The sequence below is a fragment of the Mycobacterium persicum genome (genome assembly GCF_002086675.1).
GTDB classification, from domain to species: Bacteria; Actinomycetota; Actinomycetes; order Mycobacteriales; family Mycobacteriaceae; genus Mycobacterium; species Mycobacterium persicum.
This window is the reverse complement of record NZ_MVIF01000003.1, coordinates 1-57,671: the sequence shown is the minus strand read 5'-3', so window position 1 is coordinate 57,671 and position 57,671 is coordinate 1. Positions and strand designations below refer to the sequence as shown.

The window sequence follows — 57,671 nt, the reverse complement described above, 5'->3', positions numbered from 1 at the left end:
CAATTTCGCGCCTTCGCCGCGCAGTGCCTCGCTGACCAGGGGGCACCGACCGCCGCTGCCCACCGCGTAAAGCATCGTCGGATGGAATTGGATGAACTCGAGGTCGCTGACCGCCACACCGGCCCACAAGGCCAGCGCGATGCCGTCGGCGGTGGAGCCGTCGGGGTTGGTGGTCGCGCTGTACAACTGCCCGAGCCCGCCGGTGGCCAGGATCACCGACGGAGCACTGATGATGCCGACACCGTGCGGGCTGAGCACCAACACGCCGGTCACCGCGGCGTCGTCGTGGAGCACCCGCATGACCACATGGCCGCCGCGGATGTCCAGCGCCCCGGCCGCGTGATCGAGCGCCCGCTGAACTTCGGCGCCGGTGGCATCGCCACCGGCATGCACGATGCGTCGCTGCGAGTGCCCGCCTTCACGCGTGAGCGCCCAACGGCCAGCCGAAGTTTCGTCGAACCGCGCTCCGTCGCCGACGAGTTCGGTAACCGCGCGGTAGCCGTCGGCGACGATCGAGTACACCGCGCCGTCGTCGCACAAGCCGGCCCCCGCGGCCAGCGTGTCGGCGACGTGAGCGTCGACAGAATCGTCGGTGTCCGGCAACACCACCGCTATCCCGCCCTGCGCGTAATGTGTCGCGGTCACTCCGACCAGCTGGGCCGCCTTATTGAGCACCACAACGCTGCGGCCCGCGCGATGGGCCGCCAGCGCGGCGGCCAGGCCAGCCACGCCGGTACCGACCACAACGACGTCGACGGCATCGCGCCAGGCTGGCGCGGTCCTCATTCGCCACCGCCAGGTTGTCCGATTTCGATCATCCGCTGAACACTGCGCCGGCCCGCGGCCGCGACGTCGGGATCGACATGGACTTCGTCGGCCCCCTCCACCAGACAACGCAACAAAGCCGCGGGCGTGATCATCTTCATGAACTTGCACGACGCACGGTCGTTGACCGCCTGAAAGTCGACTTCCGGCGCCGCCCGCCGCAGTTGATGCAGCATTCCGACCTCGGTGGCGACCAGCACCTTGCGGGCACTGGTTTGGCGGGCCGCGTCCAGCATTCCACCGGTGGACAGAATCTTGACCCGCTCCTGGGGGAAGGCGCCTTCTCCGGCAAGGTAGAGCGCCGAGGTGGCGCAGCCACATTCCGGATGCACGAACAATTCGGCATCGGGATTGGCACGCGCCTGGCCGGTGAGCTCTTCACCGTTGATCCCGGCGTGCACGTGGCATTCGCCGGCCCATACGTGCAGATTCTGGCGACCGGTCACGCGGCGCACGTGGGCACCGAGGAATTGGTCCGGGCAGAACAGCACCTCACGACCGGGGTCGATGGAGGCGACCACATCGACTGCGTTCGACGAGGTGCAGCAGATATCGGTGAGCGCCTTGACCTCGGCCGTGGTGTTGACGTAGGAGACGACGACCGCGCCGGGGTGTTCAGCCTTCCAGGCACGCAATTCGTCAGCAGTGATCGAGTCGGCCAGTGAGCAGCCGGCCCGTTGGTCGGGAATCAGCACTGTCTTTTGCGGGCTGAGGATTTTGGCGGTCTCGGCCATGAAGTGCACCCCGCAGAAAACGATGGTGTCTTCGGGCGCATCGGCGGCGATGCGCGACAGTGCCAGCGAATCCCCGATGTGGTCGGCGACGTCTTGAATGGCGGGCAGCTGGTAGTTGTGGGCCAGTATCGTGGCGCCGCGCAATCGCGCCAGCCGACGCACTTCCGCGGCCCACTGCGCGTCACCGTCGACCCCGGTGTAGCCGGTTGGTGTATTGGTGACCCGAGCGGTCATGTCGGTGATGCCCGTGCCGAGCGTGTCCATGCGACTCAAGACCGTCACGGCGGCTCCTTTCGCGCCAGCAGGTTTTCGACTTACAATCGAAAACATGCCCCATGGTAACACCGCCCATGAAGTGCTGGCCGTCGTATTCCAGGTTCGCCTGGTCACCGTCGGCCCGGAACAACGGTCAAAGGCCGAAAAACCACAGCTCAACGTGCTGTTGTGGCAACGCGCCCAGGACCCGCAAAAGGGCGCGTGGTCGCTTCCGGGGGGACGGATGCGCAACGACGAGGATTTGACGACCTCGGTTCGCCGCCAACTGGCCGAGAAAGTCGATCTCCAAGAGCTATCCCACCTCGAACAGCTTGCCGTGTTCTCCGATCCGCATCGGGTGCCGGGCACTCGGGTGATCGCGTCGACCTTCCTGGGGCTGGTTCCCTCCCCCGCCACCCCCGAGTTGCCCGAAGACACCCGCTGGCATCCGGTGAATTCCCTGCCACCGATGGCTTTCGATCACGGGCCGATGGTGGCCCATGCTCGCGCCAGGCTTGTCGCCAAAATGTCGTACACCAATATCGGGTTCGCGTTGGCTCCCAAAGAATTCGCGCTGTCCACGTTGCGCGGCATCTACGGTGCCGCGTTGGGCTATCAAGTCGATGCCACGAATCTGCAGCGGGTCCTGGCGCGTCGCAAGGTGATCACCCAGACCGGTACGGTGGCCCAATCCGGGCGCAGCGGCGGCCGCCCGGCGGCGCTGTACCGGTTCACCGATTCGCAGCTGAGGGTCACCGACGAATTCGCCGCACTACGGCCCCCCGGCCAGGCCTGAAAGTTCCGGCAGGACGGGTTCGGCTTCCGCAGCTTTTCTGGGCCCCGTGTCGACAAGGATCGCGGTCGCACCGCAGCTGATTGCCCAGCTCACTGATTGTGACAAGCGGCACGCCGCCTCCTTGTCGCTCCAGCGACCGACGATGCCGTAAGTTGCATAAGAACTGAGTAAGGCTATATAAGAGGTAGCTAAGAGGCGCTGGCCGCCATTGAGGTGCCGGCGCCTGACTATGACTGGGCTCATTGCGCTGTCTCCTGGTCCGGGACGCATTGATGCGCGAGACGCCAAGGCCGAGAAGGGAGCCTGATGGTTAGCATCGGCAATCTGGCAGATGCGCGCGCCGCGGAATGGATCGGCCGACCGTCGCATGAGGAGTTGCAGCGCAGGGTGCGCCCACTGCTGCCGTGCGACGATCCCTTTTATCAGCCGCCGGCGGGCTACCAGCATGCCGAACCCGGAACGGTACTGCGATCCCGTGACGTCGAGCTGGCGTTTCTGGGTCTGATACCGCAATCCATCACCGCGACTCAGCTGCTGTACCGGACGACCGATATGAATGGCAATCCCGAGGCGACGGTGACCACGGTCATCCTGCCCGCCGAAGTTGCACCGGGGCAGACCTGCCCGCTGTTGTCGTACCAGTGTGCGATCGACGCCATATCCTCCCGATGCTTTCCGTCCTATGCGCTGCGGCGCCGGGCCAAGGGCCTCGGATCATTGACTCAGCTGGAGCTGTTGTTGATCACCGCCGCCGTCGCCGAGGGCTGGGCGGTATCGGTACCCGACCACGAAGGCGTTCGAGGACTGTGGGGGGCTCCGTACGAGCCCGGCTACCGCGTGCTCGACGGCATCCGGGCGGCCCTGAATTCGGAACGTCTCGAGTTGTCCCCGTCGGCGCCCATCGGGCTGTGGGGCTACTCGGGCGGCGGCCTGGCGAGCGCCTGGGCCGCTGAAATGTCTGGGGACTACGCGCCGGAACTGGACATCGTCGGGGCTGTGCTGGGATCACCGGTCGGCGACCTAGGTAACACTTTCCGCCGGCTCAACGGCACCCTGCTCGCTGGACTGCCCGCGCTGGTGGTGGCTGCGCTCGCACACACCTATCCCGGGCTGGACCGGGTGATCAAGCAACACGCCAACGACGCCGGGGTCGACCTGCTCAAGCGGCTGGAGAGGATGACAACCATCGAGGCGGTCATCCGCACCGCGAACAAGGACTTGGGCGACTATTTGGACGAGCCGCTCGAGGACGTCCTGTCCACCCCCGAGATCGTGCATGTGTTCCAGGACATCAAACTGGGTGCCGCGGTACCGGCACCGCCGGTCCTGATCGTGCAGGCGGTCCACGACTATCTCATCGACGTTGACGACATCGACGCGCTGGCCGAGGCGTATTCGGCCGGCGGCGCCAGAGTCACCTACCATCGGGATGCCTTCAACGAGCACATGGTGCTGCACCCGCTGTCGGCTCCGATGACGCTGCGCTGGCTGACCGATCGATTCGCCGGGCGGCCGCTGAGCGAACATGTCATCCGGACTACCTGGCCGACCATGTTCAACCCGATGACCTACGCCGGGATGGCCCGACTGGCCGTCATTGCCGCCAAGGTCATCACCGGGCGTAAAGTCCACCGCCGGCCGCTCTGACGGCGGTCAAACCACCCCCGCTTCTGACACCGGCTCGGTCGACGCGTTTGCCGCCTGCTCACCGACCGGACAGCGCCCCAAGTCGTCACGTGCGGTCCCGGCCGCAATCAACGCGTACACCAGTGACGCGATGGCCGCCGGCGACAGCAGCGTGGCCGCCACCAGCGCCGGCCGCCAGGCAAAGAACACCGGCGGCGCCTGCGTGACGTACGTCAATGAATGATCGCCGCTTGCCAGCGGCACGGTGTCGAAATCCAGCGCGCCGTAACGCAACCGAACCAGCAGCGCCCCCACCGCCGCCGCTGCCGCGGCGGCGGCGATCAAGCCGAGCGAAAGCGCGACGACCATCCCCGGTCCCCGGCGTTCGCGCCACTGCCACACCAGCACTGCCGCCACCACCGCCACCACACCCGACAGTCCGAGCATCAAAAACGGGGCGATGAAGAAGTTCTGCGATTCTTCGCCCAAATAGTCATGCACCCGCTCGCCCGCCCGGGTGAGCGCCACAACCGCATGGATCGGTGGCGCCACCCATGCCCACAACGCACCGATCACCACACCGGTCAGCGACAAACCGAGCACCACGGTGAGCACCGCACTTTTCCGGGAATTGCGATCGGCGCCGGACTGCTCTGGACCGGCCGGCGCGCTGGCTGTCTGCGGCTCTAGCGGCGTCGGCGGACTCTGCGGCACAGATTCTTCGGTCACCGCTGCGCCTCCAGATCGGATGAATCCGCCTGTCCGTGGCGGGAGCATCGTGCCCGCCAACCATCGGGACGAACCTGCACGGTCATTCGCCGCCCGCACACTGCACAGAACCGTGGTGGCTCGAGACCCAATTGAGCGGCTGTCGGCGTGGCCGTACCCGCCGGTTGCCCGGTGTAGACGTTGTAGGCACCGCCACCGACCGGATCGCCCCAATTTTCGACCACGTCTGCCGCCTTCTCACAAGGTGGCGTTGAGCGCCTTGATCGGCATCTGTAGGTCGTCGAGCAGTTGCAGGTCGGCCTCGGCGGGGCGGCCAAGGGTGGTCAGGTAGTTGCCGACGATCACCGCGTTGATGCCGCCCAGAATCCCCCGCTTGGCACCAAGGTCGCCCAGAGTGATCTCGCGGCCGCCGGCGAAGCGCAGCATCGTACGCGGCAGCGCCAGCCGGAAAGCCCCCACAGCCTTGAGCGCTTCGCCGACCGGCAGCACCTCCAAGTCGCCGAACGGGGTTCCCGGGCGCGGGTTGAGAAAGTTCAGCGGCACCTCGTCGGGGTTCAGCTCGGCGAGGTTGGCAGCGAATTCGGCGCGCTGCTCCAACGTCTCGCCCATGCCGAGGATGCCGCCGCAGCACACCTCCATGCCGGCGTCACGCACCATCGTCAACGTCTGCCAGCGCTCCTCCCAGGTGTGTGTGGTGACGACCTTGGTGAAGTACGAGCGGGCCGTCTCCAGGTTGTGGTTGTAGCGGTGCACACCCATCGCCGACAGCTGCTCCACCTGCTGGGCGCTCAACATGCCCAGTGAGCAGGCGATGTTGATCTCGACTTCGTTGCGAATCGCCTCGATGCCGGCCGCGACCTGGGCCAGTAGCCGGTCGTCGGGCCCGCGTACCGCGGCCACGATGCAGAACTCGGTGGCGCCGGTCTTAGCGGTCTGCTTGGCCGCCTCGACCAGGCTGGGAATATCCAGCCAGGCACTGCGCACCGGGGAGCTGAACAGGCCCGACTGAGAGCAGAAATGACAATCCTCGGGGCAGCCGCCGGTCTTCAGGCTGATGATGCCCTCCACCTCGACCTCGGGACCGCACCACCGCATCCGCACCTCGTGCGCCAGCCCCAGCAGTTCCTCGAGCCGCTCGTCGGGCAGCTGCAGCACCCGCAGCACCTGGTCCTGGCTCAACCCCTCACCGCGCTCCAGCACCTGCTGGCGGGCCTCGGCCAAAATGTCGGCCATATTGTCGGCGTCGGGCACGCCATGTTGGCCGCCGTCGGTCGTCGGTCGAATCGGCGCTTGAGTCACCAGGTACTCCCCTACATCTTTGTCCTGTCCGAGCGGAACGCAGTTATGGTGCGGGGCCGCTTGCGAATACGCGGCCCCAACCAAACGGCATTCAGGCTAGGGTAACGGTCCGCGCGGGCCCAACAGCTTGTGGGCATGCCGCCGCGGCACCCGGAGCTGGGTATCGCACCTGCTTAGGCAGCGTTGGCGTGGGTACGGTGATCCTATTGGGCCATTTCGAATGGCCTCCGTGGCCGGCCAGCTGGCCATGGTCGGCTACACGTTCACCGGCTGGTCTCTGCTGTTCGGCGGATAGTCAGCAGATCGGGTGCTCGAGCCGTTTGTTGCCCTCCCAGCGGCGCAGGCCGGCGAAACTGCCGTTGAGCTGCGCCGGGCGTCCCGCGATGCGCAGCGCCCGTCCCAGCTGGCCGCCACCCACTCGGCGGGCCAGCGTGACGTGGGCGGTCCAGTGACCGGGCAGGCTATTGGACATCGGCGCCGGCGCCGTATGCGGCAGGCAGACCCGGTGCACCTCGGCATGCAGTGCCAGCAGCTCGCTCGTCGGCACCACCAGGCGGGTGAACACCACGTTGGCGCGGCCGAAGAGCACCGGAGCGCCGATCGCACAGTTCAGTGGCAGTTTGCCGGCTACCGGGCGCAGCAACGCGTCGACATCGGAGTCGATGTGGTCGGCAACGGCCAGCGTCACGTGCGGCCGGCTGGCGGGCGCCTGGCTGGGGATGCCGGCGGCCGCCAGCTCGGCCCAGATGCGGCGAACCGCCGCCTCGGTATCGGGGTCGAAGACCAGCTCGATCGAATGAACCATCAGACAACCAGCGTTCTCACCCAGTCGGGGTCAAACGCGGCCGCGCTGATGGCCGCGAAGTCTTCGGCCACGCCGGCGCCTGCTGGAAGTACTGCCCGCACCGGAGCCATCCGGGCCAGCGCTGACCGATTGGAGGTCTCGACCAGACCGGGATGGGCCGGCCAGCTGCCGATCACTAGCCCGGCACAGGAAACACCTTGGGCGGCTAGCGCTTCCAGGGTAAGCGCAGTGTGGTTGAGGGTACCCAGTCCGGCGCCGACCACCACCAGCACCGCAGCCGGCAGGGCGACGGCGAGTTCACGCAGTGTGACGCCGCCGTCGGCGAGGTCGACCAGCAACCCCCCGGCGCCCTCGACCAGAGTCAGCCGGCCGGGGCGATCCAGACCCCCGATGAGCTGCAAGACCTGATCGCGCTCAGGCAACGCCATCCCGGCCTGCTCGGCCGCCGCCGCCGGCGCCATGGGTAGCGGGTAGCGCGCCAACCCGGCCAGCTCGGTCACCCCGGACAACCGGCCCACCTCGGCCAGGTCGTCGTCGCCGGCGCCGGTGCCGGTCTGCACCGGCTTGCACACCGCGACGTCGATGCCGGCCTGGCGCGCATGTGACGCCAGCGCCGCACTGGCGATGGTCTTACCGACGCCGGTGCCGGTCCCGGTGACAAGCAGTACGGTCAACCGCGCGCCACAGCCAGAGCGTCGGTCAAGACCCGGCGAGCCAACTCCAGCTCGTCGGCACTCAGCGAGGCGCGCGCCGTCAGCCGCAACCGCGACGTCCCGGCGGGCACGGTCGGAGGCCGGAAACAGCCGACCTTGACGCCGGCGTCCAGGCAGGCCGCCGCGGTGGCCACCGCTACCTCCGGGTCACCCAGCACCACGGACACCACGGCCGATTCCGGCGGTGAGGGCACACCGCAGATCCCGGCCAGGCGGCGGGCGTGTGTGAGGACGGCGTCGGGCCGCCACGGCTCGGCCTTGAGCACCCGCAGGGCGGCGCCCGCCGCGCCTACCGCCGCCGGTGCCAGACCGGTGTCGAAGATGAACGGCCGGGCCGCGTCGATCAGATGGGCACGCACCGCCGCCGGCCCCAGAACTACACCGCCCTGGCTGCCCAGCGCCTTGGACAACGTCGTCGTCATCACCACATCAGGCGCGCCCGCCAGCCCGACTTCGTGCAACAGCCCGCGGCCGCCGCCGCGTACCCCCAGACCATGCGCCTCGTCGACCACGAGCAGTGCCCGGTGCCGACGGCACACCTCGTGTAGCTCGCGGATGGGCGCCAGGGTGCCGTCGGCGCTGAACACCGAGTCGGTGACGACGACGGCGCGCCGCTCGGCGCGCGACCCCAGTGCCGCGTCCACGGCAGCGAGGTCTCGGTGCGGGGTGACGACCACACGAGCCCGCGACAGCCGACAGGCATCCACCAGGGACGCGTGCGAGTAGGCGTCGGACACCAACAGCGAACCGGGACCGGTCAAGCCGACAACAGCTCCCAGGTTGGCGGTGTAGCCGGAGGAGAACAACAACCCTGACGAGGCGCCGACGTATTCGGCAAGCTCGGCTTCGAACTCCTGGTGCAGCTCGGTGTCGCCGGTGACCAGGCGGGAACCGGTGGCGCCGGCGCCCCACACACGCAGCGCCTGGACGCCGCCGTCGATGACATCAGGATGCTGGGACAGGCCGAGGTAGTCGTTGGACGCCAGGTCCAGTTCGGTGGCGACGGCAGGGCGTGGCCGAAGCGAGCGCCGCAACCCGGCCGCGCGGCGCTGCCGCTCGACCTCGTCGAGCCACGCCAGCGGTGACGTCTCGATCGGTGCCCGCGGGGAGGCGTTCATAGGCGTTCAGACTACGAGTCGCGCGACCTCGACCATCGCAGAGGTGATCTGCGCAATCTCAGCGGGCGGACAAATGTAGGGCGGCATCGCATAGATCAGGTTGCGGAACGGTCGCAGCCAGACACCATGGTCCAGGGCCACCGGGGTGGCGACGGTCAGATCGACCGGCCGGTCGCATTCAATGACGCCGATGGCGCCGCAAACCCGGACATCGGTGACCGCGGGCAACGCTCGGGCGGGCTCCAGTCCGGCGGTCAGTCCGGCCGCTATCTCGACGATCCGGGAGCGCCAGTCCTGTGCCAGCAGCACCTCGATGCTGGCCACCGACACCGCGCAGGCCAGCGCGTTGGCCATGAAGGTGGGCCCGTGCATCAGCGCACCGGCGGCACCGGTGCTGATGGTGTGGGCGATGCCGGTGGTACACAGGGTGGCGGCCAGGCTGAGATATCCGCCGGTGAGCGCCTTGCCCACACACATGATGTCCGGGCTCACCCCGGCATGGTCGGCGGCGAACAGTTCGCCGGTACGGCCGAATCCGGTGGCGATCTCGTCGAAGATCAACAGCACGTCGTGGCGACGGCAGATGTCGCGCAGGTCGCACAAGTAACGCGGGTCGTGGAAGCGCATGCCGCCCGCCCCCTGCACAACCGGCTCCACGACCACGGCGGCCAACTCGGCGGCATGCTCGGCCAGCTGCGCCTCGAACGCCGCGCTGTAGCCGGGGTCGTAGTCCCGCGGCACCTGCGGAGCGAACACCTGCTGGGCCAGGATGTCGGTCCACAGCGAATGCATGCCGCCGTCGGGGTCGCAAATGCTCATCGGCGTGAAGGTGTCGCCGTGATAACCGCCCCGCCAGGTCATCAGCCGGTGCTTGGCGGGCCGGCCGCGGCTGCGCCAGTATTGCAGCGCCATCTTCACCGCGACCTCCACCGACACCGAGCCGGAGTCGCTGAAGAATACCGTGTCCAGGCCCGACGGGGTGAGCTCGACCAGCAGCCGCGCCAGCCGGGCCGCCGGCTCGTGGGTCAGGCCGCCGAACATCACGTGGTTCATTGTGATCAGCTGAGTGGTCAAGGCGGCATCCAGAGCGGGATGGCCGTGACCGTGGATGGAGGTCCACCACGAGCTCATCGCGTCGAGGGCCCGGATCGGGTGGCCGTCGCGGATCAATGTGAGCCAGGCGCCATGGGCGGCGACCGCCACTACGGGCGGCAGCGCCTCGGCGCCGATGGCGCTGTAGGGGTGCCAGAGGTGGGCGGCGTCGATCGCGCTGATCTGCTCGGGCGTCAACCCGGGCGTTACCGCGGCAGCCATGGAGACCGAGAGTAATGCAGACGCCCCGCCGCCCATCGCGGTCGCGGGTCGCGGAAACCGCGGCCATCCGGGAGCATGCATGGCATGGCTGCGCCGCATCGTCCCGAAGACCGTCCCGGCTCCGGTACCGCCGACCCTCAGGTTCCGCGGGTGCTCAAGCTGCGGATCGTCCCGTGGGACGTGATCAGCACGGTTGTCGCATCGGGGTTGCTGCTTTATCTGGTGACGGCAACCAGTTGGCCGTCGCGGCTCTTCGCCTTCACCGACAACGTGTGCCTTTCCGAAGATTGTCCGCCAGTGCCCTACGGCGCCAACTATTACATCTATCCGCTGATGTGGGGCGGCATCGGCGCCGCCATAGCCGCGGCGGTCATCGGCCCGTTCGTGTCCATGGTGAAGGGCTGGTACATGTCCTTCTGGCCGATCATCGCCGTCGGTGTCATGACCGTCACGTCCGTGCTCGGGTATGCGCTGGCCGGCTTCAGCGAACGATATTGGCACTGATCGCCGCGTCTGGTTGATCACACGGCGGCAACGTCGGTGAGTGCGAAATCACAACTGCCCGCACAAGATTGGGCCAGCCCAGTCACCGTCCGGTCACGTTAAGACAAAAAATCCCGACTGGGCCTGGCGATCGTCCGCTTCTGTTGTCAAAGTGACTGTAGTGACTGGTGTGAATTAGGTGGCTTCGCCCGACTGATTCACGCGTCCGAGTTCATGCAGCGCCGGTAGGTCTCGATGTAGCGGCCGCCGCGTGAGTCATGCAACGGCGGCTGAGGCGCGAAGTCACCGCGCCGACGCAAGAAGGGCCCGTAAGGGTCCAGGAGGTTGGATCCCCATGAAACGCATCTGCGCCTTCGCCATCGGTCTGGCGATGATGGTCAGCCCGATGGCGGCCGTCCCGGGCCTCTCGGCCGCCGACCCCGGCCTGAGGTCGACCGATTATCAACAGGCCACCGACGTTGTCATCGCCCGCGGTCTCTCGCAACGCGGGGTGCCGTTCTCGTGGGCCGGCGGCGGTGTCACCGGTCCCACTCGCGGCAAGGGTTCGGGCATCTACACGGTCGGGTTCGACGCGTCGGGGCTGATCCAATACGCCTACGCCGGCGCCGGGATCAAGCTCCCGCGTTCCTCCGGCGAGATGTACAAAGTGGGCCAGAAAGTCCTGCCGCAGCAGGCACGCAAGGGCGACCTGATCTTCTACGGTCCCGAAGGCACCCAAAGTGTCGCGATGTATCTCGGCAACGGCCAGATGCTGGAGGTCGGCGATGTCGTTCAGGTGTCGCCGGTGCGAAGCGGCGGCATGACCCCCTACCTGGTCCGGATCCTCGGTATCCAGACCGCGCCCGGGCAGCAGCTGCCGGCGCAGCCACCATTGCCGCAGGCGCCGGTACAGCAGACACCGCTGCCGCAGACACCGCTGCAGCAGGCGCCCGCCACCCAGGCACCACTGCAGCAGTTGCCCGCCCAGCAGGCACCACTGCAACAGTTGCCGGCCCAACAGGCACCACCACAGCAGGCGCCGTTGCAGCAGTTGCCGGCACAGCAGGCACCACTACAGCACCTGCCGGCGCAGCAAGCGCCCGCGCAGCAAGCGCCCGCGCAGCCCACGCCCGCCGGCACCCCCCGGTAACCAACTCGACCCACCGCAACCCGCCACCGGTCCCCGCTGCTCAGCGCGGGGGCGGTGGCGGGTTTCGGTAAATTAGCGGTCGATCATGCAGACCCTGGCACCCCCTCATACACCGACCGCGATGGGGTCGCGGGCGGCGGGCTTTTATCGTCATGATCTCGACGGCGTGCGGGGTATCGCGATTGCGCTGGTCGCCGCGTTCCACGTGTGGTTCGGCCGGGTTTCCGGCGGCGTGGACGTGTTCCTGGCGTTGTCCGGCTTCTTCTTCGGCGGCAAAGTACTGCGGGCGGCCCTTGATCCAGCGGTGAAGCTCTCGCCGATCACCGAGGTGGTCAGGCTGGTCCGCCGCCTGGTTCCGGCGCTGGTCGTCGTCCTCGCCGGCTGCGCGTTGCTCACCGTGCTGGTGCAACCGCAAACCCGCTGGGAGACGTTCGCCAATCAGAGCCTGGCCAGCCTGGGCTATTACCAGAACTGGGAACTGGCCAATTCGCAGTCGGATTACCTGCGCGCCGGCGAAGCCGTCAGCCCGCTGCAGCACATCTGGTCCATGTCGGTGCAGGGCCAGTTCTATCTGGCATTCCTGTTGCTGGTTGCCGGGTGTGCATATGTATTCAGGCGTCCCCTGGGCCCCCGGCTGCGAACGCTGTTCGTCGTGCTGCTCAGCGGGCTCACGATCGCGTCGTTCGGCTACGCGATCGCCGCCCACCAGGCCAACCAGGCCAACGCGTATTACGACAGCTTCGCGCGGGCGTGGGAGCTGCTCCTGGGGGTGCTCGTCGGCGCGTCGGTGCCCTACATCCGCTGGCCAATGTGGCTGCGCACCGTCGCCGCCACCGCGGCGCTGGCGGCGATCTTGTCCTGCGGCGCGCTGATCGACGGCGTCAAGGAGTTCCCCGGCCCCTGGGCGCTGGTGCCCGTCGGGGCAACGATGCTGATGATCATGGCCGGAGCCAACCGGCAAGCCCATCCCGGTACCAGCCACCGACTGCCCCTGCCGAATCGGGTGCTGGCCATCGGGCCGCTGGTGACGTTGGGGGCGATGGCTTACTCGCTGTATCTATGGCATTGGCCGCTGCTCATCTTCTGGCTCTCCTACACCGGCCATCGGCACGCGAACTTCCTCGAGGGCACCGCGGTGCTTCTGGTCTCGGGTTTACTCGCCTACCTGACGCTTCGCCACGTCGAGGACCCGCTGCGGTACCGGGCATCCACCACCGCCGCCGCCACCGCGCAAGCAACTCCCGCCGCGATGCGCTGGCAGTTGCAATTGCGCCGGCCGACCCTCGCGCTGGGATCAATGGTCGTGCTGCTGGGCGTCACGTTGACGGCGACGTCGTTCAGCTGGCGTGAACATGTCATCGTCGCCCGCGCCTCCGGCAAGGAGCTCAGCGGACTCAGCGCCAACGACTATCCCGGCGCCCGAGCCCTGACCAACCATGCCCGGGTGCCCACCCTGCGGATGCGTCCCACCGTCCTGGAAGTCAAAGAGGACCTCCCGGCGTCCACCCGGGACGGGTGCATCAGCGACTTCGTCAATCCGGCGCTGGTCAACTGCACCTACGGCGACGGGGACGCGCCCCGGACCATAGCGCTGGCCGGCGGGTCGCATGCCGAACACTGGTTGCCGGCGTTGGACCTGCTCGGAAGGCTGCACCACTTCAAAGTGGTGACCTACCTCAAGATGGGCTGCCCGCTGTCCACCGAGGAAGTCCCGTTGATCATGGGCAACAACGCCGCGTACCCACAGTGTCGCGAGTGGGTGCAGGCGACCATGGAAAAGCTCGTCGCGGATCGTCCCGATTACGTGTTCACCACGTCTACCCGGCCGTGGAACATCAAGCCCGGCGACGTAATGCCGGCCACCTACATCGGTATCTGGCAAACGTTGTCGGACAACAACATTCCCATCCTGGCGGTTCGGGACACTCCGTGGATGGTCAAGGACGGCCAACCATTCAAACCGGCGGACTGCCTGGCCAAGGGGGGCAATGGGCAATCCTGTGGGATCAAGCGGTCCGACGTGCTCTCCGACTACAACTCCACCCTGGATTTCGTGGCGCAGTTTCCGCTGCTGAAGCCCATCGACATGTCGGATGCGATATGCCGGCAGGATTTCTGCCGCGCGGTGGAGGGCAATGTGCTGATCTACCGCGACTCTCACCACCTGACCCCGACGTATATGCGAACCATGGCACCCGAACTGGGGCGACAGATCGCGACGATCACCGGCTGGTGGTGACCGGCGCCGCCCCGATGCGGCGTGAAATCGCCGGACACAAGCACGAATCACCGAACGGCGCCACACCGGACGCGGATAAGGTCATGCCATGTCGCCGAACAACACCGAACGCACAGGCGGGGCCGGGCCCACACTGCGTACCGTGTGGCCGGGCACCCCTTATCCGCTGGGAGCAACCTATGACGGTGCCGGCACCAACTTTTCGGTGTTCTCCGAAATCGCCGAACAAGTCGAACTGTGCCTGATCGCCGACGACGGGAGCGAAACCCGTATCTCCCTGGACGAGGTCGACGGATACGTCTGGCACGCCTATCTGCCGAACATCACCCCGGGCCAGCGCTACGGGTTTCGGGTCCACGGGCCTTTCGATCCCTCGGCCGGCCATCGCTGTGATCCCAGCAAATTGCTGCTCGACCCGTACGGTAAAGCCTTCGACGGCGATTTCACCTTTGGGCAGGCGCTGTTCTCCTACGACATGAGTGCACTGGATCCGGATGGCGATTCGGCCGACCCCGGCGTCCCGCCCATGGTTGATTCCCTGGGCTCCACCATGACCAGCGTGGTGATCAACCCGTTTTTCGACTGGGGGTACGACCGGGCACCGGTCACCCCGTATAACGAAACGGTCATCTACGAGGCTCATGTCAAGGGGATGACGCAAACTCATCCCGGCATCCCCGAGCAACTACGGGGCAGCTACGCCGGCCTGGCGCACCCGGTGATCATCGACCACCTCAAGTCGCTGAACGTCACCGCGCTCGAACTGATGCCGGTACACCAGTTCCTGCACGACTCCCGGCTACTCGACTTGGGCTTGCGAAACTACTGGGGCTACAACACGTTTGGCTTTTTCGCCCCCCACAACCAATATGCGTCGAACCGGCAACCGGGCGGCGCGGTGGCCGAGTTCAAATCGATGGTGCGCAGCCTTCACGAAGCCGACATCGAAGTGATCCTGGACGTGGTGTACAACCACACCGCCGAAGGCAACCACCTGGGTCCCACGATCAACTTCCGCGGCATCGACAACGCCGCGTACTACCGGCTCGTCGACACGGACCTGCGGCTGTACAAGGACTACACCGGCACCGGTAACAGCCTCAACGCCCGCCACCCACACGTGCTGCAACTGATCATGGACTCGCTGCGCTACTGGGTGCTGGAGATGCATGTCGACGGATTCCGTTTCGACCTGGCCGCGACCCTGGCCCGAGAGCTGCACGACGTGGACCGGTTGAGCGCATTCTTCGATCTGGTACAGCAGGATCCGGTGGTCAGCCAGGTCAAGTTGATCGCCGAGCCCTGGGACGTCGGTGAGGGCGGCTATCAGGTCGGCAATTTTCCCGGTTTGTGGACGGAGTGGAACGGGAAGTATCGGGATACTGTGCGCGACTATTGGCGGGGCGAACCCGCAACCCTGGGCGAGTTCGCCTCCCGGCTGACCGGGTCGTCGGACCTCTACGAGGCGACCGGCCGCCGCCCGAGCGCGAGCATCAACTTCGTCACCGCCCACGACGGCTTCACCCTCAACGACCTGGTGTCTTACAACGAAAAGCACAACGAGGCCAACGGCGAGGCCAACCGCGACGGAGAAAGCCACAACCGGTCGTGGAACTGCGGCGTCGAAGGACCCACCGACGAACCCGACATCACGGCGCTGCGCCGCCGCCAGATGCGCAACTTCTGGGCCACCCTGATGCTCAGCCAGGGCACACCGATGATCCTGCACGGCGACGAGATCGGGCGCACCCAGGACGGTAACAACAATGTCTACTGCCAGGACTCCGAATTGTCGTGGATGGACTGGACTTTGGTGGACAAAAACTCGGACCTGCTGACCTTCGCGCGCAAGGTGACCACGTTGCGCAAGAACCACCCGGTATTTCGCCGGCGCCGGTTCTTCGAAGGCGAACCGATCCGAAGCGGCGACGAAGTGCGCGATATCGCCTGGCTGACGCCGGACGGCCGGGAAATGACCCACGAGGACTGGGGCAAGAGCTTTCACCAGTGCGTGGCGGTGTTCCTCAACGGCGACGCGATCACCGCACCCAACGCGCGAGGTGAGCGAGTCGTCGACGATTCATTCCTGTTGTGCTTCAACGCTCACGGCGAACCGGTGGATTTCGTGATGCCCCATGGCAGCTACGCGCAGGAGTGGACCGTGGAGCTCGACACCGACGACCCGTCCGGCGACTCCAACCGGGTCGTCAACGCCGGAGAGCAGATCTCGCTGCCCGCCCGTTCACTGCTCGTGCTTCGTAAGACGTTGTGACGCATGGCTTTACCCATCCTGTCCAGCTACCGGCTGCAGCTACGCGGTGCTTCGAGCGGGTTCGCGTTCACCTTCGCAGACGCCGAAAACCTGCTGGACTACTTCGACGACCTCGGGGTGTCGCATCTGTACCTGTCCCCGATCATGACCGCGGCCGCCGGGTCGAGCCACGGCTATGACGTCACCGACCCGACCGCGGTGTCCCCCGAGCTTGGCGGCGCCGAAGGGCTGGCCAGGTTGTCCGCGGCGGCCCGGGCCCGCGGCATCGGTCTGGTCGTCGACATCGTGCCCAACCATGTGGGCATCGACAAGCCCGAGCAGAACGCCTGGTGGTGGGACGTCTTGCGGCACGGCCGTTCGTCGGCCTACGCCAGCTACTTCGACATCGACTGGGATCTCGACGAGGACGGCCGGATCGTGCTGCCGGTTCTGGGCTCCGACGGCGACGTCGCCGACCTGAAAGTCGACGGGGACCTGCTGCGCTTGGGCGATCTGACGCTGCCCGTCGCGCCCGGCACCGCGACGGGCACCGGCCCACAGGTGCATGACCGCCAGCACTACCGGCTGGTGGGCTGGCGGAACGGGGTCTGCGGCTATCGCCGGTTCTTCTCGATCACCTCGCTGGCCGGGCTGCGGCAGGAAGACCGGGCGGTGTTCGACGCCTCGCACGCCGAGGTCGCCCGGTGGTTTGCCGAGGGCCTCGTCGACGGCGTGCGCATCGACCACCCAGACGGTCTGTCGGATCCATGCGGATACCTCGCGTGGTTGCGCGAACTGCTCGGTCCGGCCGCATGGATCGTGATCGAAAAGATCCTGGCCGCCGACGAGGCGCTGGAGCCCACGCTGCCGGTGGCCGGCACCACCGGCTACGACGTATTGCGGGACATCGGTGGACTCTTCGTCGATCCCAGCGGAGCCGCCGAGCTCACCGCCCTGGTCGAATCCGCGGGAGTGAATTATCAAGCGATGCCGGAAATGTTGGCCCAGCTCAAGACCCGTTCGGCCACCGACACCCTGGCAAGCGAGTTGCGCAGGCTGCGCCGCGCCATCGTGGCCGCCGCCGGCGCCGATGATCCGTTGCTGCCCGGGGCGGTGGCCGCGCTGCTCACCCAGATCGGCGTCTACCGCTGCGACTACCCGGGCCTGGCCGCGGTAATGCCCACCGCTTTGGCCGAAACCCAGGCGGCGGCACCGGAATTGGGGCCCGCGCTGCAGATCGTCGCCGCGGCACTGGCCGGTGGCGGCGAACCGGCCACCCGGCTGCAGCAGCTCTGCGGCGCGGTGACCGCTAAGTCGGTCGAGGACTGCTACTTCTACCGCGACTCCCGGCTGGTTTCACTCAACGAGGTGGGCGGCGAACCACACCGTTTCGGAGTGGGGGCAGCGGAGTTTCATCACCGCGCCGCCACCCGGGCCCGGATGTGGCCGCACACGATGACGACGTTGACCACCCACGACACCAAACGCGGTGAGGACGTGCGCGCCCGGATCGGGGTGCTCTCGCAGGTTCCGTCGCTGTGGGCCGAGTTCGTCACTCGCTGGGAGATCCAGGCCCCCTCCCCCGACCCGGCGACGGGACAGTTCTTGTGGCAGAACATCTTCGGGGTGTGGCCCGTCAACGGCGAGGTGACCGGCGAGCTTCGCGACCGGCTGCACCACTACGCCGAGAAGGCCATTCGGGAAGCGGCCTGGCATACCTCGTGGAACGATCCGAACACCGATTTCGAGGATGCGATCCACCGCTGGCTCGATACCGTGCTCGACGGTCCGGTGGCAGAGCAGCTGACCAGGCTGGTGGCTCAGCTGCACCCGCACGCGGCAAGCGACGCGCTGGGTCAGAAACTGCTCTCGCTGACCGTTCCCGGGATACCCGACGTCTACCAGGGCACCGAGCTGTGGGACGACAGCCTGGTCGACCCGGACAACCGTCGACCCGTCGATTACGCCGCGCGCCGCGCCGAACTGAAGGCGTTGGCACACCCCAAGATTCGCGTCGTCACCACCGCACTTCGGCTACGGCGCTCCCGTCCGGACAGCTTCCTGTATGGCGGCTACGTTCCGGTGCTGGCCGATGGCGATGCCAGTGACCATGTGGTGGCGTTTCGTCGCGGCTGGGAAGGCCAGGACATCGTTGTCGCGGTGACCCGCTGGACGGTGCGGCTGGAGGAAACCGGCTGGGGTAACACCATGGTGCCGCTACCGGATGGGTCCTGGACCGATCGGCTTTCCGGCGCCATGGCAAGCGGGCCGACCTCGGCCGCCGAACTGTTCGCGGACCTGCCCGTCGTCCTGCTGGAGCGCAACCGTGACTGAATTTCGGGTCTGGGCACCCAAACCCGAGCTGGTACGCCTTGACGTCGACGGCCGGGTGCACGCGATGACTCGTTCGGACGACGGGTGGTGGCACGCGGACGTCGATGCGCCACCGCGCGCCCGCTACGGATATCTGCTCGACCAGGACCCCACCGTGCTGCCCGATCCCCGATCACCGCGGCAACCCGACGGGGTGCATGCGCGCTCGCAATTATGGGGTCCTGCCCCTGCGACCTGGACCGACGGCGATTGGCCGGGCCGTTCGATCGAAGGCGCTGTGATCTACGAACTGCACCTGGGCACCTTCACCGGCGCCGGCACCTTCGATGCCGCCATCGAAAAGCTGGACTATCTGGTCGATCTCGGCACCGATTTCGTCGAGCTGATGCCGGTCAACTCTTTTGCCGGCACCCATGGGTGGGGATACGACGGGGTGCTGTGGTACAGCGTGCACGAACCCTACGGCGGACCCGACGGGCTGATCCGGTTCGTCGACGCCTGTCACGCACGCGGTCTGGGGGTCTTGATCGACGCGGTGTTCAACCACCTCGGCCCGTCGGGGAATTACCTGCCGCGGTTCGGGCCCTACCTCTCGTCGGCGAGCAACCCCTGGGGCGAAGGCATCAACATCGCCGACGCCGACTCCGACGAGGTGCGCCGCTACATCATCGGGTGTGCGCTGCGCTGGATGCGCGACTTTCACGCCGACGGGCTGCGGCTGGACGCCGTGCACGCGCTGGTGGACACTACCGCCATCGATTTCCTCGAAGAACTCGCCGGCGAAACCGCTTGGCTGTCAGAGCAGCTGGGGCGGCCGCTGTCACTGATCGCCGAAAGCGATCGCAATGATCCGCGGCTGATCACACCGCGTGATCGCGGCGGTTACGGGCTGACCGCGCAATGGTCCGACGACATTCATCACGCCATCCACACCGCGGTGTCCGGCGAGCGCCAGGGGTACTATGTGGATTTCGGCTCGCTGGCCACACTGGCACACACCTTGCGGCACGGTTACTTTCACGCGGCCACCTATTCGTCGTTCCGGCACCGCCGCCACGGGCGGCCGCTGGATACCGCGACCATCCCGGCCACCAGGTTGCTCGCCTATACCTGCACCCATGATCAGGTCGGCAACCGCGCCCTCGGCGACCGCCCGTCGCAAAACCTGACTGGTGGCCAGCTGGCGATCAAGGCCGCGCTGGCTCTCGGATCACCCTATACGGCAATGCTTTTCATGGGCGAGGAGTGGGCGGCTTCGACGCCGTTCCAATTTTTCAGCTCGCATCCCGAACCGGAGCTGGCCCGGGCCACCGCCGAGGGACGCAAGGCCGAATTCGCCGAGCACGGCTGGGATGCCGACGACATCCCCGACCCCCAGGACCCGCAGACGTTTGCGCGCTCCAAGCTGAAGTGGGATGAGCCCCTTGCCGGCGAACATGCCCGCCTGCACCGCTTTTATCGCGATCTGATCGCGTTGCGGCGCAACGACCCCGATATGGCCGATCCCTGGCTGGAGCACCTGATCGTCGACTACGACGAAGACGGGCGGTGGATCATCGTGTGTCGCGGCCGGTTGCGCATCGCGTGCAACCTGGGCGCCGAGCCGGTGCCGGTGCCCGTCACCGGTGAGGTGGTGCTGGCGTGGGGTGAGCCGGCAGTCGATGCCGATCACACTGCGCTGGAAGGCCATTCGGTTGCCATTCTCCGCTGCGGATAAGGGCGCGAGCAGACGCAGAATCGCACTGTTGTGGCCACAACAGTGCGATTCTGCGTCTGCTGGCCCACCGTTAGCTCACACGCTGCGACGGCCGATGACGTGCATCGCCTCGGCAATCGAGTCGGCAAGGGGGTCGATCTCGCCCGCGGTCAGATCGGCGATGGTGATGCGGATTCCGGGCGGGGTCATAATCCGAAACCGCGACCCGGGCGCCGCGGCCCAGCCGGTGTTGAGCAGCCGGGTGATCGCCACCGTCTCGTCGGGCACCGGAATCCACACGTTCAGCCCGGATCGGCCATATGCAACGACACCGCGGTCGGCCAGGGCAGCGCGCAACCGTACGCGGGTATCGGCGTAGCGCCGTTCGGCCTTGCGGACCAGGCGCGTTGCGGCCTCGTCCGACCACAGCGTGACGGCCAGATCCTGCAGCAGGTGGCTCACCCAGCCGGGCCCGAGCCGCAGCCGACCCTGCACCCGCTCGACCGTCCGCTGGTCTCCGGCAAGGATGGCCAGGCGCAGGTCGGGACCATAGGCCTTCGACGCAGAACGCACGAAAGCCCAGTGGCCGGTCGAGCCCGCCAGGGTGTGCAGCGGCACGCCAGCGATGCCGGCGCAGTGGTCGTCCTCGACGATTAGCACGTCGTCGGATCGGCCCGCCAATAGTTTGCCCAGGGCGGCCGCACGATCCGCGGACAACGCCCCCCCGGTCGGATTCTGCGCACGGGTGGTGACCACCAGGGCCCGCACGCCGCGGGCCAGCGCCCGGGCAAGGTCGGCAACCAGCGGCCCGTCGTCGTCGACTCTTACCGGCTCCGCGTTAAGCCTCAGTGCCGCAAGCAGATCGAGCAGATTGGCCCAGCCCGGGTCCTCGACGGCGACCCGGTCACCGGGTCGCAGGTGTGCGGTCAGCGTCCGCTCAATCCCGTCGAGGGCGCCGCTGGTCACCGCGAGGTGATGGGCCGGGACGCCATCGGCGGTCAGCGCGGCGCGAGCATGGTGGACCAACTCGTCCGACATCGGCGGCCGTCCGTAGAGCACGGGCGGTCCGGGACGGGTCCGCAGTCGTGCAGCGGCGATCGGCAACAAAGCGGGGTCCGGGTTGCCGGTAGACAAGTCTCGGGCGCCTTCGGGGACATCGAGGCCGAATGCGGACCGCGGGGTGGTCGCAGGGCGGTTCCGCACCCGGGTACCGCGACGCCCGGCGGTCTCGACGGCACCGCGATCACGAAGGATGCGGTAGGCGGCGGCCACCGTATTGGGATTCACGCCGAGTTGGCCCGCGACGTCGCGGATCGGCGGCAGGGTGTCGCCCGGGGTGAGACTGCCTTGGGAGATGGCTTGTTCGACGCTGGTGGCTATGGATTCGGCACCCGTCCCCGTTATCCTATATTGTGCTGGCACAGTCATAATTATGTACTAGTACGGAATCGGGGGCAAACATATGTCCGTTGCATACCAACCAACGCCGCGCACCACCCCCTCTCGTTACCGCGAGCGTGCACGTTATGACAGCGAGACCGTCCACCGGATCCTGGATGAGGCGTTGTTCTGTCATCTCGGCTACGTCCGCGGCGGCAGGCCGGTGGTCTTGCCGACCATGCATGTCCGCTGCGGCGAGACGCTGTACATTCACGGCTCCACCGGCAGCGGACCAATGCTTGCCGCCAAGCCAGCCGGCCTGCCCGTCTGCGTCGCCGCCACCGTCGTCGACGGGCTGGTGCTGGCTCGCTCGGCGATGCACCATTCCCTGAACTATCGCTCGGTGGTCGTGATGGGCACCGCCCGTGTGGTGGACGACGATGCCGAGAAGTTGCCTGCCTTGCACGCGCTGCTCGATCACATTCGGCCGGGCCGCGCCGCCGACTGCCGGGCCCCCAACACCCGTGAACTGGCCGCCACCGCGGTGCTAGCACTCGAACTCGTCGAGGTTTCGGCCAAGGTGCGCCAAGACGGGCCGGTCGACGACCCGGAAGATCGTACGCTGCCACATTGGGCCGGGGTCATCCCACTGACCGTGACGGCGGGGACACCGCAACCGGCCGACGATCTCAACCCTGCTACCCCGCTGCCGGACTACCTGACCGCCGCGCGCAGACCCTGAGATGCCGGGGCGCTCACCGTTTGCGGCTACCCGAACCCGGCTCGGCGGCGCTCGCACGCCAAATGCTGTCCCACCATGTCCCGACCAGCACGACGACACCGCCCCAGGCCATGCCCAAGAGCCAGCCGGCCAGCACATCGCTGAGGTAGTGCACTCCCAGATAAATCCGTGAGAACCCGACCACGGCGGACCAGCCCATCGCCAAAGTCCACACGATGATTCGCCCGGTCCACGACATGATCGACCAGCGGGCCAGTAGCCAGCCTGAGAGCAACGTGACCGCGGCAGTGCCCGCCGCGTGCCCGGAGGGAAAGGAGTATCCGCCTTCGGCGATCGTTGCGAAAGGCAGGGCGGGCCGATCCCGGACCACCAGCGCCTTCGCAGCGAGAACCACCAGTGCAATACCACCACCACCGACCAGAGCAAGCACCACCGGCAGCCACGACCTGCACCGAAAAAGGACAGCAGCGCAGGTCAGCATGGTGAGCGCCGCCATCCCAACCGGACCGCCCGCAGCGGTCACCACCCGCAGCGTCGTGGTCAACCACGGGTCGCGGTGGGCCGCAAGCCATTCGGCAACCGGTTGGTCGATTCCCGCTATGCCGTCACCCTCGAGGACGTCGTCGAGCACTTCGGTGAAGCAGACCGCCAATGCCGTGACCACCGCGGCGCCGATGAGCAGCGCGACACCGGCGACCTCGGACACCGCCAGTCGTCGAGTCAGCACCCCTCCCCTGGCGCCGGCCCGCGCGCCTAGCCATGCCACCACGCGGCCGATCACGGCGACGTTGCACGCCCGCGCCCACAGTCCGCGAATCGGCGTCTCGTTCCGGGCGATCCACGCCGCCGCGGCCACCAGCAGCACCAGACACGCCACGGTCGCTGCGCTCACCAGACCGAAACCGGGCGTACCGGGTCCAGATGGCTGGCTCATGTTCTCACCCAACGTGCAAGGGAACCCGGCGGTCCGGGCGTCGACCAGCGGTTACAGCAAGTAGCGGTAGGCCGGCGAACCCGGCTCGAGGGCTTCGATGTGAAGGTCGGTCGCCCGCATTCGGGCCAACAGTCCGTCCAAGTCCGCGGCCGACCCAAGCTCGATACCTACCAGGGCTTCGCCGGTCTCGCGGTTGTTGCGCTTGACGTATTCGAACAACGTGATGTCGTCGGTGGGACCGAGCACCCCGTCAAGAAACCGGCGCAGCGCACCGGGCTCCTGCGGGAAGTCCACCAGGAAGTAGTGCTTGAGGCCCAGGTGAACCAACGAACGCTCGAGCACCTCGCCATACCGCGACACGTCGTTGTTGCCACCCGAGATCAGGCAGACCACGGTGGACCCGGGCTCGATGTCGGCTTCCAGCAAGCCGGCCACCGACAGGGCGCCCGCCGGTTCGGCGATGATGCCCTCGTTCTGATAGAGATCGAGCATCGCGGTACACACCGCGCCCTCGTCGACGGTGGTGATCGACACCATGTCCCCGGCGGCTGCCAGCGCCGTATACGTCAGCGTCCCGGCCCGGCTGACCGCGGCGCCGTCCACGAACTGGTCCACGTGGCCCAGCGTCACCGGCTCGCCCGCGGCCAGCGCGGCCATCATCGCGGCGGCCCCGGCCGGCTCGATACCCAACACCGCAGTGGTTGTCGTTCGCTCCGCCAGGTAAGTGGTAATACCGGCGATGCAGCCGCCGCCGCCGACCGGCACCACCACCAGGTCGGGCTCGTGGACGATCGGGCCGAGCGAGGCCAGGATTTCGACGGCGATGGTGCCCTGGCCGGCAATGGTCCGCAGGTCGTCGTAGGGATGTACCAGCGTGGCGCCGGTGCGGTGAACGTCTTCCAGCGCCGCCGCGGCGGCCAGGTCATAGGTCGCCCCGCCCACGATCAATTCGATGAACTCCCCGCCGTGGTAGCGGATTCGGTCTCGCTTCTGTTTGGGTGTTTTGGCCGGGACATAAACGCGGCCGTGCACCCCCAGTGCCCGGCAGGCGAAAGCGAAGCCCTGCGCGTGGTTACCCGCAGAGCAGCACACCACGCCGGCGGCCAGCTCCTCATCGGTCAGTTGCACCAGCAGGTTGTAGGCTCCCCGCAGCTTGTAGGAGCGCACCACCTGCAGGTCTTCGCGTTTCAAATAGACCGTCGCGCCGGTGATCGCCGACAACCGGTCACTGCGCTGCAACGGCGTCGGTGTGATGACCGGGGCAATCCGCTTCGCCGCACTGTCGATGTCGGCCGCCGACAGCAGCGGCAGGCTGCTCGGGCCCTGGCTCGGTTCAGCGGACACCGATCAATGGTGCCATGCCAGCCGCCGGGCGACTCAGCTCACCGGCGTCAGCACGAACACCGGGATCTGGCGGTCGGTCTTTTTCTGGTATTCGGCGTAGTCCGGCCAGGCCTGCACGGCCCGGCCCCACCACGTGGCCTTCTCGTCGCCGAATACCTCGCGGGCCTCGTAGTCACGTGTGACGGTGCCGTCCCGAAGCTCGACCCGCGGATTCTTCTTGACGTTGTGGTACCACACCGGGTTCTGCGGGGCCCCGCCCAGCGAGGCGACGATGGCGTACTCGCCGTTATGCTCCACGCGCATCAGCGGCGTCTTGCGGAGTTTGCCGGTTTTGGCCCCGACGGTGGTCAGCAGCACCACGGGTTTGCCCTGCATTTCGGTGCCTTCGGTCCCACCGGATTCCGTGTACTTGTCGGCCTGTTCACGCGACCAGTCGAGGGGGCTGGGCGCGTATTCACCATTCAACGGCATAAGCACACTGTAGAGAGGTATGCCCGTCTGGTCGCCGGTGACACCGCCGACATCGCGCCACCCGCCGCCAACTTCGGTGATCCGAAACCAAAGTCACCGGTATGCTGAATTTATGACCACAGCCGAGCGATTGCGCTCGTTCGCCGCCCCGAATAATGCGGACGTGCTGATCGCGGGTGTGCCCTGGCCGCGGCACAAGCTGTTCGCCGTGGTCGCCGGGGTCGTCGCCCTGGTAGTGCTCGGGGTGCTGACAACCAGCGCAGCCGCGTCGGTCCTGGGAGCCACCGCCGCCGGAATCGTGGTCGGACTGGTTTTGAAGGTGTCGATGCCGGCCCAGCGCTAACTGCGGTTCACCGCGTTCTGGCCAACTCGGCGATCGTGTTCACCCTTTTTATTGCGGTCGCAATCTCGTCAGCGAATTCACGCCGCCGTTGGGCGATGTCCTGGGCGTCGGAATAGCCGGCCTCATCCACCAGCTCACGATGGCGAGCCAGCCGAAGTGCGGTCTTGAAAAGCTCCATCGACCGCGACTCGGCGTTGGCGATTCTGCGCTGCAATTCCCACTGCTTTCCCACCTGCAGACACTCGGCAAGAAACGCCTGCTCGTCGAATACGACGTCTTCGCAGGCAGCCAGCCGATCGGCGACGATGTGGTAGGCGTCCAGGAACGGCCGCAACACCAGATGCGCCAGCAGCAGATCGGCCGACTCCAGCAGCCGCCGCACCTGCTCCGCGGTGGCCGCCTTGGTGGTGTCTTCCACCGGCCCGATCAGCCGTACTTCGTCGGCGAGGTCCTTCTCGAATTGCGCACGCGCCGAGAACAGGAACTCGAACTTCAGCAGCTCGCGAAGGCGCAGCGCCTCGTCGCGCACGGTCGCCGGCAACACCGAACCTTCAGCGGAACCTTCGGCGATCTCTGCGGCCGCCAGCAATGCCATCTCCGCGATGGCACGGTCGACAAAGATATGGATTGCGGTGTTGCGATAGAACGCGGCGACGAGGTGCTGGTCCTCACCGATGCCCCAGACCGCTTCGGTGCCGGCCTCGTAGACGCGAACCACCCCCGACGCCACCATTTGGTGCAGGGTCCAGCGGATCGTGGAGCGGTTCGTCAGGTCCGCCGCGCCGGCCACCGACCAGTGGCGCGCCGAGATGTAGCTGGCCAGCGGTTGCACCGTGGCCAGCACCTCGCTGATGGATAGCGAGCGGTCGGCGCCCAGCAGCGCCAGACTGACCACCGCCGTGGGGGTCACCGGCGTGGCACGATTGATGCGGTGCTCCACGTCGAGGGCGATGCGTTCGATCTCGGTCCCGGTCCCCGATTCGTCGGCCCGCAACTCCTCGAGGCGTTTGCGCAACGGCAGCGGCTCGCCGAAGTCCAGGTAGGCGCGGCCGAGCCGTTCACCCTGCTGGCGCGCGAGCCGGATCAGGAAGCGCAAGTCTTCCGGTGGTTTCACCGCACCGTAGGCCTCGGTGGTCATGGCCTCAACCTCGTGCAGCTGGTCGTACACGATGGATGTCGGCACCAAATACACTTCCGGACCGTCGATTTCGTCGACGGCGTCGGCGATGTAGCGCAAGATCCCGAACACCGGAGGGCGTAGTTTGCCAGTCCGGGTCCGGCCGCCCTCGATCGACCAGGTGAGGTTGGCATGGTTTTGCACCAGCTGTGCGGCGTAGGCGCGCAGCACGAACCGATAAACGGGAATGTCTTTGGTCTGGCGCCGGATGAAGATGGCCCCGGTGCGTTTGGCCCACGCACCCATCGGGAAGAAGTTCAGGTTTGCGCCGCCGAAGGTCAGCGCCGCTGACAGCCGATTGGCCAGGATCACCTCGGGCAGCAGTAAGCCGTCCAAGTACGAGCGATGCGAGAAGGCGAACGCCAGGGTCGCCCTGCGATCCAGCTTGCGCAGTGAGGCGATCTGGTCCTCGTCGACGAGCACGTCGTAGGCCCGCATAAGCCAGCGACTGAAACCCCGCCACGCCTCCACGGCCCGCTCGTCGAGCGAGGCCGCCATCTCCCGCAGGTAGCCCGCGGCTTCGGCGCGCACGCTGTCCGGATCACGCCCGAGTTCGTTGGCCAGCCTGGCCAGCCGGTCGTCGTACCACGGCGTACCCAGCAACTGGACGACCTCCGCCGGGTCGGTCGACAGCGGTGTGATCGATTCGTCGATAATTCCGGTGCGCTGCAGCAGCTTTCGCACCGCAACCCGACCCGCTTCGCGCGCCGTCACCGCCGCACCCCCAGCGATGCCGGTCGTGCGGACTCCGAGCCGGCCGGTTCGTGGACGTCCGGCCCCGGCTCGGCCGCGTAGAGTTCCTCGATCTCGGCGGCGTACTTGGCAAGGATCGGGCGCCGCTTGAGCTTCATGGTCAGCGTGATCTCGTCACCGCCGGGCTCCCACACGGTGGGCAGTACCCGGAAGCGCTTGATCTGCTCTACCCGGGAGAGTTTGGCGTTGCCCTCGGCCACGCCGGCCGCGATCCGGGCGATCACCTCGGGGTCGGCGGCCAGGGTAGCGGGCGAGGCGTCGGCCAGCCCGTGCTGGGCGGCGTACGGACCGACCGAGTCGGCATCGAAAACCAGCAGCGCGGTGTTGTAAGGGCGCCCGTCACCGATCGCCATCATCACGCCGATCATCGGGCAGGCTGCCAGGATGGTGTTCTCAATGTTGGCCGGCGACATGTTCTTTCCGGCCGCATTGATGATCAACTCCTTCTTGCGGTCGACCACCCGCAGGTAGCCGTGCTCGTCGACGTCGAAAATGTCGCCGGTGTGCAGCCAACCGTCGGCATCAATGGCCGCCGCGGTCTTCTCCGGCTCCTTGCGGTAACCCTTCATCACCAGCGGGCCGCGGACCAGATATTCGCCGTCGTCGGCGATCCTGCCCTCCAGCCCGGGCAGCAGCTTGCCGACGCTGCCCAGCCGTGCGTCGCGGGGGTGACACGCGGTGGCCGCGCAGCTCAGCTCGGACATCCCCCAAATCTCGGCGATCGGTATGCCGATGCCGGCGAAGAAACCCAGGGTCTCCTTCGGGATCGGCGCGGCGCCCGAGATCGCCCACCGAAGCTCCCCGAAGCCAAGCCGCTCGCGAAGCTTCGACAAGACCAGCTCGTCGGCCATTGCCCATTCGGTCGCGACCTCATCGGGGATCGGCATGCCGGCGAGCACCGCTTCGGCGCGTCTGGCGGCCACCGACATCGCCCACTGCAGTGCCTGTCGCTTCATCTCGTCGGTCTCGTGGCTGACCGTGAATTCGATTCCGGCTTTGAGCTTTTCCCATACCCGGGGTACCGCACCCCACACGGTGGGCCGCACGTCGGGCAACGCCGCCGCGATGGCGCGACCGTCGGAAACCACCGTGACCTGGGTGCCGAACATCTCCTGGAGATACAGCGCGGTCATCCGGTCGGCGATATGCGCCGACGGCAGAAACGACGTGACCCGGTCACCGAACTCGATGCCGAGCACCTCATCGATGGCGTAGCCCTCGAACAGCAGATTGGTGTGCGTCATCTCTACACCCTTGGGGTTTCCGGTGGTTCCGGATGTGTAGATGAGGGTGACGACGTCGTCGGGCCGGACCGCGCGCCAGGCCGCCTCGAAGTCGAAGTCGCCGAGCGCGGCCGCGTACAGGTCATCCACCGAGAGCGTGTCTTCCGGTGAACCATCGATACAGACGATGTGCTCGATCGGCGCGCCGCTGGCCCGGATGCGGTCGACGTATCGCTCCTCGCAGAGCACCACCTTGGTGCCGGCGTTGTCGAACACGTAGGTCAGCTGCTCGGCGGGCAGCGTGTTGTAGACCGAAAACGACGTGGCGCCAACGTGTTGGGCGCCCACTTCCAGCGGATAGAACTCGATGCGGTTGGCCATCATCAGCGAAACCGTGTCGCCGCGCCCGACCCCCAGACCCGCAAGGCCGGCGGCAACGCGGCGCACCTGGTCCGCGTACTCGCGCCAGGTCAGCGTCTGAGCGCCACCGGGGGTCCGCAGTGCCACCGCATCCGGGTCGACGGCCGCGGTTTGCTGAAAAGCCTGGCACATGGTGGCCGGGCGCTCGGTCGTGGTCATCCGTCCCTCTCCTTCGCGGCTTCATCGTGTGCGAATCAGCGCTGCCCGCTCACATCGGTGAGCGTACGTCGGTGATCGCCGGGCATGGAAGCCCGCGCCTGGCGCCCGCACCCCAGGTTGAGCTGTGGGCGGGACGGATTCTGTTGGCCATCAAGGTATCTGGGAGATAGAAGCCGGGTGTGACTGACCATCCCCGGATCGAGCGCCCCAGTCGCCGCGGCCGGAGTGGCTGGTCGAGGTCTGTCCCGGCCGCACATATCGGCAATCCGACGCGCGATCGCTGGGTACGATTTTGCGGTGTCCGACCCAGGGGCAGAGCACTCGGAGCGGCCGGCGATCTGCCTCAACATGATCGTGCGAAACGAGGCACACATCGTCGCCGAGGCGCTCGACTCCGTGGCGCCCTACATCGGCTCATGGGTGATCGTGGACACCGGCTCCGACGACGAGACTCAGGACCTCATTCGCGACCACATGGCCCGGCTCGGCATTCCCGGTGAGCTGTACGAACGCCCGTGGCGCAACTTCGGCGACAACCGCACCGAGGCGCTGGCTCTGGCCCAGGGCCATGGCGACTACGTCTGGGTGGTCGACGCCGACGACTTGCTGGTGGGCACACCCGATTTCGCGGGCCTGGGCGCCGACGTCTACTGGGTGCGCTACCTGTGCAATGCCCACGGCTACTATCGCTCGCAGTTGTTCCGCGACGGGGTGCGGGTGCGGTGGGTGGGCGTCACTCACGAGGCCCCGATGTGGGACTTCGACCACTGCGTGGAGGCGCGCCTGGAGGGCCAATACCACGTCGAAGATCGTCAACGCGGTGCCCGCAACTTGTCTGGGCAGAAGTATGGACGCGACCGTGATCTGTTGCTGGCCGAAGTTGAACGCAACCCCGCGGACGCGCGGTCGGTCTTCTATTTGGCCCAGAGCTACTACGACCTTGGCGATTTCGCCAACGCGCGCACGTGGTATGCGCGCCGAGCCGAGATGGGCGGCTGGGAGGAGGAGCCCTACTACGCGTTGTGGCGGGTCGCGGTGTCGATGGGCGAGCTCAACGAACCGTGGCCTGACGTGCGCGACGCCTACCTGCGGGCGTGGGAGTTTCGGCCGACCCGAGCCGAGCCGTTGTTTGCGATCGCCGCCCGCTACCGCACCGATGGGTGCTACCAGCTCGGCTACGAGTTCGCCAAGCGTGCCGCCGAGATCCCGTTTCCCGACCAGGACATGTTGTTTGTCCGCGCCGACATCTACAACTGGCGGATAGCCGACGAACAAGCGGTGTGCGCGTCCTGGATCGGCAAGCACGCCGAGGCGTTCACGCTGTGGCGGCGTGTGCTGGCCCGATCCGACATCCCGGAGAACGAACGCCAACGGATCGCGCAAAATCGCGACATCTGCGCGCCGACGATGATCGAGGCAGCGTCCGCCTACCCCGATCCCCCGCTACTGGCGTCCCTGCCGCGCCCGGGCCAACCCCACGCCGGGGCGGTCGTCAGCCTGATCGCCGGGCCGGATCTGGCTGCCACCGAGCGCACGCTGAACTCATTTCTGCGCTGCTGCACCGACGTCTCGCGGGTCGGACGCTTCCTGGTCATCGATGCCGGCCTGTCCGGCCCGGATCGCCAAACACTATGCCAGCGTTACGAATTCCTCGAAGTCGTTCGCAACGGCGCTCAGCTCGGGCAAATCCGCGCTCAGATCGACGCACGGTTGTGGCTACACCTGGGCCAGGGCTGGCGATTCTTCGCACCCGAAAACCTGATCACCCGCCTCACGGCGGTGCTCGAAGCCGAACCGCTGGTGTATCAGGTGGGCATCAACCTCGCCGATGCGGTCAAGCTGACCAGCGCCAGCGCACCAGAGCAGGCGGTGCGCCGAACACCCGAGGCCGGGCGATACCTGCTCACCAAGGAGACCGCGCACGGCCCGGCGATGTTCGACACCGCACGACTGGACCGGGCTGGTGTTATCGACTCGATCGCCGAACTCGGGCAGCGGGCAAGGGCGGCAGGGATGCGCACCGCCAGCCTCGACGAGGTGCTCTGCATCGCCGGCGACGGTAGCGAAGCCACGCTGTACACACCGGCGTTCTACGACGGGCAGGCCGCGGGATCGTCCGCCTCCGCCATGGTGATGGTGCCAATGTTGGCCGCGCTGACCCGGCCCAGCTCGGTCCTCGACGTTGGCTGTGGGGTAGGCGGTTGGGTCGCGACCTGGCTGGACAACGGCGTCGACGCCATCGGAGTGGACGGCGATTATGTCCCGCGCGCTCAGCTGTGCATTCCCGCGGACCGCTTCATCGACCATGACCTGACCACCCCGCTGGACCTGGGTCGTCGATTCGACCTGGTCACCTGCCTGGAAGTGGCCGAGCACCTGCGGCCGGAGGCCGCCGAGACGCTCGTCGACAGCCTGTGTCGACACGGCGACGTGATCGTCTTCTCAGCAGCAGTCCCCGGCCAGGGTGGGACCGGACACATCAACGAGAGGTGGCCGAGCTTCTGGGCGGCGCTGTTCGCCACCCACGGCTATCGGCCCTACGATCTGCTCCGCGGCCGGTTGTGGTGGGACACCCGGTGCGAGTGGTGGTATCGGCAGAACGTGCTCGTCTACGCCACCGACGAGGTCGCCCAGGAGCACGGATGGCCCGCCATGACCGGGCCGTTGGACATGGTCCATCCGGAACTTTTCGCGCTGCGATCCGGCTGCTAACTAAGCCCTAACCGCCCAGGCACCCCGGACCGAGCAGCTCCTTGAGGTCCCCCATCAATGCCGGCGAGGGCGTCACCCGCAGCGACTGATCGAGCTCCAGCGTGGTGATCCGGTCCCCGCTGATGAGCCGCAAGTGCACCTGCGAGGTGCCGGGATGACGCGCCAGCACCTGCTTGAGCGCACTCACCTTGTCGAAGGTGCACTGCCGGGTAGGCAGGCTGACGGCCAGCGGCCGCTGCGCCTGCGCGTTGGAAAAGTCGGGCACCACAAGCTCATTGGCGATCAACGAAACCCGGTCGTCACGGATCGCGACCTTGGCGTTGACCAGCACCACGGCGTCGTCGGCGATGTCGGCGCCGTAGCTGGAATAGGTGTGCGGGAAGAACATCACCTCGATTCCACCGGTGAGGTCTTCCAATTGCGCTGAGGCCCAAGGCATTCCGTTCTTATTGACCCGTCGGTTGACCGACGCCAGAATGCCGCCCACCCGCACCTGGGCGTCGTTGGGCACATCACCGTCCAGGATCGCCGGAATGGCGGTATCGACCTGACCGGCCAGCAGGTGTGCCACCCCGTTGAGCGGATGCCCGGACACGTACAGGCCCAGCATCTCCCGTTCCAGGGCCAGCTTGTGCTTGTCCTCCCACTCGTCGTCGGGGACCTTGATGGTGAACACGGGGTCCGCGCTGCCGGTCCCGTCGTCGTTGCCGCCGAACAGGTCGAACTGCCCCATCGCCTCGGCCTTCTTGGTGCCCAGCACCGAGTCCACCGCATCGGTGTGGACCAGGAAAAGACCCTTGCGAGCATGGCCCAACGAGTCGAACGCCCCCGCTTTGATCAACGACTCGGTGACCTTCTTGTTGCACGCCGAGATGTCGATCTTGTTCAGATAGTCCGAGAAGTCGGTGAATTTGCCTTTGTCGTTACGGGTTTGGATCAGCGAACCTACGACGTTGGCGCCGACGTTGCGTACCGCGCCCAGGCCGTAGCGGATGTCCTCGCCCACCGACGCGAAGTTCAGCCCCGACTCGTTGACGTCCGGCGGCAAGACGGTGATGCCCAGCTTGCGGCAGTCGGCCAGATAGACGGCGGCCTTGTCTTTGTCGTCGCCCACCGAGGTCAGCAGGCCGGCCATGTATTCGGCCGGGTAGTTGGCCTTGAGGTAGGCCGTCCAGTAGGAGACCAGCCCGTAGCCCGCGGCGTGCGATTTGTTGAACGCGTAGTCGGCGAACGGCAGGATGGTGTCCCACAGCGCCTTGATGGCGCCGGAGGAGAATCCGTTGGCCTGCATGCCCTGTGAGAAGCCTTCATACTCCTTGTCGAGCACTTCGCGCTTCTTCTTGCCCATCGCCTTGCGCAGAATATCGGCTCGGGCCAGCGAATAACCGGCCACTTTCTGCGCGATGCGCATGATCTGCTCTTGGTAGACGATCAGGCCGTAGGTCTCGGCCAGGACCTCCTCGAGGGGTTCCGCAAGCTCCGGGTGGATCGGCTTGATCGCCTGCCGGCCGTTCTTGCGGTCGGCGTAGTCGTTGTGCGCGTTCTGCCCCATCGGGCCGGGCCGATACAAGGCGAGCACCGCGACGATGTCTTCGAAACCCGTGGGCTGCATGCGGCGCAGCAGGTCGCGCATCGGCCCGCCGTCGAGCTGGAACACACCCAGGGTGTCGCCGCGGCCCAGTAGCTCATAGGTGGGTTTGTCGTCCAACGACACCGATTCCAGGTCGAGATCAATTCCCTTGTTGGCCTTGATGTTGTCGATCGCGTCGCCGATGATCGTCAGGTTGCGCAGACCCAGGAAGTCCATCTTCAACAGGCCGATCGCCTCACACGACGGGTAGTCCCAGCCGGTGATGATGGCCCCGTCCTGCGGCCGCTTCCACAGCGGGATGGCCTCGGTCAGCGGCTCGCTGCTCATGATGACCGCACAAGCGTGCACGCCGGCGTTGCGGATCAGGCCTTCCAGGCCGAGCGCGGTCTGGTAGATGGTGCGGACGTCCGGGTCGGTTTCGATCAGGCCGCGGACCTCGGCGGCTTCCTTGTATCGCTCGTGGGCCGGATCGGTGATGCCCGACAGCGGAATGTCCTTGGCCATGATGGCCGGCGGCAGCGCCTTGGTGATCCGGTCGGCAATCGCGAAGCCGGGTTGGCCGTAGTGGATTCTGGCCGAGTCCTTCAGTGCCGCTTTGGTTTTGATGGTGCCGAAGGTGATCACTTGGGCTACCCGGTCGTGGCCCCACTTGTCGGCGGTGTAGCGCACCATCTCACCACGTCGGCGGTCGTCGAAGTCGATATCGATATCGGGCATCGACGTGCGCTCGGGGTTGAGGAACCGCTCGAACAGCAGACCGTGCGGTATCGGGTCGATGTCGGTGATACCCAGGGCGTAGGCGACCAGGGAGCCGGCGGCGGAGCCGCGGCCGGGTCCGACGCGGATGCCCACCGACTTCGCGTAGCCGATCAAGTCGGCGACGATCAAGAAGTAGGACGGAAAACCCTTGGCGCAAATCACATCGATCTCGTAGTCCGCGCGGGTGACGTAGCCCTCGGGCGGTCCGTCGGGGAACCGTCGGCGCAGCCCGGCGGCCACCTCGTGGCGCAGCCAGGACGCGGGGTCGTGGCCGTCGGGAACCGGGAAGACCGGCATCCGGTCACGCGGAGTCCACACGTCGGCGTAGGACTGCACGCGTTCGGCGATCAGCAGCGTGGAGTCGCAGGCGCCGGGGACCTCGTCGTCCCAGATCTGTCGCATTTCGGCGGCGGACTTGAGGTAGTAGCCGTCGCCGTCGAACTTGAAACGATTGGGGTCCGACAGGGTCTTGCCGGTTTGGACGCACAGCAGCGCTTCGTGGTTGTGGGCCGCGTCGCGGGTCACGTAGTGGCAGTCGTTGGTGGCCAGCGGTGGAATGTTGAGGGTGCGGCCGATGTGGAGCAGTCCCTCGCGGACCCGCCGTTCGATGGTCAGCCCGTGATCCATCAGCTCGAGGAAGTAGTTGTCCGGCCCGACGATCTCGCGCCATCTGGCCGCCGCCTCCAGCGCCTGACGCTCCTGGCCGAGGCGAAGGCGGGTCTGCACCTCACCCGAGGGACAGCCGGTGGTGATGATGATTCCTTCGGCGTGTTCGGCGATGAGCTCGGCATCCATGCGCGACCACTTGCTCAGCTGGCCCTCGAAGGATGCCAGCGATGACAGCTTGAACAGGTTGCGCAGGCCGGTGGCGTTCTCGGCCATCATCGTCAAGTGGGTGTAGGAGCCGCTTCCCGAGATGTCGTCGGCCTTCTGGCTCGGGTCGCCCCAGAAGATGCGCCTGGTATCAAAACGAGAAGCGGGCGCGATATACGCCTCGACGCCGATGATCGGTTTGATCCCGGCCTGTGTTGCCGAGTTGTAGAACTCGCTGGCGCCGAACATGTTTCCGTGGTCGGTCATCCCGATCGCCGGCATCTGCAGCCGCTCGACCTCGGCCAGCATGGGAGTGATCTTCGCGGCACCGTCCAGCATCGAGTACTCGGTGTGGTTATGCAGGTGCACGAAGGACCGCGAAGATGAACCGCTCATAGGGACGCCAGTCTATGACTGAGCACCGACGGCTTTCGGGCGTGTCGCAGAGTGTGTCTTGTGGTCGCTAGGCATACAGCTCGACGAACTGCTGCAGCGACTTTTCCACGTCGCCCTTGACGGCTCGGGCCGCCGCCGAACCCACCGGCCCGAACAACGCACGACCGCCCAGCTCGAGGCGCAAGCTGAGGCTGGACCCGTCCTTGGTCGGCGTGACCGTGAGGGTAACGCCGTATTTGGCGCCGCCCTTCCCGGAGCCGGACAGCGCGAGTTCGTGCGGCGGGTCCCATTTGGTCACCGTCCACGTGACCCGGTTGCGCATGCCCTTGGCCCGGGCCACCCCCACGATTTCGACGCCCTCGCTCAGTTCGTCCGGCAGCTCGCTGCGCCATCCCTCGTGGATCACCAGCCAATCGCCCAACTCCGACAGATTGGAGACGTGTTCCCAGGTGTCGTGGGGGGTGATCGGAACGTCGGCGGTCATCTCAACAGAAGCCATCGGATGAGCCTAACCGTGGCCACGATGCGGGCCGGGCCGCCGCCCGCGGGGTGGCGCACCTGGGCGGACACGTGGACCCGTCAAGCTGTCGGATCATGCCTTCCGGTCAAGGCGTGGTCACATCCGCCACAGAAGTCTCCGCCCGCAATGGATCCCCTTCTTGCCGTGTGGTGTCGAGTGTGCGTCTGTGGCGTCGAGTGTGCGTCGAGGGCGTAAGAATTGCCCGATCACCGCCCTGTAGGCAATGTCGAAGCCACAGACGCACACTCGACGCCACAGAAGCACACTCGACGCTGCCAGCACACGCTCGGCGCCGCCGACGCACACCCGAGAACCCCCCACGGCACACTCGACGCCGCCAGGCGCCGCCCCAACCCCCACCGGCACGCGATTTCCTTCTCCCCACATCGGGCGCAGCCCCATGACCGCTGTGAGCGACAACCCGGCAGCGCGCGCAACATCCACGGCTGCCAGTTGTCGCGCGGAGGTGGGCAAATCGCATGCCTACCCGTTCAGCGACAGATGCGACCGGTGAGACCGAGCCGGCCTAGCTACCGGGCCCCCCGCGCAGCCGGTTGCCGATCCTGATCGCGGGCAGCAACAGGGTACGCGGTGCGAATCTGCCGCCGGTGCTGACCAACTTGGGCACCGCGCCCGGCACCACGGTGCGCTTACCGGCCAGCATCCCGGCGATCGCGGCTTCGGCCACGTCACGCGGCGACACTTGCGCGATGGGAATGCTGAACCGCTCGGCGCTGGCGATCTCGGCCCACTCGGTAGGCACCGGCCCCGGACACAACGCCGTCACCGACACACCGGTGCCGTGCAGTTCCTCGTGGACTGCTTCGGAAAAGGTCAGCACAAAGGCCTTGGATGCCGAGTACACCGCCATGAACGGAATCGGCTGGAACCCGGCGATCGATGCGATGTTGAGCACCGCTCCGGCGCCGCGGTCCACCATGCCGGGCAGTGCTGCGCGGGTGAGTTCCATGAGGGCCAGCGCGTTGAGTGTGACCTGCTCGCTTTCGCGTTCCGGGGACAGCTCGTAGAAGCGGCCGCTGGTGCCGAAGCCCGCGCTGTTGCACAGACCGGCGATCTCGTCGGCGCCCAGGCGATCGGCCAGCTCCGCTCTGGCTTGCGCATCGGCCAGATCGAGCGGCAAAACCTCGACCTCGACCGAGAACTCCCCGCGCAATTGATCGGCGAGTTCCTCGAGGCGCTCGCGGCGCCGCGCGACCAGCATCAGCGGAAAGCCGCGGCGGGCCAGACCGCGAGCCAGTTCGACTCCGATGCCGGAAGAAGCGCCGGTGATGACGACGGTGGCCTGCTTGTTCGGTTTGGGAAGACTCATGTTGTCACCAATGTATCCCTCGGGTCGCCTGGACGAACGTTTCGCTTCTCTTATCGAGTTCTGATGTGTCCGTTGGAGTTTCGCCGCCCTTGGCCGCTGCGGAATCCCGGAACATGCTGAACGCCCGGTTGCGTACCCGGTCCATGACAGCCGGGTTGACGGCGTCGGCCACAGCCGCGAACTGGCCGAATGGCGAGCTTGCCCGTCGCGGCCGGTGCACGATCGCGTCGGTGATCACACCGGCCGCCTGATCCGGGGTCAACGTGGGGAATTTGTCGTAGATCGTGGTCGGGCTGATCATCGGCGTTCGCACCAGTGCCATATGCACGGTGGTGAACCGCACGTTGTCGCTGACCGTCTCGGCTTGCAGCGCATCGCACAGGCTGTCCAAAGCGGCCTTGCTGGCGATGTAGGCGCCGAAGCGCGGTGCCCGAGTCTGCACCCCGACCGACGACACGTTGATGATCTGCCCGAACTTGCGCTCCCGCATGCCGGGAATGAACTTGAGGATGAGCTGGACCGCACCCAGATAGTTCAGCTGCATGGTCCGCTGGTAGTCGTGAATCCGGTCATAGGACAGCTCCAGCGAGCGCCGAATCGACCTCCCCGCGTTGTTGATCAGGATGTCGACCCGTCCCAGATCGGCGAGCACCTGGTCGGCCATCGTGGCGATGGCGTCCATGTCGGACAGATCGCACGGGTACACGTGCGCCGCCCCGCCATTGCCACGGATATCTTCGGCGACCTTTTCCAGGTTCTCCCGCGTGCGCGCCACCAGTACCACCGCGCCCCCGGCTTCGGCGATCTTCTTCGCGGCCGCCTCGCCGATGCCCGACGACCCGCCGGTGATGAGGACGATCTTGCCCTCAACCGCGTCGCGCAGTGTCCGGCCCTGCACGGCGTCGAGCAGATTCCTCAGATAGAAGGGCCGATATCGCCCGGCGGAGTTCGGCGTGTTGACGATGTTGGACACCGTCGCGAACGGCTTCTCAACGAGGTTCGCTAAGTCACCAAGATTCATCGGTCGTCTCTCCTGATGGCGGTGTGGTGGATGTGGCACTGGTCATGAAGCAAACCTAGGGCATCGGTCAATGACCGGGACCAACCCGTCGGCATGCGAGTCCGCCAGGCGCCTGGCCGAACCGCGGGACGCGTCGGCGTTCGACAGCAATCGACTTGTTACAGCTGATAATCCGGGCGTGATCGGTCCCTAACGGCCAGGCAACGCCGACGTGTTCCCCTGACGGGATGGGACTACTGTCACGTTTCCGCAAACGCGCGCCGATCACCATCTACGACCAGATCGGCGGATACCAGGCGATCGAGGTCGTCGTCGAGGATTTCTACGCCCGGGTGCTCGCCGACGTCCAACTCGCCGGCTTCTTCACCGGAACGAATATGAGCCGTCTCAAGGGCAAACAGACGGAATTCTTTGCCGCGGCTCTGGGCGGGCCGGAGCCCTATACCGGTGCGCCGATGAAGCAGGTGCATCAGGGCCGTGGCATCAGCATGCACCACTTCACGCTGGTGGCCGGGCATTTGGGCGACGCGTTGGCCGCGGCCGGCGTCCCCGGTGAGACGATCACCGAAATCCTGAAAACGATCTCGCCGCTGGCCGCCGACGTCGCGACGGGCGACAGCACCACCGTCAGCGTCTGAGCCGGCCCGAAACGTGGCAACCCAGCGATGAAAGGTCAGCGCCGAGCCACCGCCGCGAGTCGCCGCTGCAGGTATGCGACGACGCCGGCGTCGGTGCTCAGGTCGATGGCCGCGCGGTAGGCCGTGGCCGCCGCTGCGCGACGACCGGTTGTGACCAGCAGATGGGCGCGCGCCGCCCAGGCCGGCTGAAACCGCTCGACCGCCGGGTCGGCAATCGCATCGAGCGCGCTGAGCCCTGCGTCCGGGCCGTCGAGCTCAGCGTCCACCACCGCCAGCGCCACCGAGGCCCCCAACGACGGTGCGATCCGCAGCAGCGCGCGATGCAGCGTGCGCAGCGACTCCCAATCGACCTGACCGCCGTGTGCGCGGGCACAGTGAGCCGACTGGATTGCCGCCTCGTACTGGTAGCGCCCGGGACGGCCGATGCGGTGAGCTCGATGCAGCAACGCCTCGCCGCGTGCGATCATCGCCTGATCCCACAGCCGGTTGTCTTGTTCGTCGAGCGGCACGAATTCGCCCCGGCTCGTGCGCCGCGCGGCGCGACGCGACTCCGACAGGCACAGCAGCGCGGCCAGGCCCAGCACCTCGGGCTCGTCGGGCAATAGGTCGGCCAGCAGCAATGCCAGATGCAGCCCCTCGGCGGACAGGCAGTTAATCGGTTCACCGAATGGTTGCACCTGCCAGTCGATGGCAACCGCGCCGTATACCGCCTCCAGAACCGCGGGCAGCCGCTCGTCGAGGCCGGCGCGGGCCGGTACCACGAAGGGAATGCGCGCGTCGCGAATCCGGCGCTTGGCGCGAACCAGTCGCTGCGCCATGGTTGCGGCCGGAAGCGAGAACGCCCGGGCGATTGCGGCCGCGTCGATGCCGAGGACGGTCTGCAGCATCAGTGGTGTGCGGCAGTTGGCTGCGATCGCCGGATGCGCGCACACCAACATCAGCTCCAGGCGGCGATCCGGGATCGCCTCCGGGTCATCGAAGGGTCCGCCTGCGGCACAACCCGTTTCGTCGAGCGTACCGGTCAAGCGGTAACCGTGCGATTTCCACCGGTCGCGCAGCCGGTTGCGGGCCACGGTGAGCACCCAACCGTCCGGGTTGGCCGGTATGCCCTCGGCCGGCCATCGGATGAGCGCGCGCTCCAAGGCGTCGGCCAGGGCGTCCTCGGCCCCGGCGATATCGCCGGTTGGCGCGGCCAGCAGCGCCAACAACCGGCCGTAGGACTCGCGAACCAGCCCGGTGAGCCGAGCCTGCACCTCACTCAGGCTGGTACCAGCCCTTACCGCGAGCGTAAGTGACTGCGACAGACCGGATTTCGACCGATCCCCACTCGGCTGCGGGGCATCGCCGCGCCCACACCAAGGCCGCATCGAGGTCGGGCACCTTGATGACGAACACCCCACCGAGCCGTTCTTTGGTGTCGGCGAACGGCCCGTCCTGAATCTGCGGGACACCGTTGCGCGCGGTGAAGGTGGTGGACGCGTCGGCGGGCTGCAGCACCTGGGTTGCGATCAGCACGCCCGCGGCGTCGAGGTCGTCGGCATACTTCGCGAACGCCGCCCGCGCGGGGGCCATGTCTTGCTCACTCAGCCCGATCTCGCCGCCCTCCTGATAGTGCATGAGTAGGCAGTACTGCATGACGGTGTTCCTTTCCGACTCGATGGTGCCACCGGTATGACGATCGACGCGCCATCAAATCGACACCCGCACTAAGCCCGCGGTCACCCCTCGGCGCGTAACACATCCAACGCGTGCTGAAGATCCGGCGGGTAGGGGCTGACGATTTCGATCCGGCGGCCATCGGCCGGATGAGCGAAGGCCAGCGACCGGGCGTGCAGCCATTGCCGTTCCAGGCCAAGTCTTTTCGCCAGCTTGGGGTCGGCTCCGTACACCAGGTCGCCGCAGCACGGATGGCGCAGCGCGGCGAAATGCACCCGTATCTGGTGAGTGCGTCCGGTCTCCAGCTCGACGTCGAGCAGGCTGGCGGCGACAAAAGCCTCGATGGTGTCGTAGTGGGTCACGCTGTGGCGGCCGTTCGTGGTGACCGCGAACTTCCATTCGGGGCCGGGGTGGCGGCCGATCGGCGCGTCGATTGTCCCGCTGGACGGATCGGGGTGTCCCTGCACCAGAGCGTGATACCGCTTCTCGACGGTGCGGTGCTTGAATGCCCGCTTCAGCACGGTGTACGCCCGTTCCGACAGCGCCACCACCATCACACCGGAGGTGCCGACGTCGAGGCGATGCACAATGCCCTGCCGCTCGTGCACACCGGATGTGGTGATGCGGTAGCCCGCCGCGGCAAGTCCGCCGAGCACCGTGGGACCGGTCCAGCCCACCGATGCGTGTGCGGCGACAGCCGCCGGTTTGTCGACGGCGACGATGTCGTCGTCGGAATACAGAATCGTCATGCCTTCGATGTCGACGGGTGTGTTTTCCAGCGGTGACGGCGCCTCGGGCAGCCGAACCTGCAGCCATGCTCCCGGCGCCAGCCGGTCGGACTTGCCGGCCGGTACGCCGTCCAGGTGCACGCCGCCGCCCTCGGCGATGGCCGCCACGGCGCTGCGGGAAAGTCCGAGCAGACGGGCCAGCCCGGCATCGACGCGCAGGCCCGCCAATCCCTCCGGGACGGGCATCGAGCGGTCCGCCATCAGTGCTGATCGGCCTTGCGCCGGCCGGTTTCCCCGTCGGCCTTGCCCCGACTGGGTGTGGCACGGTCGGGTCGGCGCCGGCCTACCGAGTCGAAATCGAAGCCCAGGATCGACAGGACCACCAGCAGGATCGCGCCACCGACCACCGACGGGTCGGCGACATTGAACACCGGCCACCAGCCGACCGACAAGAAGTCGACGACATGTCCCCGAAGCGGCCCGGGTGCCCGGAAGAAGCGATCTACCAGATTTCCCATCGCGCCGCCCAGAATCATTCCCAGCCCCAGCGCCCACCAGGGTGACACCAGCCGCCGTCCCATCCAGAAGATGCCCACGACGACGCCCGTCGCGATCAGCGTCAGTACCCAGGTGTAGCCGGTCGCCATGGAGAACGCGGCACCGGAATTGCGCACCAACGTCCACGTCACGGTGTCGCCGATAATCGAAACCGGCTGGCCGGGAGGCAACAGCTTGACGGCCAGCACCTTGGTGACGATGTCCAGGGCCAGCACGATCGCCGCGACCGATAGCAGCAGGCGCAGCCGCCTCGGAGCCGGCTGCGCGGAAACCTCGGGCTCCCCGGTATCTCCCGCCGTAGTAGGCGGATCGGCGTCAGGCACGAACACCATCATCCCCTAGTCCAGTGACTGCGCCCACATGCGGATGGCGGTGCCCGGCATCCGGGATGATCTCAGCATGAGCCGCCTCAGCGTGATCACTACCGGAGGGACCATCGCCACCAGCACCGGCGCCGACGGAGTGCGCCGTCCGTCGCGCGGCGGGGCAGAACTGACCGCGGCCGCCGGCGCAGACCTCGACATCGATGTCGTGGACCTGATGGCACTCGACAGTTCGCTGTTGACGCCGGCCGATTGGGATCGCATCCGCGCCGCGGTCCAAGCGGCCGTTGATGGCGGTGCGGCCGGTGTCGTCATCACGCACGGCACCGACACCCTGGAAGAAACCGCGCTCTGGCTGGACCTCACCTACTCCGGCGACATCCCGGTGGTCATCACCGGGGCCATGCGCAGCCCCGACGCCGCCGACGCGGACGGTCCGGTCAATCTGCGCGACGCGCTGACGCTGGCGGCCGACGCGACAGCCCGCGACCAGGGCGTGCTGGTGTGTTTCGCGGGCCGGGTGCTGCAACCGCTGGGCCTGCGCAAGGTGGCCGCCGACGACCTGAGCGGGTTCGCCGGCGAACTGCTCGGAACCGTCACCGAAACGGTGACGATCATCCGGGCCAAAACACGCCCGTACCTCGGTGAACTGCGCGCCGCCGAGGCGCCGCGGGTCGATATCGTCGCGGTCTATCCGGGAAGTGATGCCGTTGCGTTGGACGCGTGTGTGGCCGCCGGCGCCCGGGCCATCGTGCTGGAGGCATTGGGTTCGGGAAATGCCGGGTCGGCGGTGATCGACGCAGTGCGCCGCCATCGCGGCGAAGGGGTGGTGGTCGCGGTCTCGACCCGGGTTGCCGGCGCGCGGGTGGGCGCCGGCTACGGCCCCGGACATGACCTGGTGGACGCCGGTGCGGTGATGGTGCCACGACTGCCACCGTCGCAGGCCCGGGTGTTGTTGATGGCCGCGCTGGCGGCCGGGCTACCGGTCGCCGAGCTCGTTGACCGCTGGGGCTGAGAGGCCGGTCGGCTCGTCGACCCGTAGCCGGCCGACGTAGTCCGGCCAGTCCAGGCTGTCGACCGGGTTGGCGACGGCGAGCTCGCCGGTATCGATGGGAAAGGTCCGCGCCGGGCCCGGACCTGAACGGCGAGTCTCGAACCGGACGGTGACCACGCCGTGGCCGGCCCCCTGCACCCAGCCGTGCCCGAGTTCCGGGTGGGCTACGTCGTCGCCGATGCGCCATCCGGCGCTGTCCGGTCCGCCGAATTGCGCGGCCCGTATTGTCGGGAAGTCGTGCTGGGCTTCCTCGGCCGTATCCGGTGACAGGTCCAAGTCGGGAAACAGCGACTCCTGCTGCACCTCGCTGAGCCCCGAAAAACCAACGCCGAGAAGGCGAATCGGCCCGATCTCAACGGGGTCAAGCAGCAGCCGCCGGGCCACCGCGATCAGCGCTCCCGCTTCGGTGGTCGCGTAGGGCATTGTCGCCGAACGGGTCAGCGTGCTCATGTCGGCCTTCTTCAGCTTCACGGTGACGGTGCGAGCTCCGCGGCCGTCGCGCAGCAGGCGTTGATACGCGTGTTCGGCGATCGGGTCGATAGCCTCACGCAGCTGGTCGAGGGTGGTCAGGTCGGCGGCGAAAGTGGATTCGGCGCTGAGCTGCTTGGCTTCGGCTCGCTCGGCAACGGGCCGGTCGTCGATACCGCGGGCCAGCCGGTGCAGTGCGGGCCCGACGGTCGCGCCGAGGATGTTGGCCACCTCGACGTCGGTCAATGCGGCCAGCTGGCCCACGGTCTCGATGCCGAGTCGATGCAGCTTCTCCTCGGCAACCGGGCCGATTCCCCACAACCGCCGCACCGGCAAGCCATGGAGCAGCCGCTGTTCTTCCTCCCGGCGGACCACTCGAATGCCGTCGGGCTTGGCCAGACCGGAAGCGATCTTGGCGATCTGCTTGCCCGAGCCCGCCCCGACCGAGGCAACCAGTCCGGTCTCCTCACGCACCCGTCGCCGCAAGACTTCACAGAACGTCTCGACGTCCTCGGCCGCGGCCGCGCCCAATTGGGGCGGTTCCCCGAAGGCCTCGTCGAAAGACAGCTGCTCGACGACGGGAACCAGGTTGCGCACGGTCTCGAATACCCGGCGGCTGGCCACCCCGTACACCACACCGCGCGGCGGCAACACCACCGCCGTGACGCCGATCAGCCGGCGGGCCTGGTGCATCGGCATGGCCGAGCGGGCGCCGAAAACCCGCGCCTCGTAGCTGGCGCCGGCGACGACACCGCGCCCGCCGAGGCCACCCACCAATACGGGCCGGCCCCGGAGGGTAGGACGGGTGAGTTGTTCGACCGAGGCAAAGAACGCGTCCATGTCCAGGTGCAGCACCCAACGGGACTCCACAACGGGCAATGCTATTCACGGCTGCCGGAACCGTCGGTAGCGTCGGTCGTCTAACGTCAGTCGGTATGGCGATGAATCTGGTTCACCGGTTGTGCTGCAACTCCGACCGCTGGGCCAGGGAAGTTGAAAGCCAGGTCTTGCCATGGGTGCTCGCCGAGGTGGACCTGGGCGACAACACCCTCGAGATAGGACCCGGATACGGCGCATTTCTTCGGGTCCTGGTCGACAAGACGCCGAACCTGACCGCTGTCGAGATCGACGCCCCGCTGGCGCAGCGGCTGCAGGAACTGTACGGAGACCGGGCACGCATCATCATCGGCGACGGCACCGCCACCAGACTGCCCGCGGACGAGTTCAGCTCCGTGGTGTCGTTCACCATGCTGCACCACGTGCCGACCGTCAACCTGCAAAACCGGCTGTTCGCTGAAGCCTTCCGGGTACTGCGCCCGGGCGGCGTATTCGCCGGCAGCGACGGCGTGCCGTCGCTGGCGTTCAGCTTGTTGCACCTGCGCGACACCTGCAACCCAATCCCGCCAACGACCTTGCCGGATCGCTTGCGCACAGCGGGTTTTCGCGATGTCGATGTTGAGGTTCGCGCCCGCAGGCAACGCTGGCGGGCGATCAAACCCGCGGCGTGACGTCAGTAACAAGCGCTCGAGATCGTTCGGCGGCCCTTGTCGCTACCGGACCCACAGCACCGGCCAATCCCAACCCGAGTGGAGGAAACCCGTGACACACGACCCGACCAGCACCGTCGATCGGACCCGGCTTCCGTTGCCGGACACACCGACGGGGGGAAAGGCCGGTCGAACGGTTTCCGAGTCGACAATGCCTACTATCACTCCCATCCGCCCACCACAGAACGCGCCGAATGTGGTGATCGTCCTTCTCGACGACGTCGGATTCGGCGCCACGGCGACCTTCGGCGGCCCGGTGCCGACGCCAACCGGCGACGCGCTGGCACGGGAAGGGCTGCGGTACAACCGGTTTCACACGACCGCCTTGTGCTCCCCCACTCGCGCCGCACTGTTGACCGGCCGGAATCATCACGCGGTCAACACGGGCAACATCACCGAATGGGCCACCGGGTACGACGGCTACAACAGCATAATCCCGAAGTCTGCCGCCACCATCGCCGAGACCCTGCGCCAAAACGGCTACAGCACAGCAGCATTCGGCAAATGGCACAACACCCCGGTATGGGAGGTAAGTCCGGCCGGACCCTTCGACAGGTGGCCAACCGGTATGGGTTTCGAAGAGTTCTATGGCTTCATGGGCGGCGAAGCCCACCAATACAATCCCGGCCTGTATCACGGCACGACGCCGATCGAACGTCCCGAAGACGTTGAGAACTACCACCTTACGACCGACCTCGCGGATCGGATGATCGAATGGGTACATCGGCAACAGGCCATGTCGCCCGACCGACCGTTCTTCGTCTACTGGGCGCCCGGCGCCACCCACGCACCGCACCACGTGGCGCCGGAATGGAGCGAACCTTTTCGCGGCCGATTCGCCGCGGGCTGGGACCAGCTGCGTGAGGAAATCTATTCCCGGCAGCAGGAACTGGGCGTGATCCCCGCAGACGCCGCGTTGACTCCACGCCACGAATCGATACCCGCCTGGGACACGATGTCAGAAGAGCAGCAGCGCATCGCATCACGGCTTATGGAGGTGTACGCCGGATTCCTTGCCCACACCGATCACGAGATCGGCCGGATCGTCACCGCGCTCAAGGACATGAGCGTCTGGGACAACACGATGTTCGTCTACATCATCGGTGACAACGGCGCAGCTGCCGCCGGCGGGATCACCGGTGTCTTCAATGAGATGGTGACGTTGAACGGCCTCCAAGAAGACCCCGAGATCGTCCTGTCGAGGATCGACGATTTCGGCGGGCCCAAGGCCAGCAACGAATATCCGGTCGGCTTCGCCTGGGCGATGTGCACCCCGTTCCAGTTCACCAAGCAGTTCGCCAGTCATTTCGGTGGCACCCGCAATCCGATGATTGTGACCTGGCCGCAACGCATCAACGACCGCGGCGGGCTGCGCTCGCAGTTCCACCATGTCATCGACATCGCCCCGACGATCCTGGAAGCCGCCGGAATTCCAGCGCCCACAACGGTCAACGGCGTGCCACAGCAGCCCTACGACGGCATCAGCCTGGCCTATACCTTCGACGACGCGGCCGCCCCCGACCGGCGCCGCACCCAGTACTTCGAGATCAAGGGCATCCGTGGGATCTATCACGACGACTGGATGGCCTGCACCTATCACGGCAAGATCCAGTGGCAACCGGGTTCAGCGATGCCCGCCTTCTCCGACGACCGCTGGGAACTCTACGACCTGTCGCGGGACTACAGTCAAGCCGTTGATCTGTCCGCCCAGCACCCGCATCGGCTTGCCGAGTTGAAGGCACTATTCGACGCTGAAGCCGAAAAAAACCATGTCTTTCCGCTCGACGACCGCGGCCCCGCACGGGCGATCGGTGCGCGGCCGACCGTTCTGGGCCAGCGAACCTCGATTTCGTTGGGGCAAGGATCAATCCGAATGCCTGAGGACATCATTCGGTGCGCCTTCAACCGGTCCTACTCGATTACCGCCGAACTGGACACTCCCGGTGGCGACACCGTCGACGGTGTTGTCCTGGCGGCCGGCGGTTACTTCGCCGGCCTAGCCCTCTACGTACAGAATGGACTGGCCAAGTTCACCTACAACTATTTCGGGTCCAAGTACACGACCATCGCCGCGGCAACGCCCCTGCCCGCGGGAAACTCGACCGTCGCAGTCGAATTCGACTATGACGGTGGAGGTTTAGGCAAAGGCGGCGTCGCGCGACTCCTGGTAAACGGGTGCCAGGCAGCTGAATCTCGCATCGAGCGGACGGTTCCACTGGGGTTCAGCGCCGACGAAGGACTCGATATCGGGCTCGACGGCGGCACCCCGGCCGCCGACACCTACGAGGGCACCTTCCCGTTCAACGCCACCATCAAGGAGGTGACGATCCAGCTTCGGTGACACGCCGGCGGCCGGCTGTCCCCCGCCGTTGGGCACCCGCCGTTAGCCGGCCTTGGCGATCGCGACTCGTACCCCGTCGCCGATATCGACGCCGCCGGCCGGGTCGCCGAATTCGAAACTGGTGGCCAGGATTTCGCCGGCAATGAGATCGCGGTGGGTCTGCGCCCAGGCCTGACGCTCGGCAGGCACCGATATCACCACGCTGATCCGGTCGGACACGTCCAGCCCGGTCGACTTGCGCAGCTCTTGCAGTTCCCGGATGCGGTCTTTGGCCCAGCCCTCGGCCTCCAATTCCGGGGTCACCGTGCCGTCGAGCACCACCAGCCCGGCACCGCCGGGCAGTGCCGCGGTGGACTCCGGATCGGCGGCCACCAGCCGTGAGCTGTATTCCTCCGGTTGCAGCACCGCCGGTCCTGCCGTCAAGGTGCCGTCGGAATTGACGACGCCGTCGCCGGCCTTGACCGCCTTGATCGCCGCTTGCACGTCCTTGCCCAGTCGCGGCCCGGCCACCCTGGCGTTGACGGTCAGCTCGAACCGCCCGTAGGTGTCGATGTCGTCGGTGAGCTCGACCTGTTTGACGTTGAGCTCATCGGCGATCAGCTCGATGAACGGCTGTAGTCGTTGCGGATCGTCGACTGCCACAGTCAGTTTCGGCAGCGGCAGGCGCACCCGCAGCTTTTTGGCCTTGCGCAGCGACGACGCGGCCGAGCACACTTCGCGGACCTGATCCATCGCCGCCACTAGGCCGGCGTCGGCGGGCACCGCATCGGCTCGCGGCCAGTCCGTCAGGTGAACCGAGCGCTCACCGGTCACCGCGCGCCAGATCACCTCGGTCATCAACGGCAGCAACGGCGCAGCCAGTCTGGCGGTAACCTCCAACACGGTGTGCAGGGTGTCGATGGCGTCGGCGTCTTCTTCCCAGAATCGCAACCGTGACCGCCGCACATACCAATTCGTCAGCGCCTCGGTGAACAGCCGAAGCTGCTCGCAGGCTCCGGAGAGGTCGCACACCTCCATCGACCCGGTGAGGTCGTCGCGCAGCACCGCCAGCTTGGCCAGGATGTAGCGATCCAGTACATGGCGTGAATCGGTACGCCAGATACCCACTTTCGGCGCATACAGGGCCAAGAAGCTGTAGGCATTCCACAACGGCCGTAATACCTGCCGCACCCCGTCACGGATCCCCTGTTCGGTGACAATCAGGTTGCCGCCGCGCAGGATCGGCGAGGCCATCAAGAACCAGCGCATCGCGTCGGAGCCGTCCCGGTGAAACACCTCGTTGACGTCGGGGTAGTTGCGCAGCGACTTGCTCATTTTCTGGCCGTCGGAACCCAGTACGATCCCGTGCGCCACACACGTTTTGAACGCGGGCCGGTCGAACAGCGCGGTCGCCAGCACGTGCAGTGTGTAAAACCAGCCACGGGTCTGTCCGATGTACTCGACGATGAAGTCCCCGGGGTAATGGGCATCGACCCTCCTGCCGGAGTCGGCGCAATCGACTCCGTCGAACCAGTCACGGTTTTCGAACGGGTAGTGCACCTGAGCGTAGGGCATGGAGCCCGAGTCGAACCACACGTCGAGCACGTCCGGGATGCGCCGCATCGTGCTTTTGCCGGTGGGATCGTCGGGATTGGGCCGGGTGAGCTCGTCGATATAGGGCCGGTGCAAATTGTCCGGCCGCACCCCGAAGTCGCGCTGCAGCTCGTCCAGGCTGCCGTAGACGTCGATTCTCGGGTACGCCGGGTCGTCGGACTTCCACACCGGAATCGGGGTGCCCCAGTAGCGGTTTCGCGAGATAGACCAATCGCGGGCACCCTGCAGCCACTTCCCGAACTGGCCGTCTTTGACGTGTTCGGGATACCAGCTGATCTGCTGGTTGAGTTCGACCATGCGGTCCCGGAATTCCGTCACTGTGACGAACCAGGACGACACCGCGCGGTAGATCAACGGATTACGACAGCGCCAGCAATGTGGGTAAGGGTGTTCGTAGGATTCGTGGCGGATCAACACGGCGCCGCTCGCCGCCGCCGGACCACTTTGTTTCTTCAAGTCATGGATGATCTGGGCGTTGGCGTCGAACACATGCTGCCCCTGGTAGTCGGCAATGGTGTCGTCGAAGCGGCCCTTGGCATCGACCGGGGTTACCGGCGCGATGCCGGCCACCTCCGCGACCGCCATGTCGTCTTCCCCATATGCCGGGGCCATATGGACGATGCCGGTGCCCTCTTCAGTGGTCACAAATTCGCCCGAAAGTACGCGAAAGGCATTGGCAGAGTCCATAAAGTATGTAAACGGCGGCAAGTAGTGCAGGTCCAGTAGGTCGGCTCCGCGATAGATGCCCACAACCTCGGGCTCTTCGCCGAGCTCTCGAGCGTAGGCAGGCAGCCGTGCCTCGGCCAGCACGAAGCGCCGATCACCGGCCCTGACCTGGACATACGTCACGTCAGGATGGACGGCGACGGCCAGGTTCGACGGGAGCGTCCATGGTGTCGTGGTCCATACCAACAGGAATGCGCCGGCCAGCTCTGTAAGTGCTTGGCCACCCGGCACTTTGAATCCCAGCGTGATCGCGGGGTCCTGACGGCTTTGGTACACGTCGTCATCCATCCGCAGTTCGTGATTGGATAGCGGGGTTTCGTCGCGCCAGCAGTAGGGCAGCACCCGGTAGCCCTCGTATGCCAGGCCCTTGTCCCAGAGCTGTTTGAACGCCCAGATCACCGATTCCATATACGACAGATCAAGCGTCTTGTAGTCGTTGTCGAAATCGACCCAGCGAGCCTGCCGGGTCACATATGCCTGCCACTCGTCGGTGTAGCGCAACACCGAAGCCCGGCAGGCATCGTTGAACGCGGCGATCCCCATTGCGTCGATCTGCGATTTGTCGGTGATGCCCAGCTGGCGCTCGACCTCGAGTTCGGCGGGCAACCCGTGGGTGTCCCAACCGAAGCGGCGCTCGACCTTATAACCGCGCATGGTTCGGTACCGCGGCACGATGTCCTTGACATAGCCGGTCAGTAAATGCCCGTAGTGCGGCAGGCCGTTGGCGAAGGGGGGCCCGTCGTAGAACACGTATTCCGGGGCACCGTCGCGGCGGGCGATACTGGCGCGGAAGGTGTCGTCGCCGGCCCAATACCCGAGGACCTGGTCTTCCATCGCGGGAAAGTCCGGAGAGCCACCACGGTGGTCGGCGCCCAGGTCGCTGCGCGGGTAGGCGCTGTCGGTCATGCCGTCTCCTGTGTCGCTTGTCACAAGACACGGGGACGACGACGCGCCGGAAGCGCGAGCACCGCGGTACCACCCCGCTTGCCGCACCTACGCACGGCCGCTCGTTGCAGGCTGTGACGGGCCCACCCGTTCGGTTCTACTGGGCTTTTGGGCTGTTCTTCCGAAGGCTCACCGGTGATAGCCGGATCAACGCCGTTGCGGCCGATCCTACCCGGCAGCGGGAGTGCGAACCCCACCCAGCCAACAAACTGCGACCCCTCAACCACGGGTTTAAACCCAATGCAGCGAAAACCGAAATTTAAGCACCAACCATCAACTAGGCTCAGCTCACCACCGCTAGAAACCTAAATACCCGGATGAACGGTCGTCACAACGTCGGGCATGGGGCAACCCGTACCGACGGCAATATGGTCGTGCCTTCGGGGAGGCACGACAAGTTAATGAGGGGGCATGTGAACACCACGATACCCGGCCTACCCAGTGCCGTCACGACCGCAGTCCGTTGGCCGGCCAGGGGCACCGACCCGTCCAACGTGTCCCGTGACGTGCGGTGGACCGGCACCGGTGGCGCAACCCGAAATCGTTACGGCCAAGACCTCGAACCCGGTTCACCGGGGTCCCTACACATGTCATCACCGTGCCGGGTTCTGTGGACCACCCTTGGCTCTCCGGTGCATCGCAACCTGCTGGGCGACTGGGAGGAAGAATGGTCAGAGTAGGGAAAGTAGAGGCCGGGACCATCCGCGATTGGGCTCCCGAGCCGGGCCTGCTGGTGTCGTGGCAACCGTCGCCGCCGTCGCTCGCGAAGGCGAAGCAAGCACCGATCAGCCCGGTACCGCCCAGCTATATGCAAGCCCATCACCTGCGTAACTTCCGGTCCTACGCCAGCCGCGGCCTGGAGATGTCGCGATTGCTGATCTCCGCCTGGGACATTCCCGGTCGATGCGACATCCGCACCATGACGCACGTCATCAATGCACATCTGCGTCGCCACGACACCTACCGAAGCTGGTTCGAGCACACCGAGGGCGATCGCTTCGTGCGGCGAACCATCAACAAAGCCAACGACATTCAGTTCGTCGCGACTCAGCACGGTGAGCTGACAACGCAAAGCCAGTGGCGGGACCACCTGCTGGCCACCCCGACCCCGCTGGAGTGGGACTGCTTCCGCTTCTCGATCATTCAGCGCGCAGACCATTTCACCTTCTGTGTGGCCATTGACCATCTTCACTGCGACGCCATGTTCGTCGGCGTCGCGTTCGCCGAGATCCACCTGATGTACGTAGCGCTGGTTGGGGGCGGAGCGCCGTTGCGCCTGGCCGAGACGGGCAGCTATCACGACTACTGCACCCGGCAGCAGGAGCACCTGGCCGGGCTCACCTTGGACTCCCCGGTCATCCGCGCATGGGCCGAATTCTTCGAGACCAACGACGGTTGCCTTCCCAAATTCCCACTGCCGCTGGGGGACACATCTGCGCCGTGCGAGATGATGGGCGTCCGGCTGTTGGACGAGCGGCAGACACTCGCGTTCGAGTCCGCATGCTTGTCGGCGGGAGCCCGGTTCTGCGGTGGCGTACTCGCTATGTCGGCAGTTGCCGAACATGAATTGACCGGAACCGACGAGTTTCACGCCATCGTCCCCATCGACATTCGCCGCACCCAGACGGATTTCATGACGACGGGTTGGTTCACCGGCTTCGTGCCGCTCACCGTCCCCACCACCGGATCGTCGTTCGGTGAAATCGTCAAGGCGGCTCAGGAATGCTTTGATTCCGGCCGGGAATTGGCCGAAGTGCCGTTGGACCGCGTGCTGGAACTGGTTCCGTGGCTGCGGAAAGGCCAATGGGGAGCACCATTGCTCTTCTACCTCGACGCCGGCATTCCGCCGCTGTCGGCTCTGGCCAACTGCCACGTGGAAGGCCTACACGCCCGGCTGTGCCACGACGGCGGAATGATGGGGCAAATCGATATCCGGATTAACCGGTTCGAGAAAGAGACCCAGTTAACGGTGTTGTTCCCGGACAACCCGGTCGCCCGCGAGTCGGTCACCCGCTACGCGGAGACGCTGAAGGCCGCCTATGTCCGGGTAGCCGAGGGACGCGAAGTGATGCCGGCCCGGCGCCACAACGGCAGTCAGCTGCACCTCGCCTATAGCCGGCGCGCCTACGAACCCGCGACCGCGGTCCCCCCCTTGACCACCTGGCGCACCGGCTAGGCCGGAAATCCGGGTTTTACCAGGGAGTTTCGAATTGGCACGTTCTTCGGCCATGACGGACAACAGGATCGCCTTTCTCGACCACGCAGCCTTCCTTCGGTTGCGCGCAACCGGCGTTGACACCGTCGGCCAAGTTACCTGGATCTACGATCGTCCGGTTGACTTGGAAGCGTTGCGCCGGTTCAACCGCAACCTCGGCCATGGATGGCTCGGGCGCCGAATCGAACGTTCCCCGTTACCGTTTGGCCGTCCCCGCTGGGTCGCATACCGCGATGCGCCGGACATCGACGTCGCCCCGGCACCCCGATCTCGCGCTGAAATCATGGGCTGGCTGGATGAGCGTGCGCAGATTCCGGTCGACCCCGAATACGGTCCTTGCTGGCACCTGGGGGTCCTCCCGCTCCACGACGGTGGGACGGCGGTAACCCTAATCACGTCGCACTCGGTGGTGGACGGCGTCGCGTTGCATCTCGCTATCCACGAGGCCGTCAACGGCATCACCCGCGATTTCGGCTATCCACCCCCACGATCGCGCAGTCGTGGACGAGCACTGTTTGTCGATGCGTGGGACGCCGTTCGCGGATTGCCCCAGGTTTTTCGGGCGCTGATCGCCGGCATCATGCTCGTCCTCAACCGTGGCTCGAGTGCGAAGGCACCAACAGGCGCACCACCGGCTGCGTCGGGCCGCAGCGACGAGCCAATTGTCGTACCTTCTGTCACATTTTCCTGTGGGCTGGCTTCGTGGGATGGCCGGGTACTCGAACTCGGCGGGTCCAGCAATTCGCTTTTCGTTGCTTTCGCGACCAGGCTCGCGCAACGCATGGGACGGCTGAGCCCGGCTGATAACGCTGTCACGATAACAATGCCGGTCAATGAACGCACCGCAGGTGATTCACGGGCAAATGCGCTGACGGCCATTACCTTCCGGGTCGACCCGGACCGCGTGGCGACGGATTTGCAGCTCATCCGCAACGAGATGAAACAGAGCCTGGCCGCACTCCACGAAACCCCAAACGAGCTGCTCAAACCGCTGCCGCTGGTCCCTTACACACCGAGGTGGCTGGCCAGGAAGATGGCAGCACTAGCCCTGGGCAGTTCGGATTTGCCGGTTTGCTGTTCGAATGTCGGGAACCTTAGTCACGATTTGAACCGTATCGACGGCACCGATGCCGACCATTTCTCCGCACGTCTGTTCAATCAGGGTGCGGCCAAACAGAATATCGAGCGGGAAAGCGGCCAGCTGTACCTGTTCTCCGGACGTCTGAATGGAAAAGTTTTCATCAGCGTATCCTCTTATCAACGTGGCGCGGAGAATTCGAACCGGCAGCTGCGCGGATTGATAGAACAAACGCTTGCAGATTATCGGCTAACCGCTGAGGTATTCGGATAGTTCGCAGTCACCGGACTGAGGTCGCCCGGGGGGCGGGAAGCAAAAGGTAGGGGACGCTGATGAAGTTCGCACTGGCGATCAACGGCACCCGCGGCGATGTCGAGCCCTGCACGGCCCTCGGTCGGGAGCTGCTGCGCCGGGGGCACGAAGTTCGCCTCGCGGTGCCGCCCAACCTGATCGATTTGGCCGAAGCGGCCGGACTGGATGCGGTCAGCTACGGACCGGACACTCAGGCGCTGCTGGACGACGAAGACAACTTGCACGAATTTTGGAAGCCGCAGACTTCGGTCAAGTTGGTGCGCGAAGGTATCGCGGACCTGCGTCAGGCCTGGGCCGACATGGCTGCGACCCTGAGATCGTTGGCAGCCGGCGCGGATCTGGTGTTGACCGGCATGATCCACCAGGGCATTGCCGCCAACATCGCCGAGTATTACGACATTCGGCTGGCGACCATGCACTTCATGCCCGCGCGGGTCAATGGCCAGCTCTTGCCAATCCTGCCGGCGCCGTTGAATCGCTCTCTAATTTCGGCGCTGTGGTGGGTGCACTGGCGCATCACGAAGAGCCCTGAAGACGTGCAGCGGCGAGAACTGGACCTGCCGAAGACAACCGCGTCGTCGTCGTCGCGCATTCTGGGCCGCCGGGCGCTCGAGATCCAGGCGTATGACGAGCTGTGCTTTCCCGGCCTGGTTACCGAATGGGCGCAATGGGCTGACAGGCGGCCGTTCGTCGGAGCGCTGACCCTGGAACTGCCAACGGATTACGACGACGAGGTGTTGTCGTGGATCGCTGCCGGCACGCCGCCGATCTACTTCGGCTTCGGCAGCATGCCGGTGGATTCGCCCGTCGACACCATCGCCATGATCAGCGCCGCCTGTGCGGAATTGGGCGAACGCGCGTTGATCTGCACCGGCCAGAACGACGTCAGCACTCTCGGGTGCGCGGACCACGTCAAACTGGTGCCCGGGGTAAGCCACGCCGCGGTATTTCCGGCCTGCCGCGCGGTGGTACACCACGGCGGCGCCGGAACGACCGCGGCGGGCATGCGAGCCGGCATCCCTACCCTGATCCTCTGGATCTGGATAGAGCAACCGATTTGGTTAGCCCAGATCAAGCGGCTCAAGATCGGCTCTGGACGCCGGCTCGCGGCCACCACGAAGGAGACGCTGGTCAGCGACCTCCGGGCAATTCTGGCCCCCGCGTACGTCAATCGGGCCCGCGAGATTGCAAATCAGATGACCAAACCTGGCGAAAGCGCCACGCGGGCAGCTGATCTTCTGGAAAATGAGGTGAGCCGGAATCAGTACAGCCCGCAATTTCGTGACTGACTCCGGTGCGCACCGCCCACTCGAACAGGACGACATGACCGCGAAATGCTTCTTCAACGACAGAGCCCCGGGCGGTCGCCACCGCTTCCTATGCGTTGACGCAGTGTCGGTCAGCTGAAAGACGCGAACGGGAGGAGGGGGCAGATGTGGACCACAGTACTGATCCTCGCGCTGATCACAGCGACTGAGCCGGTGCGTCTGGGCGTTGCCCTCTTCTTGATCTCGAAGCCGCGGCCAATGGTCAACCTACTCGCTTTCTGGTTCGGCGGAATGGCGACGGGCGCAGCCGTCGCACTGGGTGTTTTGCTTCTGCTGCGCGACTTCGCACATGCCCTCGCCGACAATGTGACCTCCCTGGCGGCAAGCTCCACTGTCGGGCACATCCAAGTCGCGCTTGGTGTCGTGGCATTAGTGGTGGCCGCGCTGGTCGCCGCCGGAGTCTCGGTCCGTTCGCCCGCGCTGGCGTCCACCGGCGAGTCCTCGACGGTGCTGGTGCAGGAGCAGCCCTCCCGATTCTCGCGGCTGATGGCAAACGCCCAGAGTGCACTCGAGGGCGGATTTCCCTGGGTGGCGTTTGTGGCCGGCCTGAGCTCGGCGGGACCACCGCCGGTGGAGTACCTGGTGGTGCTCACCGCCATCGGCGCGTCGGGTGCGGCGTTCGGCACTCAGCTCAGCGCGACCGTCGCCTACCTTCTCGTGATGCTCGCGATCGTCGAGATCCCGCTTGTCAGCCATCTGGTCAACCCTGACAAGACCGAAGCCACCATGTTGCGGCTGCGCAACTGGCTACGGACGCATCGGCGCCAGATCCTCTCCGTTGCCTTCGCCGCGGCCGGGGTCGCCCTGCTGGCAAGCGGCATGAACTGAACCCAGCATGCGGGGTTGCCAGCTGAGCCGATGACACCAGAACCCGGCCGCCTCGCGCGGTACTACCACCAAGCAGCGGCAGAGACGTTGCGGCTCATACCCACCGACGCACAACGGGTCCTCGATCTCGGCTGCGCGGATGGGTCGTTCGGCGTCACGGTCAAAGACCGAACCGGCGCCGAACTCTGGGGCATCGTGTCCGATGAGCACACCACCCGGCCCGCCAGCGCCGTCACCGAACGCGTCCTCACCGAAGACCTGGAGCGGGAGATCGCCCAACTGCCCGACGGCTACTTCGACGCGGTGATCTGCGTCGACGTATTGGAGCGGCTGGTGGAACCGGGCGCGGCGCTACACAAGCTGCGCACCAAGCTCAAGCCCGACGGCGTCGTCGTCGCCGCGGTTCCCAACTTCCGCTTTCTTCCCGCGCTGGGCCAGGTGCTGTTCCGAAAAGACTTCCCGCAAGAGGACTTTGGCCCTTTCGACCGCACCTACCTACGTTTTTTCACCCGCCGGAGCATTGTGCGAATCTTCAAGAAGGCGGGCTTGCGGATACAGCGGATCGAGGGCATCAACGCGTGGCCCGGCCCGCTGGGCGTGGCGATTGCCGTAGCCAGTTTGGGGTTCTTCGCCGACGGCCGATATCTCCACTATGTCTGTGTCGGGTCGCCGGCCGCGCCGAGGCCGGGGCTATTGACCGTGTTCAAAGCGGGCGCCCGCCAAGCTACGTGAAGCGCGTCGCACCGCCTCGGACGGGATCGGTCATCGGACGACCTTGTAGCCGCGGCGTTTTTGCAGCCGCCGCGGCAATATTTCGAAAGATGCCCACTGGAAATAAAGCCTCCAGTAACCAGTCGCATCGAAACGACGTGTCGAAG

The 57,671-nt window shown here is 66.3% G+C and carries 45 protein-coding genes (1 of these 45 running past the window's edge); 20 read left to right on the top strand and 25 right to left on the bottom strand.

The window, feature by feature from the left end; all coding sequences use genetic code 11:
- Both BST40_RS02190 and nadA read right to left on the bottom strand, forming a co-directional pair.
- A protein-coding gene (locus BST40_RS02190; protein ID WP_083153282.1) for an L-aspartate oxidase crosses the window boundary here: on the bottom strand, positions 1–786 show its 5' end (the start). It extends 789 nt beyond the left edge of the window; only the first 786 of its 1,575 coding nucleotides appear in the window; it begins with the start codon at positions 784–786; its stop codon lies beyond the left edge, outside the window.
- Entirely contained in the window at positions 783–1,841 is a 1,059-nt protein-coding gene (gene nadA, locus BST40_RS02185) for a quinolinate synthase NadA (RefSeq protein WP_083153280.1), read from the bottom strand. Before nadA ends, BST40_RS02190 begins: the two co-directional genes overlap by 4 nt.
- Positions 1,842–1,887: 46 nt before the next feature.
- On the opposite strand from nadA, the gene BST40_RS02180 reads away from it, so the two are divergent.
- Positions 1,888–2,610, top strand: a complete 723-nt coding sequence (locus BST40_RS02180; RefSeq protein ID WP_075546167.1) for an NUDIX hydrolase — start codon at positions 1,888–1,890, stop codon at positions 2,608–2,610.
- A gap of 306 nt (positions 2,611–2,916) precedes the next feature.
- The gene (locus BST40_RS02175) at positions 2,917–4,257 is read left to right on the top strand and encodes a lipase family protein (protein WP_075546166.1); all 1,341 of its coding nucleotides are present in this window, start codon (positions 2,917–2,919) and stop codon (positions 4,255–4,257) included.
- A gap of 6 nt (positions 4,258–4,263) precedes the next feature.
- Here BST40_RS02175 and BST40_RS02170 read toward each other — a convergent pair whose 3' ends face one another.
- The 7 genes from BST40_RS02170 to BST40_RS02140 form a co-directional block, all read right to left on the bottom strand.
- Positions 4,264–4,851: a DUF2567 domain-containing protein gene (locus BST40_RS02170; protein WP_240316762.1), complete on the bottom strand. Its 588-nt coding sequence runs from the start codon at positions 4,849–4,851 to the stop codon at positions 4,264–4,266.
- Between the two features lie 110 nt (positions 4,852–4,961).
- Positions 4,962–5,189 (bottom strand): biotin synthase auxiliary protein BsaP, encoded by a 228-nt coding sequence (gene bsaP / locus BST40_RS02165; protein WP_082275312.1) that lies wholly within the window; start codon positions 5,187–5,189, stop codon positions 4,962–4,964.
- 13 nt (positions 5,190–5,202) lie between these two features.
- Positions 5,203–6,264: a biotin synthase BioB gene (gene bioB / locus BST40_RS02160; protein ID WP_089024979.1), complete on the bottom strand. Its 1,062-nt coding sequence runs from the start codon at positions 6,262–6,264 to the stop codon at positions 5,203–5,205.
- Positions 6,265–6,559: 295 nt separating this feature from the next.
- On the bottom strand, positions 6,560–7,069 hold the full coding sequence (locus BST40_RS02155) for a 2'-5' RNA ligase family protein (RefSeq protein ID WP_075546164.1): 510 nt from the start codon (positions 7,067–7,069) through the stop codon (positions 6,560–6,562).
- Entirely contained in the window at positions 7,069–7,743 is a 675-nt protein-coding gene (bioD, locus tag BST40_RS02150; protein WP_075546163.1) for a dethiobiotin synthase, read from the bottom strand. The genes BST40_RS02155 and bioD overlap by 1 nt, the downstream gene beginning before the upstream one ends.
- On the bottom strand, positions 7,740–8,900 hold the full coding sequence (locus BST40_RS02145) for an 8-amino-7-oxononanoate synthase (protein WP_083135100.1): 1,161 nt from the start codon (positions 8,898–8,900) through the stop codon (positions 7,740–7,742). The genes bioD and BST40_RS02145 overlap by 4 nt, the downstream gene beginning before the upstream one ends.
- Positions 8,901–8,906: 6 nt before the next feature.
- The gene (locus BST40_RS02140) at positions 8,907–10,214 is read right to left on the bottom strand and encodes an adenosylmethionine--8-amino-7-oxononanoate transaminase (protein ID WP_075546240.1); all 1,308 of its coding nucleotides are present in this window, start codon (positions 10,212–10,214) and stop codon (positions 8,907–8,909) included.
- An 84-nt stretch (positions 10,215–10,298) separates the two neighbouring features.
- On the opposite strand from BST40_RS02140, the gene BST40_RS02135 reads away from it, so the two are divergent.
- The 6 genes from BST40_RS02135 (at position 10,299) to treZ (ending at position 20,388) form a co-directional block, all read left to right on the top strand.
- A complete protein-coding gene (locus BST40_RS02135; protein ID WP_075546161.1) occupies positions 10,299–10,718 on the top strand; it encodes a hypothetical protein in 420 nt (139 codons plus the stop codon).
- A gap of 334 nt (positions 10,719–11,052) precedes the next feature.
- On the top strand, positions 11,053–11,847 hold the full coding sequence (gene ripD / locus BST40_RS02130; RefSeq protein ID WP_083153278.1) for an NlpC/P60 family peptidoglycan-binding protein RipD: 795 nt from the start codon (positions 11,053–11,055) through the stop codon (positions 11,845–11,847).
- 85 nt (positions 11,848–11,932) lie between these two features.
- A complete protein-coding gene (locus tag BST40_RS02125; RefSeq protein ID WP_075546159.1) occupies positions 11,933–14,086 on the top strand; it encodes an acyltransferase family protein in 2,154 nt (717 codons plus the stop codon).
- 88 nt (positions 14,087–14,174) lie between these two features.
- On the top strand, positions 14,175–16,358 hold the full coding sequence (gene glgX / locus BST40_RS02120; RefSeq protein WP_075546158.1) for a glycogen debranching protein GlgX: 2,184 nt from the start codon (positions 14,175–14,177) through the stop codon (positions 16,356–16,358).
- A 3-nt stretch (positions 16,359–16,361) separates the two neighbouring features.
- Entirely contained in the window at positions 16,362–18,671 is a 2,310-nt protein-coding gene (gene treY, locus BST40_RS02115) for a malto-oligosyltrehalose synthase (RefSeq protein WP_083153276.1), read from the top strand.
- Positions 18,664–20,388, top strand: a complete 1,725-nt coding sequence (gene treZ / locus BST40_RS02110) for a malto-oligosyltrehalose trehalohydrolase (protein WP_083153274.1) — start codon at positions 18,664–18,666, stop codon at positions 20,386–20,388. The genes treY and treZ overlap by 8 nt, the downstream gene beginning before the upstream one ends.
- 75 nt (positions 20,389–20,463) lie before the next feature.
- Here the strand turns inward: treZ and BST40_RS02105 are convergent, their stop codons facing one another.
- Positions 20,464–21,789 (bottom strand): aminotransferase class I/II-fold pyridoxal phosphate-dependent enzyme, encoded by a 1,326-nt coding sequence (locus BST40_RS02105; RefSeq protein ID WP_083153326.1) that lies wholly within the window; start codon positions 21,787–21,789, stop codon positions 20,464–20,466.
- 40 nt (positions 21,790–21,829) lie between these two features.
- Between BST40_RS02105 and BST40_RS02100 the strand changes: the two genes are divergently transcribed.
- A complete protein-coding gene (locus tag BST40_RS02100) occupies positions 21,830–22,489 on the top strand; it encodes a pyridoxamine 5'-phosphate oxidase family protein (RefSeq protein ID WP_083153273.1) in 660 nt (219 codons plus the stop codon).
- Between the two features lie 13 nt (positions 22,490–22,502).
- On the opposite strand, the gene BST40_RS02095 is transcribed toward BST40_RS02100, so the two are convergent.
- Genes BST40_RS02095 through BST40_RS02085 form a run of 3 tightly spaced genes read right to left on the bottom strand, consistent with a single transcriptional unit; the run spans position 22,503 to position 25,238 of the window.
- Positions 22,503–23,423 carry a phosphatase PAP2 family protein gene (locus BST40_RS02095; RefSeq protein ID WP_083153271.1) on the bottom strand — a complete coding sequence of 307 codons (921 nt, stop codon included), beginning with the start codon at positions 23,421–23,423 and terminating at the stop codon, positions 22,503–22,505.
- 51 nt (positions 23,424–23,474) lie between these two features.
- Positions 23,475–24,767: a threonine ammonia-lyase gene (gene ilvA, locus BST40_RS02090; protein ID WP_083153269.1), complete on the bottom strand. Its 1,293-nt coding sequence runs from the start codon at positions 24,765–24,767 to the stop codon at positions 23,475–23,477.
- Positions 24,768–24,800: 33 nt separating this feature from the next.
- Positions 24,801–25,238: a nitroreductase family deazaflavin-dependent oxidoreductase gene (locus tag BST40_RS02085; protein ID WP_075546153.1), complete on the bottom strand. Its 438-nt coding sequence runs from the start codon at positions 25,236–25,238 to the stop codon at positions 24,801–24,803.
- A 112-nt stretch (positions 25,239–25,350) separates the two neighbouring features.
- Between BST40_RS02085 and BST40_RS02080 the strand changes: the two genes are divergently transcribed.
- The gene (locus BST40_RS02080; protein ID WP_075546152.1) at positions 25,351–25,581 is read left to right on the top strand and encodes a hypothetical protein; all 231 of its coding nucleotides are present in this window, start codon (positions 25,351–25,353) and stop codon (positions 25,579–25,581) included.
- A gap of 7 nt (positions 25,582–25,588) precedes the next feature.
- Here the strand turns inward: BST40_RS02080 and BST40_RS02075 are convergent, their stop codons facing one another.
- On the bottom strand, positions 25,589–27,472 hold the full coding sequence (locus BST40_RS02075; RefSeq protein WP_089024978.1) for a lysophospholipid acyltransferase: 1,884 nt from the start codon (positions 27,470–27,472) through the stop codon (positions 25,589–25,591).
- Positions 27,469–29,313: a fatty acid--CoA ligase FadD11 gene (gene fadD11, locus BST40_RS02070; protein WP_083153265.1), complete on the bottom strand. Its 1,845-nt coding sequence runs from the start codon at positions 29,311–29,313 to the stop codon at positions 27,469–27,471. Before fadD11 ends, BST40_RS02075 begins: the two co-directional genes overlap by 4 nt.
- A 297-nt stretch (positions 29,314–29,610) precedes the next feature.
- Here fadD11 and BST40_RS02065 point away from each other — a divergent pair, with 297 nt between their 5' ends.
- Complete coding sequence (locus BST40_RS02065; RefSeq protein ID WP_142276697.1) at positions 29,611–32,025, top strand: glycosyltransferase; 2,415 nt, start codon at positions 29,611–29,613, stop codon at positions 32,023–32,025.
- A gap of 7 nt (positions 32,026–32,032) precedes the next feature.
- Here BST40_RS02065 and dnaE read toward each other — a convergent pair whose 3' ends face one another.
- From dnaE to BST40_RS02045, 4 genes are all read right to left on the bottom strand, one after another.
- Positions 32,033–35,584 (bottom strand): DNA polymerase III subunit alpha, encoded by a 3,552-nt coding sequence (dnaE, locus tag BST40_RS02060; RefSeq protein ID WP_083153261.1) that lies wholly within the window; start codon positions 35,582–35,584, stop codon positions 32,033–32,035.
- A 67-nt stretch (positions 35,585–35,651) separates the two neighbouring features.
- Positions 35,652–36,083, bottom strand: a complete 432-nt coding sequence (locus tag BST40_RS02055; RefSeq protein WP_083153259.1) for a type II toxin-antitoxin system Rv0910 family toxin — start codon at positions 36,081–36,083, stop codon at positions 35,652–35,654.
- Positions 36,084–36,630: 547 nt separating this feature from the next.
- Positions 36,631–37,434 carry an SDR family NAD(P)-dependent oxidoreductase gene (locus tag BST40_RS02050; RefSeq protein ID WP_083153257.1) on the bottom strand — a complete coding sequence of 268 codons (804 nt, stop codon included), beginning with the start codon at positions 37,432–37,434 and terminating at the stop codon, positions 36,631–36,633.
- Positions 37,435–37,438: 4 nt separating this feature from the next.
- Positions 37,439–38,455 carry an SDR family NAD(P)-dependent oxidoreductase gene (locus tag BST40_RS02045; protein WP_075546145.1) on the bottom strand — a complete coding sequence of 339 codons (1,017 nt, stop codon included), beginning with the start codon at positions 38,453–38,455 and terminating at the stop codon, positions 37,439–37,441.
- A gap of 227 nt (positions 38,456–38,682) precedes the next feature.
- Here BST40_RS02045 and BST40_RS02040 point away from each other — a divergent pair, with 227 nt between their 5' ends.
- The gene (locus BST40_RS02040) at positions 38,683–39,093 is read left to right on the top strand and encodes a group I truncated hemoglobin (RefSeq protein WP_075546144.1); all 411 of its coding nucleotides are present in this window, start codon (positions 38,683–38,685) and stop codon (positions 39,091–39,093) included.
- A 35-nt stretch (positions 39,094–39,128) separates the two neighbouring features.
- On the opposite strand, the gene BST40_RS02035 is transcribed toward BST40_RS02040, so the two are convergent.
- The 4 genes from BST40_RS02035 to lspA all read right to left on the bottom strand — a co-directional run bounded on the left by BST40_RS02035 (position 39,129) and on the right by lspA (position 42,370).
- Entirely contained in the window at positions 39,129–40,346 is a 1,218-nt protein-coding gene (locus BST40_RS02035) for an RNA polymerase sigma factor (protein WP_244174256.1), read from the bottom strand.
- Between the two features lies 1 nt (position 40,347).
- Entirely contained in the window at positions 40,348–40,728 is a 381-nt protein-coding gene (locus BST40_RS02030) for a YciI family protein (RefSeq protein WP_075546143.1), read from the bottom strand.
- Between the two features lie 83 nt (positions 40,729–40,811).
- Entirely contained in the window at positions 40,812–41,738 is a 927-nt protein-coding gene (locus tag BST40_RS02025) for an RluA family pseudouridine synthase (RefSeq protein ID WP_083153255.1), read from the bottom strand.
- Entirely contained in the window at positions 41,738–42,370 is a 633-nt protein-coding gene (lspA, locus tag BST40_RS02020) for a signal peptidase II (protein WP_089024977.1), read from the bottom strand. Before lspA ends, BST40_RS02025 begins: the two co-directional genes overlap by 1 nt.
- Positions 42,371–42,401: 31 nt before the next feature.
- On the opposite strand from lspA, the gene BST40_RS02015 reads away from it, so the two are divergent.
- Positions 42,402–43,373: an asparaginase gene (locus tag BST40_RS02015; RefSeq protein ID WP_208618895.1), complete on the top strand. Its 972-nt coding sequence runs from the start codon at positions 42,402–42,404 to the stop codon at positions 43,371–43,373.
- Here BST40_RS02015 and BST40_RS02010 read toward each other — a convergent pair.
- Entirely contained in the window at positions 43,338–44,750 is a 1,413-nt protein-coding gene (locus tag BST40_RS02010; protein WP_089024976.1) for a DNA polymerase IV, read from the bottom strand. The genes BST40_RS02015 and BST40_RS02010 overlap by 36 nt on opposite strands.
- Before the next feature lie 65 nt (positions 44,751–44,815).
- Here BST40_RS02010 and BST40_RS02005 point away from each other — a divergent pair, with 65 nt between their 5' ends.
- Both BST40_RS02005 and BST40_RS02000 read left to right on the top strand, forming a co-directional pair.
- The gene (locus tag BST40_RS02005; RefSeq protein ID WP_075546140.1) at positions 44,816–45,388 is read left to right on the top strand and encodes a class I SAM-dependent methyltransferase; all 573 of its coding nucleotides are present in this window, start codon (positions 44,816–44,818) and stop codon (positions 45,386–45,388) included.
- Between the two features lie 190 nt (positions 45,389–45,578).
- Complete coding sequence (locus tag BST40_RS02000) at positions 45,579–47,768, top strand: arylsulfatase (protein WP_241780193.1); 2,190 nt, start codon at positions 45,579–45,581, stop codon at positions 47,766–47,768.
- 42 nt (positions 47,769–47,810) lie between these two features.
- Here the strand turns inward: BST40_RS02000 and ileS are convergent, their stop codons facing one another.
- Positions 47,811–50,993 (bottom strand): isoleucine--tRNA ligase, encoded by a 3,183-nt coding sequence (gene ileS, locus BST40_RS01995; RefSeq protein ID WP_083153251.1) that lies wholly within the window; start codon positions 50,991–50,993, stop codon positions 47,811–47,813.
- A 706-nt stretch (positions 50,994–51,699) separates the two neighbouring features.
- Between ileS and BST40_RS01985 the strand changes: the two genes are divergently transcribed.
- The 5 genes from BST40_RS01985 (at position 51,700) to BST40_RS01965 (ending at position 57,525) form a co-directional block, all read left to right on the top strand.
- Positions 51,700–53,208, top strand: coding sequence for a condensation domain-containing protein (locus BST40_RS01985; protein WP_082275310.1), 1,509 nt, complete (start codon positions 51,700–51,702; stop codon positions 53,206–53,208).
- A gap of 52 nt (positions 53,209–53,260) precedes the next feature.
- Complete coding sequence (locus tag BST40_RS01980) at positions 53,261–54,598, top strand: condensation domain-containing protein (protein ID WP_083153244.1); 1,338 nt, start codon at positions 53,261–53,263, stop codon at positions 54,596–54,598.
- 59 nt (positions 54,599–54,657) lie between these two features.
- Complete coding sequence (locus BST40_RS01975) at positions 54,658–55,926, top strand: glycosyltransferase (RefSeq protein ID WP_083153243.1); 1,269 nt, start codon at positions 54,658–54,660, stop codon at positions 55,924–55,926.
- Between the two features lie 144 nt (positions 55,927–56,070).
- On the top strand, positions 56,071–56,793 hold the full coding sequence (locus BST40_RS01970; RefSeq protein ID WP_083153242.1) for a GAP family protein: 723 nt from the start codon (positions 56,071–56,073) through the stop codon (positions 56,791–56,793).
- Between the two features lie 30 nt (positions 56,794–56,823).
- Positions 56,824–57,525 carry a class I SAM-dependent methyltransferase gene (locus BST40_RS01965; RefSeq protein ID WP_075546134.1) on the top strand — a complete coding sequence of 234 codons (702 nt, stop codon included), beginning with the start codon at positions 56,824–56,826 and terminating at the stop codon, positions 57,523–57,525.
- Positions 57,526–57,671 lie beyond the last annotated feature (146 nt).

Bases quoted from the DNA above. Each gene is read 5' to 3' on its own strand.
- BST40_RS02180 (WP_075546167.1), top strand. From the start codon at position 1,888: ATGCCCCATGGTAACACCGCCCATGAAGTGCTGGCCGTCGTATTCCAG.
- BST40_RS02175 (WP_075546166.1), top strand. From the start codon at position 2,917: ATGGTTAGCATCGGCAATCTGGCAGATGCGCGCGCCGCGGAATGGATC.
- BST40_RS02155 (WP_075546164.1), bottom strand. From the start codon at position 7,069: ATGGTTCATTCGATCGAGCTGGTCTTCGACCCCGATACCGAGGCGGCG.
- BST40_RS02145 (WP_083135100.1), bottom strand. From the start codon at position 8,900: ATGAACGCCTCCCCGCGGGCACCGATCGAGACGTCACCGCTGGCGTGG.
- BST40_RS02140 (WP_075546240.1), bottom strand. From the start codon at position 10,214: ATGGCTGCCGCGGTAACGCCCGGGTTGACGCCCGAGCAGATCAGCGCG.
- BST40_RS02135 (WP_075546161.1), top strand. From the start codon at position 10,299: ATGGCTGCGCCGCATCGTCCCGAAGACCGTCCCGGCTCCGGTACCGCC.
- ripD (WP_083153278.1), top strand. From the start codon at position 11,053: ATGAAACGCATCTGCGCCTTCGCCATCGGTCTGGCGATGATGGTCAGC.
- BST40_RS02125 (WP_075546159.1), top strand. From the start codon at position 11,933: ATGCAGACCCTGGCACCCCCTCATACACCGACCGCGATGGGGTCGCGG.
- glgX (WP_075546158.1), top strand. From the start codon at position 14,175: ATGTCGCCGAACAACACCGAACGCACAGGCGGGGCCGGGCCCACACTG.
- treY (WP_083153276.1), top strand. From the start codon at position 16,362: ATGGCTTTACCCATCCTGTCCAGCTACCGGCTGCAGCTACGCGGTGCT.
- BST40_RS02100 (WP_083153273.1), top strand. From the start codon at position 21,830: ATGTCCGTTGCATACCAACCAACGCCGCGCACCACCCCCTCTCGTTAC.
- BST40_RS02095 (WP_083153271.1), bottom strand. From the start codon at position 23,423: ATGAGCCAGCCATCTGGACCCGGTACGCCCGGTTTCGGTCTGGTGAGC.
- BST40_RS02085 (WP_075546153.1), bottom strand. From the start codon at position 25,238: ATGCCGTTGAATGGTGAATACGCGCCCAGCCCCCTCGACTGGTCGCGT.
- BST40_RS02080 (WP_075546152.1), top strand. From the start codon at position 25,351: ATGACCACAGCCGAGCGATTGCGCTCGTTCGCCGCCCCGAATAATGCG.
- fadD11 (WP_083153265.1), bottom strand. From the start codon at position 29,313: ATGACCACGACCGAGCGCCCGGCCACCATGTGCCAGGCTTTTCAGCAA.
- dnaE (WP_083153261.1), bottom strand. From the start codon at position 35,584: ATGAGCGGTTCATCTTCGCGGTCCTTCGTGCACCTGCATAACCACACC.
- BST40_RS02055 (WP_083153259.1), bottom strand. From the start codon at position 36,083: ATGGCTTCTGTTGAGATGACCGCCGACGTTCCGATCACCCCCCACGAC.
- BST40_RS02050 (WP_083153257.1), bottom strand. From the start codon at position 37,434: ATGAGTCTTCCCAAACCGAACAAGCAGGCCACCGTCGTCATCACCGGC.
- BST40_RS02045 (WP_075546145.1), bottom strand. From the start codon at position 38,455: ATGAATCTTGGTGACTTAGCGAACCTCGTTGAGAAGCCGTTCGCGACG.
- BST40_RS02040 (WP_075546144.1), top strand. From the start codon at position 38,683: ATGGGACTACTGTCACGTTTCCGCAAACGCGCGCCGATCACCATCTAC.
- BST40_RS02030 (WP_075546143.1), bottom strand. From the start codon at position 40,728: ATGCAGTACTGCCTACTCATGCACTATCAGGAGGGCGGCGAGATCGGG.
- BST40_RS02025 (WP_083153255.1), bottom strand. From the start codon at position 41,738: ATGGCGGACCGCTCGATGCCCGTCCCGGAGGGATTGGCGGGCCTGCGC.
- lspA (WP_089024977.1), bottom strand. From the start codon at position 42,370: ATGATGGTGTTCGTGCCTGACGCCGATCCGCCTACTACGGCGGGAGAT.
- BST40_RS02015 (WP_208618895.1), top strand. From the start codon at position 42,402: ATGGCGGTGCCCGGCATCCGGGATGATCTCAGCATGAGCCGCCTCAGC.
- BST40_RS02005 (WP_075546140.1), top strand. From the start codon at position 44,816: ATGGCGATGAATCTGGTTCACCGGTTGTGCTGCAACTCCGACCGCTGG.
- BST40_RS02000 (WP_241780193.1), top strand. From the start codon at position 45,579: ATGCCTACTATCACTCCCATCCGCCCACCACAGAACGCGCCGAATGTG.
- ileS (WP_083153251.1), bottom strand. From the start codon at position 50,993: ATGACCGACAGCGCCTACCCGCGCAGCGACCTGGGCGCCGACCACCGT.
- BST40_RS01985 (WP_082275310.1), top strand. From the start codon at position 51,700: ATGGTCAGAGTAGGGAAAGTAGAGGCCGGGACCATCCGCGATTGGGCT.
- BST40_RS01980 (WP_083153244.1), top strand. From the start codon at position 53,261: ATGACGGACAACAGGATCGCCTTTCTCGACCACGCAGCCTTCCTTCGG.
- BST40_RS01975 (WP_083153243.1), top strand. From the start codon at position 54,658: ATGAAGTTCGCACTGGCGATCAACGGCACCCGCGGCGATGTCGAGCCC.
- BST40_RS01970 (WP_083153242.1), top strand. From the start codon at position 56,071: ATGTGGACCACAGTACTGATCCTCGCGCTGATCACAGCGACTGAGCCG.
- BST40_RS01965 (WP_075546134.1), top strand. From the start codon at position 56,824: ATGACACCAGAACCCGGCCGCCTCGCGCGGTACTACCACCAAGCAGCG.